The organism is Gluconobacter potus (genome assembly GCF_015244705.1).
Lineage (GTDB): Bacteria > Pseudomonadota > Alphaproteobacteria > Acetobacterales > Acetobacteraceae > Gluconobacter > Gluconobacter potus.
The window spans coordinates 632548-689645 of the sequence record NZ_JABCQF010000001.1; the positions used below are offsets into that span (position 1 = coordinate 632548).

General features: G+C 59.0%; 52 protein-coding genes, 2 tRNA genes and 2 pseudogenes (2 of these 56 only partly in view). 25 read left to right on the plus strand and 31 right to left on the minus strand.

All coding sequences use genetic code 11. The annotated features are described in order from the left end of the window. Positions 1 to 1040, plus strand: the 3' portion of a protein-coding gene (locus tag HKD31_RS02705) for a carbohydrate porin (RefSeq protein ID WP_228120127.1). The gene continues 670 nt to the left of window position 1, outside the view; 1040 of the gene's 1710 nt are visible here — the last part of the coding sequence; the start codon falls outside the window, past its left edge; its stop codon occupies positions 1038 to 1040. A 94-nt stretch (positions 1041 to 1134) separates the two neighbouring features. Here HKD31_RS02705 and HKD31_RS02710 read toward each other — a convergent pair whose 3' ends face one another. Next, positions 1135 to 2145, minus strand: coding sequence for a LacI family DNA-binding transcriptional regulator (locus HKD31_RS02710; protein ID WP_062457411.1), 1011 nt, complete (start codon positions 2143 to 2145; stop codon positions 1135 to 1137). A 183-nt stretch (positions 2146 to 2328) separates the two neighbouring features. On the opposite strand from HKD31_RS02710, the gene HKD31_RS02715 reads away from it, so the two are divergent. Genes HKD31_RS02715 through HKD31_RS02725 form a run of 3 tightly spaced genes read left to right on the plus strand, consistent with a single transcriptional unit; the run spans position 2329 to position 6144 of the window. Beyond that, complete coding sequence (locus HKD31_RS02715; protein WP_062493934.1) at positions 2329 to 3027, plus strand: gluconate 2-dehydrogenase subunit 3 family protein; 699 nt, start codon at positions 2329 to 2331, stop codon at positions 3025 to 3027. A 13-nt stretch (positions 3028 to 3040) separates the two neighbouring features. After that, complete coding sequence (locus HKD31_RS02720) at positions 3041 to 4819, plus strand: GMC family oxidoreductase (RefSeq protein WP_194263691.1); 1779 nt, start codon at positions 3041 to 3043, stop codon at positions 4817 to 4819. Further along, positions 4816 to 6144: a c-type cytochrome gene (locus HKD31_RS02725; protein WP_194263690.1), complete on the plus strand. Its 1329-nt coding sequence runs from the start codon at positions 4816 to 4818 to the stop codon at positions 6142 to 6144. Before HKD31_RS02720 ends, HKD31_RS02725 begins: the two co-directional genes overlap by 4 nt. Positions 6145 to 6312: 168 nt before the next feature. Here the strand turns inward: HKD31_RS02725 and HKD31_RS16315 are convergent. Next, positions 6313 to 6432: pseudogene (locus tag HKD31_RS16315) on the minus strand (IS3 family transposase); the annotation flags it as partial. A 195-nt stretch (positions 6433 to 6627) separates the two neighbouring features. Here HKD31_RS16315 and HKD31_RS02730 point away from each other — a divergent pair. After that, positions 6628 to 6711, plus strand: a pseudogene (locus HKD31_RS02730) (IS5/IS1182 family transposase); the annotation flags it as partial. A 149-nt stretch (positions 6712 to 6860) separates the two neighbouring features. On the opposite strand, the gene nagB reads toward HKD31_RS02730, so the two are convergent. The 9 genes from nagB to HKD31_RS02775 all read right to left on the minus strand — a co-directional run bounded on the left by nagB (position 6861) and on the right by HKD31_RS02775 (position 16829). Next, positions 6861 to 7604 carry a glucosamine-6-phosphate deaminase gene (gene nagB / locus HKD31_RS02735; protein ID WP_194263689.1) on the minus strand — a complete coding sequence of 248 codons (744 nt, stop codon included), beginning with the start codon at positions 7602 to 7604 and terminating at the stop codon, positions 6861 to 6863. Positions 7605 to 8081: 477 nt separating this feature from the next. Further along, the gene (locus HKD31_RS16000; RefSeq protein WP_228120128.1) at positions 8082 to 8261 is read right to left on the minus strand and encodes a hypothetical protein; all 180 of its coding nucleotides are present in this window, start codon (positions 8259 to 8261) and stop codon (positions 8082 to 8084) included. A gap of 864 nt (positions 8262 to 9125) precedes the next feature. After that, entirely contained in the window at positions 9126 to 10235 is a 1110-nt protein-coding gene (gene nagA, locus HKD31_RS02745; protein ID WP_194263688.1) for an N-acetylglucosamine-6-phosphate deacetylase, read from the minus strand. Continuing rightward, the gene (gene gluP / locus HKD31_RS02750) at positions 10232 to 11527 is read right to left on the minus strand and encodes a glucose/galactose MFS transporter (RefSeq protein WP_194263687.1); all 1296 of its coding nucleotides are present in this window, start codon (positions 11525 to 11527) and stop codon (positions 10232 to 10234) included. The genes nagA and gluP overlap by 4 nt, the downstream gene beginning before the upstream one ends. An 80-nt stretch (positions 11528 to 11607) precedes the next feature. After that, a complete protein-coding gene (locus tag HKD31_RS02755; protein ID WP_228120129.1) occupies positions 11608 to 12567 on the minus strand; it encodes an N-acetylglucosamine kinase in 960 nt (319 codons plus the stop codon). Positions 12568 to 12673: 106 nt separating this feature from the next. After that, positions 12674 to 13717, minus strand: coding sequence for a threonine aldolase family protein (locus tag HKD31_RS02760; protein ID WP_194263686.1), 1044 nt, complete (start codon positions 13715 to 13717; stop codon positions 12674 to 12676). Next, positions 13714 to 14970, minus strand: coding sequence for a class II D-tagatose-bisphosphate aldolase, non-catalytic subunit (locus tag HKD31_RS02765; protein WP_338085528.1), 1257 nt, complete (start codon positions 14968 to 14970; stop codon positions 13714 to 13716). The genes HKD31_RS02760 and HKD31_RS02765 overlap by 4 nt, the downstream gene beginning before the upstream one ends. Positions 14971 to 14995: 25 nt before the next feature. After that, the gene (locus tag HKD31_RS02770; RefSeq protein WP_338085524.1) at positions 14996 to 15982 is read right to left on the minus strand and encodes an SIS domain-containing protein; all 987 of its coding nucleotides are present in this window, start codon (positions 15980 to 15982) and stop codon (positions 14996 to 14998) included. A gap of 49 nt (positions 15983 to 16031) precedes the next feature. Beyond that, positions 16032 to 16829, minus strand: coding sequence for a DeoR/GlpR family DNA-binding transcription regulator (locus HKD31_RS02775; RefSeq protein ID WP_194263683.1), 798 nt, complete (start codon positions 16827 to 16829; stop codon positions 16032 to 16034). Positions 16830 to 17128: 299 nt separating this feature from the next. On the opposite strand from HKD31_RS02775, the gene HKD31_RS02780 reads away from it, so the two are divergent. From HKD31_RS02780 to HKD31_RS16320, 4 genes are all read left to right on the plus strand, one after another. Then, positions 17129 to 19570, plus strand: coding sequence for a TonB-dependent receptor (locus HKD31_RS02780; RefSeq protein WP_194263682.1), 2442 nt, complete (start codon positions 17129 to 17131; stop codon positions 19568 to 19570). A 3-nt stretch (positions 19571 to 19573) separates the two neighbouring features. Continuing rightward, positions 19574 to 21583: an alpha-galactosidase gene (locus HKD31_RS02785; protein ID WP_194263681.1), complete on the plus strand. Its 2010-nt coding sequence runs from the start codon at positions 19574 to 19576 to the stop codon at positions 21581 to 21583. A 7-nt stretch (positions 21584 to 21590) separates the two neighbouring features. Further along, complete coding sequence (locus tag HKD31_RS02790) at positions 21591 to 23438, plus strand: beta-galactosidase (RefSeq protein WP_194263680.1); 1848 nt, start codon at positions 21591 to 21593, stop codon at positions 23436 to 23438. Positions 23439 to 23505: 67 nt separating this feature from the next. Continuing rightward, the gene (locus HKD31_RS16320) at positions 23506 to 23745 is read left to right on the plus strand and encodes a transposase (protein ID WP_370543912.1); all 240 of its coding nucleotides are present in this window, start codon (positions 23506 to 23508) and stop codon (positions 23743 to 23745) included. Between the two features lie 95 nt (positions 23746 to 23840). On the opposite strand, the gene HKD31_RS02800 is transcribed toward HKD31_RS16320, so the two are convergent. The 9 genes from HKD31_RS02800 to hisB form a co-directional block, all read right to left on the minus strand. Then, positions 23841 to 24299, minus strand: coding sequence for a DUF6538 domain-containing protein (locus tag HKD31_RS02800; RefSeq protein ID WP_194263679.1), 459 nt, complete (start codon positions 24297 to 24299; stop codon positions 23841 to 23843). Positions 24300 to 24380: 81 nt separating this feature from the next. Then, positions 24381 to 24456 (minus strand) — tRNA-Glu (locus tag HKD31_RS02805). A 48-nt stretch (positions 24457 to 24504) separates the two neighbouring features. Next, entirely contained in the window at positions 24505 to 24873 is a 369-nt protein-coding gene (locus tag HKD31_RS02810; protein WP_194263678.1) for a histidine triad nucleotide-binding protein, read from the minus strand. A gap of 14 nt (positions 24874 to 24887) precedes the next feature. After that, the gene (locus HKD31_RS02815) at positions 24888 to 25289 is read right to left on the minus strand and encodes a phosphoribosyl-ATP diphosphatase (protein ID WP_011252065.1); all 402 of its coding nucleotides are present in this window, start codon (positions 25287 to 25289) and stop codon (positions 24888 to 24890) included. 4 nt (positions 25290 to 25293) lie between these two features. Further along, positions 25294 to 26055, minus strand: coding sequence for an imidazole glycerol phosphate synthase subunit HisF (hisF, locus tag HKD31_RS02820; RefSeq protein WP_194263677.1), 762 nt, complete (start codon positions 26053 to 26055; stop codon positions 25294 to 25296). Continuing rightward, complete coding sequence (hisA, locus tag HKD31_RS02825; protein WP_194263676.1) at positions 26049 to 27407, minus strand: 1-(5-phosphoribosyl)-5-[(5-phosphoribosylamino)methylideneamino]imidazole-4-carboxamide isomerase; 1359 nt, start codon at positions 27405 to 27407, stop codon at positions 26049 to 26051. Before hisA ends, hisF begins: the two co-directional genes overlap by 7 nt. Next, entirely contained in the window at positions 27404 to 28042 is a 639-nt protein-coding gene (gene hisH, locus HKD31_RS02830) for an imidazole glycerol phosphate synthase subunit HisH (protein ID WP_194263675.1), read from the minus strand. Before hisH ends, hisA begins: the two co-directional genes overlap by 4 nt. Next, positions 28027 to 28383, minus strand: a complete 357-nt coding sequence (locus HKD31_RS02835) for a hypothetical protein (protein ID WP_228120131.1) — start codon at positions 28381 to 28383, stop codon at positions 28027 to 28029. The genes hisH and HKD31_RS02835 overlap by 16 nt, the downstream gene beginning before the upstream one ends. Before the next feature lie 44 nt (positions 28384 to 28427). Further along, complete coding sequence (gene hisB, locus HKD31_RS02840; RefSeq protein WP_062495967.1) at positions 28428 to 29024, minus strand: imidazoleglycerol-phosphate dehydratase HisB; 597 nt, start codon at positions 29022 to 29024, stop codon at positions 28428 to 28430. Positions 29025 to 29234: 210 nt separating this feature from the next. Here hisB and HKD31_RS02845 point away from each other — a divergent pair, with 210 nt between their 5' ends. The 3 genes from HKD31_RS02845 to HKD31_RS02855 are packed head-to-tail and all read left to right on the plus strand — an operon-like array spanning position 29235 to position 32081. Continuing rightward, positions 29235 to 29837: a nitroreductase family protein gene (locus HKD31_RS02845; protein ID WP_194263673.1), complete on the plus strand. Its 603-nt coding sequence runs from the start codon at positions 29235 to 29237 to the stop codon at positions 29835 to 29837. A gap of 4 nt (positions 29838 to 29841) precedes the next feature. Then, positions 29842 to 31026 (plus strand): 5-demethoxyubiquinol-8 5-hydroxylase UbiM, encoded by a 1185-nt coding sequence (gene ubiM / locus HKD31_RS02850; RefSeq protein ID WP_194264074.1) that lies wholly within the window; start codon positions 29842 to 29844, stop codon positions 31024 to 31026. 41 nt (positions 31027 to 31067) lie between these two features. Then, the gene (locus HKD31_RS02855; RefSeq protein WP_194263672.1) at positions 31068 to 32081 is read left to right on the plus strand and encodes a zinc-binding alcohol dehydrogenase family protein; all 1014 of its coding nucleotides are present in this window, start codon (positions 31068 to 31070) and stop codon (positions 32079 to 32081) included. A gap of 32 nt (positions 32082 to 32113) precedes the next feature. On the opposite strand, the gene HKD31_RS02860 is transcribed toward HKD31_RS02855, so the two are convergent. The 3 genes from HKD31_RS02860 to HKD31_RS02870 all read right to left on the minus strand — a co-directional run bounded on the left by HKD31_RS02860 (position 32114) and on the right by HKD31_RS02870 (position 36354). Beyond that, positions 32114 to 32599 carry a hypothetical protein gene (locus tag HKD31_RS02860; protein ID WP_194263671.1) on the minus strand — a complete coding sequence of 162 codons (486 nt, stop codon included), beginning with the start codon at positions 32597 to 32599 and terminating at the stop codon, positions 32114 to 32116. 94 nt (positions 32600 to 32693) lie between these two features. After that, on the minus strand, positions 32694 to 35117 hold the full coding sequence (locus tag HKD31_RS02865) for a DUF3772 domain-containing protein (protein ID WP_194263670.1): 2424 nt from the start codon (positions 35115 to 35117) through the stop codon (positions 32694 to 32696). Positions 35118 to 35280: 163 nt separating this feature from the next. Continuing rightward, positions 35281 to 36354, minus strand: a complete 1074-nt coding sequence (locus HKD31_RS02870; RefSeq protein WP_062495975.1) for a quinone-dependent dihydroorotate dehydrogenase — start codon at positions 36352 to 36354, stop codon at positions 35281 to 35283. A 124-nt stretch (positions 36355 to 36478) separates the two neighbouring features. On the opposite strand from HKD31_RS02870, the gene HKD31_RS02875 reads away from it, so the two are divergent. Beyond that, on the plus strand, positions 36479 to 36718 hold the full coding sequence (locus tag HKD31_RS02875) for a hypothetical protein (RefSeq protein WP_062495977.1): 240 nt from the start codon (positions 36479 to 36481) through the stop codon (positions 36716 to 36718). A gap of 3 nt (positions 36719 to 36721) precedes the next feature. Here the strand turns inward: HKD31_RS02875 and HKD31_RS02880 are convergent, their stop codons facing one another. Continuing rightward, a complete protein-coding gene (locus tag HKD31_RS02880; RefSeq protein ID WP_194263669.1) occupies positions 36722 to 37573 on the minus strand; it encodes a sugar phosphate isomerase/epimerase family protein in 852 nt (283 codons plus the stop codon). A gap of 4 nt (positions 37574 to 37577) precedes the next feature. Further along, positions 37578 to 38387: an alpha/beta fold hydrolase gene (locus HKD31_RS02885; protein ID WP_194263668.1), complete on the minus strand. Its 810-nt coding sequence runs from the start codon at positions 38385 to 38387 to the stop codon at positions 37578 to 37580. Between the two features lie 130 nt (positions 38388 to 38517). Between HKD31_RS02885 and dusB the strand changes: the two genes are divergently transcribed. From dusB to hflX, 6 genes are all read left to right on the plus strand, one after another. Beyond that, positions 38518 to 39633, plus strand: a complete 1116-nt coding sequence (gene dusB, locus HKD31_RS02890) for a tRNA dihydrouridine synthase DusB (protein ID WP_194263667.1) — start codon at positions 38518 to 38520, stop codon at positions 39631 to 39633. A gap of 24 nt (positions 39634 to 39657) precedes the next feature. Beyond that, positions 39658 to 40398, plus strand: coding sequence for a sigma 54-interacting transcriptional regulator (locus HKD31_RS02895; protein ID WP_194263666.1), 741 nt, complete (start codon positions 39658 to 39660; stop codon positions 40396 to 40398). Between the two features lie 68 nt (positions 40399 to 40466). After that, positions 40467 to 42794: a sensor histidine kinase NtrY-like gene (locus HKD31_RS02900; protein ID WP_228120172.1), complete on the plus strand. Its 2328-nt coding sequence runs from the start codon at positions 40467 to 40469 to the stop codon at positions 42792 to 42794. Continuing rightward, positions 42784 to 44196, plus strand: coding sequence for a nitrogen assimilation response regulator NtrX (gene ntrX / locus HKD31_RS02905; RefSeq protein ID WP_062495990.1), 1413 nt, complete (start codon positions 42784 to 42786; stop codon positions 44194 to 44196). Before HKD31_RS02900 ends, ntrX begins: the two co-directional genes overlap by 11 nt. Positions 44197 to 44244: 48 nt before the next feature. Then, positions 44245 to 44499, plus strand: coding sequence for an RNA chaperone Hfq (hfq, locus tag HKD31_RS02910; RefSeq protein ID WP_062447393.1), 255 nt, complete (start codon positions 44245 to 44247; stop codon positions 44497 to 44499). Continuing rightward, positions 44496 to 45809 carry a GTPase HflX gene (hflX, locus tag HKD31_RS02915; RefSeq protein ID WP_194263664.1) on the plus strand — a complete coding sequence of 438 codons (1314 nt, stop codon included), beginning with the start codon at positions 44496 to 44498 and terminating at the stop codon, positions 45807 to 45809. Before hfq ends, hflX begins: the two co-directional genes overlap by 4 nt. 7 nt (positions 45810 to 45816) lie before the next feature. On the opposite strand, the gene HKD31_RS02920 is transcribed toward hflX, so the two are convergent. From HKD31_RS02920 to HKD31_RS02930, 3 genes are all read right to left on the minus strand, one after another. Next, positions 45817 to 46977, minus strand: coding sequence for an OpgC family protein (locus HKD31_RS02920; protein WP_194263663.1), 1161 nt, complete (start codon positions 46975 to 46977; stop codon positions 45817 to 45819). A gap of 74 nt (positions 46978 to 47051) precedes the next feature. After that, positions 47052 to 47687 (minus strand): hypothetical protein, encoded by a 636-nt coding sequence (locus tag HKD31_RS02925; protein ID WP_228120132.1) that lies wholly within the window; start codon positions 47685 to 47687, stop codon positions 47052 to 47054. A 91-nt stretch (positions 47688 to 47778) separates the two neighbouring features. Beyond that, a complete protein-coding gene (locus tag HKD31_RS02930; protein ID WP_194263661.1) occupies positions 47779 to 49233 on the minus strand; it encodes a SulP family inorganic anion transporter in 1455 nt (484 codons plus the stop codon). Between the two features lie 223 nt (positions 49234 to 49456). On the opposite strand from HKD31_RS02930, the gene HKD31_RS02935 reads away from it, so the two are divergent. Beyond that, entirely contained in the window at positions 49457 to 50320 is an 864-nt protein-coding gene (locus tag HKD31_RS02935) for an SDR family oxidoreductase (protein WP_194263660.1), read from the plus strand. Positions 50321 to 50421: 101 nt separating this feature from the next. Next, positions 50422 to 50497 (plus strand) — tRNA-His (locus tag HKD31_RS02940). 33 nt (positions 50498 to 50530) lie between these two features. Here HKD31_RS02940 and HKD31_RS02945 read toward each other — a convergent pair. Next, the gene (locus HKD31_RS02945; RefSeq protein WP_194263659.1) at positions 50531 to 51463 is read right to left on the minus strand and encodes a DMT family transporter; all 933 of its coding nucleotides are present in this window, start codon (positions 51461 to 51463) and stop codon (positions 50531 to 50533) included. A 234-nt stretch (positions 51464 to 51697) separates the two neighbouring features. Between HKD31_RS02945 and HKD31_RS02950 the strand changes: the two genes are divergently transcribed. Beyond that, the gene (locus tag HKD31_RS02950) at positions 51698 to 53119 is read left to right on the plus strand and encodes a mannose-1-phosphate guanylyltransferase/mannose-6-phosphate isomerase (protein WP_194263658.1); all 1422 of its coding nucleotides are present in this window, start codon (positions 51698 to 51700) and stop codon (positions 53117 to 53119) included. Between the two features lie 31 nt (positions 53120 to 53150). Here HKD31_RS02950 and HKD31_RS02955 read toward each other — a convergent pair whose 3' ends face one another. Together HKD31_RS02955 and HKD31_RS02960 are read right to left on the minus strand one after the other, a co-directional pair. After that, entirely contained in the window at positions 53151 to 54074 is a 924-nt protein-coding gene (locus tag HKD31_RS02955; protein WP_194263657.1) for an SDR family oxidoreductase, read from the minus strand. Continuing rightward, positions 54071 to 55477, minus strand: coding sequence for a hypothetical protein (locus HKD31_RS02960; RefSeq protein WP_194263656.1), 1407 nt, complete (start codon positions 55475 to 55477; stop codon positions 54071 to 54073). Before HKD31_RS02960 ends, HKD31_RS02955 begins: the two co-directional genes overlap by 4 nt. Positions 55478 to 55804: 327 nt before the next feature. Between HKD31_RS02960 and rplM the strand changes: the two genes are divergently transcribed. From rplM to HKD31_RS02975, 3 genes are all read left to right on the plus strand, one after another. Beyond that, positions 55805 to 56278 (plus strand): 50S ribosomal protein L13, encoded by a 474-nt coding sequence (rplM, locus tag HKD31_RS02965; RefSeq protein ID WP_011252036.1) that lies wholly within the window; start codon positions 55805 to 55807, stop codon positions 56276 to 56278. Positions 56279 to 56288: 10 nt separating this feature from the next. Further along, positions 56289 to 56780, plus strand: coding sequence for a 30S ribosomal protein S9 (gene rpsI / locus HKD31_RS02970; protein ID WP_062496006.1), 492 nt, complete (start codon positions 56289 to 56291; stop codon positions 56778 to 56780). Positions 56781 to 57022: 242 nt separating this feature from the next. Then, on the plus strand, positions 57023 to 57098 hold the 5' portion of the coding sequence (locus HKD31_RS02975; protein ID WP_194263655.1) for a branched-chain amino acid aminotransferase. The gene runs 1004 nt beyond the window's last position; 76 of the gene's 1080 nt are visible here — the first part of the coding sequence; its start codon is at positions 57023 to 57025; the stop codon falls past the right edge of the window.

Consider the following 57098-nt stretch of genomic DNA (forward strand, 5'->3'; position numbering starts at 1 on the left):
GTCGCTATGGAACAACTGCTAATCGGATGTTCGGGGACTGGCTGGCGCATAGTTCTGAAATCTATGGCGGCGGAGGGAACGTGGTGGTTCATCTCGTCTCGTTGTATGGAGAAGAGAGCCTCTTTGGTGGCCGGTTCCTGATCGCGGGTGGGCGTATGTCCCAGATGTCCGATTTCGCATCGAGCCCTATTTTCTGTAGCTTTCAGAACAATTCTTTCTGCGGACGTCCAAAAGCGGCTGCGGATAGCACCTATTATGGCAGCTACCCTGCGGCGACATGGGCTTTTCGCATGAAGGGCCGGCCCCGCAAGGATCTTTACATCCAGGCGGGTGTCTATTTCGCCGAAAACGGGATCTATCAGAACTATCAGCACAGGACGGGATTTAAGTTCAACGGCGCCAATATCGTTGGATATGAAATCCCGATCGAAGCTCAGTGGGAGCCCCATTTCGGGCCTCATCATGATCTCCCGGGTCATTACAAGCTGGGATTTGTTTATGATGATGTGCGGCGTGCTGATAATTATTACAACACGGCTGGCCAGTCTTACTATGTGTATGGCGGTAAGCAGTTGATGAGAAACTCTTCATGGCAAACATACTTCATGTTTGACCAGAAGTTGATGAACTATCCCGGAAGGCCAAAGTCTGCTGGTTTGACTTTCATGGGTGGTTATATTTACAACTCTCCCCATACTGCTGTTCGCGATTTCGAAGTTTACGGTGCTCTCATGAGCCAGGGACTTATTCCTGGACGTCCAGAGGACATGTTTGGCGTTGCTTTCTCCTATGTCAGCATCGCACCGGGAACGCGTGATACGACCATGGCCATGGTTGCTGCGGGGGATTATTCGGGCATGCCGAACCATGCAACCGGCGTGCAGACCAACGCCGAGGTTCTGGAAGTCGATTATTCCATAAATGTGATGCGAGGCGTAACGTTCCGGCCGGATTTTCAGTATTATATCCATCCCAATGGACAGGTCGGGTTGCGTAATTCAGCGATGCTGGGATTTAAGTCCTATGTGTCTCTTTTTTAGATCGATCTATGGGATCCGGAACATGAGCACTGCGCAGAAAACAACCGATCCGAGAATTTCCGCGGCTGGAAAGCTGTCGGAAAATCGCGATGGATCAGGGAAGCTGGCCTCCACAGCTCTGGCGGATCATCAACTGTCCGGAAACCAGGATACGGGTGCTGGAGGTGGTGGGGTTGTCGATCCTGTCAAGCAAAAGGCGTGCTGCATTGCGGCCAACGCCTACCGGGTCCGTCACGATGGTGGTCAGGGTCGGAAAAGACACGGCGCTTTGAGGCAGGTCGTCGGCTCCGATGACTGCAAAATCGCGTCCGGGCATTTTCCCTCTGGCCAGCAGATATCCCATGACGGACTGGGCAAGCATGTCATTGTAGCAGACAACGGCATCCGGCGGGGTGGAGGAGGCCAGGAGTTCCGGAAAACTGCCCAGATCGGAGAGGTTCTCCAGATGGGTCGGAATGATCAGGTCGTGTTCCAGCTTGTGTTTTTTCAGGGTCTTCCTGAAGCCATCGAGCCGTTCACGCGCAGCGGAATGCACCGGTCTGCCCCCAAGGAAGGCAATTTTCCGGCGCCCATGTCTGACGAGATGTGTGACGGCCAGGGAAGTTCCGTCCGCATAGTCGGGGCCGACATAGTTGCCATTTCTCTGCGAGACGTGGCGGAGAACCTGAACGCAGGGCAGGTGAAGCCGCTCGATTTCAGACAGAAGGGCGTCGGAGCTTCCGGCAGCCGGACAGAGGATGAGGCCGTCCACGCCGTGTTCGCGCAGGCGGCGGATCTGTCGCAGCTGTCTGTCGGGATTTTCGGCGCTGTTGACCAGAATGGCTACAATATTGGCGTCAACGATAACTTCGTCGATCCCCAGCATCAACTGGCTGTAGAACGGGCTGCCAATGTCACACAGGACCAGGCCGATCGTGCCGGTTTTCTGGCCCCGCAGGTTCGCAGCGCCGCGATTGTAGATATAGCCCAGTTTATCCATCGCGCAGATGACGCGGTCTCTCGTCTCCAGCGAGACAAGGGGGCTGTCCCGAAGCACAAGCGACGCAGTAGCGCGCGAGACCCCTGCTTCAACTGCCACAGAATTGAGGGTTACCGCTTTTTTCATAACCCTCAGGCGGCCCTTACAAGCTGCAATATATTGGAACTATTCAAAAACGGACCTTTCGGAGAGCAGATATTCTTACCCGCGATCATTCCACACTTCCGGGTGGGCGGGAAGCGAAAAGGCTGAAGGGGCGATGGGCTGTTTTTCCATGTCGTCAGGTCATGTTTGTCATTGGAGCAAGAAATGAAAATCCCCTCTTCGACGCGGCGTAATTTTACGGCCGGTCTTCTTGGGTCAGCGTCCTTCTGGATGTATGGCGGCCATAAAGTCTGGGCCGATGCTTTGCAGTCAGAAAGTGCGCAGTCGTATAACCCTAAATATTTCAACCATGAGGAATGGCTGTTCCTGAATGCCGCCTGTGCGCGAATATTTCCTGCGGACGCTCATGGACCCGACGCGGCCCTGCTTGGAGCGCCTGAATTCATCGATCGACAGATGGATACGCCTTATGGACATGGAGAGTTGTGGTACATGTCCGGGCCGTTCAAGGAAGGTGCACCGAACCTGGGGTACCAGCTGTCCCTGCCGCCGCGTGACCTCTATCGCCAGGCTATTGCCGCGGCAAATGCCTATGTCCGCGATCATCATCAGGGCCAGACTTTCGCTCAGCTGGCCATTCCGGAGCAGATCGCACTTCTCAAGGTGTTCGAGCAGGGCAAGATGGCCCTTGGCGCGGTTCCTGCCCACACCTTCTTCGAGCAGTTGCGTCAGAATACGCTCGAGGGTGTTTTTTCCGATCCCCTTTACGGCGGCAACAAGGGCCTGGCGGGATGGACACTGCTCGGCTTTCCCGGCGCGCGCGCCGATTTCATGGACTGGGTCAATCAGAAGGGAGCGCCGTATCCGTTCGGGCCTGTTTCCATATCTGGCGAAACCGCCTGAGGATTTTTGAATTATGTGTGCGAAAAAAGTTGATGCCATCGTCATCGGTGCGGGTTGGGCTGGTTCCATCCTGGCCAAGGAACTCACGGAGGCAGGACTTTCGGTTGTCATGCTCGAACGTGGTGACGAGCGTGCTACGGCAGTCGAGGGCGATTACCCAAGCTCCATTGACGAGTTGAGAGGAGCCATCCGTCACCGGCTTTTCCAGAACCTGTCCCAGTCCACGGTTACGATACGGAATACGCTGGATCAGGAGGCCCTGCCTTACCGGCGTCTGGCGGCCTTCCTTCCCGGTGAGGGCGTGGGAGGAGCGGGGCTGCACTGGTCGGGCGTTCATTTCCGTGTTGCTCCGGATGATCTGGCCTTGCGCACCAATGTTGTCGCCCGGTACGGAAAGAATTTCATTCCTGAAGGGATGAATCTTCAGGATTACGGCGTGACTTATGAGGAACTTGAACCGTTTTTCGATAAGGCGGAAAAAGTTTTCGGTACGTCCGGAGAACCTTACACTATCAAGGGAAAGATCGCTGGAAACGGTAACCGTTTTGCCCCCGATCGTTCCGATGTGTTTCCGCTGCCAGCGATGGGAGAGGTCTATTCTGCCAGCCTGTTCCGATCGGCTGCCGCGAATGTAGGCTATCATCCCTATGCGCTTCCTGCCGCAAATGCTTCTGCGCAGTATACCAATCCTTACGGAGTGCAGATGGGGCCATGCAATTTCTGTGGATATTGCAGTGGCTATGACTGTTACATGTATTCCAAGGCTTCTCCCAACGTGAATATTCTGCCCGCTTTGCGGCAGGATCCGAAATTCACGCTGATTACCAAGGCACATGTTCTCAAGGTCAATCTCGACGCCGACAAGAAAAAGGCGACGGGTGTGAGTTACCTGGATCTGCGTACCAAAAAGCAGGTCGAGCTGGATGCCGATCTGGTCATTATCAGCGCCTTCCAGTTTCACAACGTCCATCTCATGCTGCTGTCCGGGATCGGCCAGCCTTATGATCCGCAACAGAACACCGGAACGGTGGGGCGGAATTTCGTTTATCAGACGATCACGACGTCCCGGGCGTGGCTGTCACCCAAGCAGTACACCAATCTCTTCGTTGGAGCCGGCGGCGCAGGTGTCGCCATCGATGACTTCAACAGCATGAACTTCGATCATGGACCGCTTGGCTTTGTGGGTGGGTCGCCTGTCTGGGTCAATCAGGCGGGTGTGAAGCCGATTGCGGCTGCTACTGGCGGCCCTGGCGGCAAGGCGCCGACGTGGGGGGAAGGGTACAAGGAGGCCATGGTCGATACCTATCGTCATTCCCTGACCATCGACGCGCACGGCAGCAATATGGCCTACAGGGATGTTTATCTGGATCTCGATCCCACCTACAGCAATGCCTACGGTCAGCCTTTGCTCCGGATGACGTTCAACTGGAAAGACAACGATATCCGGATGAACCAGTATGTGGTGGGCAAGATCGAACCCATCATCAAGGCAATGGGGGCCACCAAGTATTCTCTGGGAATGCTGAAGGACGGAGAGGTTTTCGATACCCGCCGGTATCAGACCACGCATCTCGGCGGTGGGGCCATCATGGGAACCGATCCCAAGACAAGTTGCGTCAACCGATATCTGCAGAGCTGGGACGTCTCGAATGTTTTCGTGATCGGCGCCAGCGCATTCCCGCAGGGGATGGGATATAACCCGACCGGAATGGTCGCAGCCCTGGCATACTGGGCCGCTTATCATATCCGGACGACCTATCTGAAAAACCCAGGTCCGATGGTGCAGGCATGAAGTACGGTTTGTTCACCCGCGCAACGTTTTTTGGCGTTGCCGCTCTGCTGGCAGGTTCGGTTTCTGAACTGCGGGCCGAGGATACGAGTGCCCTGATCGCTCAGGGAAAATATGTCGCGGAAGCCTCCGACTGTAGCGCATGCCATACTGTCCGGGGCAGGGGCGAGTTCGCAGGGGGAATGGAATTCAAGCTTCCCATTGGATCGATCTACTCATCCAATATTACGCCTGATCCTACCCATGGCATTGGGGCTTATTCTGAAGCGGAATTCTCCCGTGCAGTGCGTGAAGGCGTACGTCGGGACGGGGCAAGCCTTTATCCGGCCATGCCGTTTCCTTCGTATGCCCGTATGAGCGACGGCGATATTCACGCCCTGTATGTCTATTTCATGAAGGGTGTGCAGCCAGTTGCGCAGGCAGCTCCGCCCAACGGCATTCCGTGGCCTTTGTCCATCCGTCTGCCAATGACCATCTGGCGAGCGGTATTTTCTCCTTCCGTTGTCGCGGCCCAGAAGGATGTCAACCGGTCTCTGCCTGATGATGGAATAGGCCGTGGGGCTTATCTGGTCGAGGGGCCAGGGCATTGCGGGGCATGTCATTCACCCCGCGGCATGGCCTTGCAGGAGAAAGCTCTTTCAAATAGCAGCGGATCGCTTTTCCTTTCGGGCGGCGCTGCAATCGATGGCTTTGTACCGACAAGTCTGCGGCAGGATCAGCGTACCGGACTGGCGGGATGGTCTGAAGACGATATCGTGCAGTTCCTCGCCACAGGCCGTAACCGGCGCGGCGAAGCATTTGGGGGCATGACAGATGCCATTTTCCATGGAACGCAGCATCTGACGGATGCGGATCTCCATGCGATGGCACGGTATCTGCTCTCCTTGCAGCCCCATCAGCCCACGCTCTCGGCATGGCATTATGATCCGTCAGCTGCCACTGCGCTGCAGGCGGGAGATGCGTCGGCGCAGGGTGCCAAGGTTTACGTGGATCACTGCGAGGCCTGTCACCGTTCCGATGGCCGTGGATATGCCCCCGCCTTCCCGCCCTTGGCCGGGAATCCTGTTCTCATGAGTGATGATCCAGCGTCTTTGGTGCATGTAGTCCAAAGTGGTGCGGTTCTGCCGGGCATGACCAAAGCGCCGTCTGCCTTCGCCATGCCCGCATACTCAGGCATACTGAGTTCGCAGCAGATTGCGGATGTCGTCACTTTCATCCGTAAGGCTTGGGGCAATAATGCTGCTCCGGTCACTGCTGCAACGGTGGAAGAGCTACGAAAATCGGCACCAGAGCCTACAATTCAAAAAGGTATTATTCCTTTGAATTAACAGACTTCATAAGTCCAAATAATGCGCAGGGAAAATGGCTGAAAAGAAGATTTCCGGCCATTTTCTTTGGAGAGTGTGACAGCACACTTCGTGTCAAAGGCGTAGGATGGTGTGAGCATGCTCATCAGCCAAAGCACAATTTCTTAATTGTCTTTGAAGCCACAGTGCGCCGTAACGTGTCAGTACTTCCTGGAGCGCCTCAATGCAGAATGCCACGTCCATCGTGTTCGATGGGCATCAGGCCAGAACCCTGCGTGTCGTCCAGTCCATGATCACCGTGAGGCATAATACTGCGCTTCCAGGAACTGTGCGTCGATCAACCACATCAACTTCAGATTGGCGTCGCTCTGCGGCACAGGCCGATAGCAGAGTCTGACCGGTTGTTAAGCTGAAGCAGCGTGTATTGCCGCACCATCGAAAGCTGGGATCGTTTCAGGTCGGATTATAGCTTATCGTCTTGTCCGAAGATCCGGGAACACCTCTTGGAGACGCGTTGCAACACGCTACGACAGATGTCCAACCGGCTTCTTCTCGGCCATCTGTCTTGCCGCAACCGTCATGTTCTAGCTATGAGGCCTGAGCCTAGAGATGCAGATATGATGTTCCTTCAACACCGTGTTTTATAAACCCGCATGCAAGTTGCAGTTTTCTATGGTTGTGTGCCCGCTCACAGAACGGATTTCCTGTATTTCTGCGTTCCAAAAAAACTAGCAGCGTCATCTCGTTGTCCGCTTCCAGTCACTGGCTGCGGCAGTGTCCAGAATGATCGTGGCGTTATCATGAAGACGGATCGCGGAGGCACTTACGGCCTCGCTTATGGGGCCGTTCAGAGCTTCATTGACGATTGCCGCCTTGCCTTTCCCGACAGCTACCAGCACAAGGCGCCTTGCATCAAGGATCGTGCCCACTCCCATGGTCAGGGCGTGGGAAGGGACACGGTCTGGATCATTGTCGAACATGCAGCTGTTCTGGCGTCGTGTGACCTCATCAAGATGTACAACCCGTGTCCGGCTGTCAAACGCAGACGGGGGCTCGTTGAAACCAATATGACCGGTCTCGCCAATGCCCAGGAGTTGCAGGTCAATGCCACCTGCCGCATGGATAGCCGCTTCATAACGCGCACATTCCATCTCCAGATCCGGTGCAATGCCGTTCGGAACATGCGCCCGATTTGCCTGCATATTCACATGAGCGAACAGATGATTCTGCATGTAGTGATGGTATGAATTCAGATCCGTAGGCGCCAAGCCAACATATTCGTCCAGATTGAAAGAGGTCGTATCGGAAAAATCCAGTGCGCCTGCTTTATGCTGTTGCACCAGAAGCCGGTAGATATTTTCCATTGTACGGCCTGTCGCCAAGCCGAGAACAGGTGTGGAAGATCTGCGAATCTCATTCGCGATCATATCGGCGATGCACTGGAAGGCCTGCTCGGGGTTGTCGGTGACGATGACATTCATGGGGGGGCATCAATCCTGTATGATGTATCACGCTTGGCGCTCTGCGTTGATCCAGACTTTTATGACCTGAAATCCGCCAGCAGAACTGGTGCAATGATGCTCTGGTTACGCAGGACGCGCCTGCTATCAGGATGTGACATCATGGTTTCTGATCCAGAGGCAAGAGGCCAGTCTGACCATAACGTCGCGAATAGATCAGAATGGCAAGATAGGATGGCAGAACAAGTAGTGCAAACATCGCCTGAAACCCGATCACGGATTTCATGGCGACATAAATCTGCGGAATGACGGCCCTGCAGCTATCCGCCATGGATTGCAATCGAGAAGATCGTGGGTATCAGCATGGTATTGGCTGCTCCGAGAAGAGCCACGCAGAGTACAGAAACATAACCATGCGTCAGGAAGGTTGCGGTCGTGAGCAGTCTTCCCAGAACGCAGGTTCCATGAGCCGTTCCTACTTCAGAATGCGTGGAACAATCACAAAACCGGCCACGTATCCCCCAACATTGCGGTGAGGGTCAGGGTCAGAGAGGTGAAGAAGCGGGTCTGGCTGAGTGGCAGACCGAAGCCCTGTCCATAAGTGCCGATGATATTCTCTGCCATGACTTCAACGCCGACATACAGGAGCATGGCGGCAATTCCGAAAAATACGCCCACTACTTTCCCGCGGGGCCGCCACTCCGAACAGAGGTGGGCCCCGTTTTTTGGACAGGGCGATAGGCTATAATCTGACCTGAGAGAGGGCGGGTTTATGGGCAAGGTTATGCGGAAACGGTATTCGGGTGCGTTCAAGTCGCAGGTTGCGCTGGAGGCGGATCCGAGGTGAGTAGATGCTGGCGGAACTGGCGTCAAAGTACGGCGTGCGTCGGACGATGATCGGCCAATTACTGGTAGAATGTGATTTTGGTGCGAGGCCTCTGTTCGGTTGGGCGCGGGCGAGGGCCAACAGCAGTGCCATCAGAAGGGCGGCATAACGACACCCGGGTATAGCTTATCAAGCCCACAAAACTGTCCGAACGGACGGGGCCACCTCTGGGGGCGTGGCTGCCGTCCGGCGCAAGACAATCATCTGTATTTCGAAGACATGGTGTGGATTGCCCGCACCGGATCGCAGGGGCGCCACCTGCCTGATGATTATGGCGAGTGGAACAGCGTGTTCCGATACCGCCTATCGCTCAAAAGCCAATGAAGCCTTCATGGAAAAGCATGGCTTAATCCGCTTCATCTGGCGCTCTGACAGCAAAAATACATCACTCACAGGACTACCTTCCATCGTAGGCCTGGGAATCACAATAACTCTCTCTCATCTCAATGAGTTAATAGGTCCTAAAAAATTACCATATGAATATTAACGTGAAGTAACCATAATAATATCTAATTTTACTACGCTAGTTCTCCTCCATCCTGATGCTGCCGACGCTTCAGGATGGCGCGGAGGTTTTCTTTAGATCTATGGAAAAATGTTCTGATAAAAAAACGTTCTGAATCCTGTGGTTCGGAGAAAGGATAATTACGGCCCTGTCAGGCGGTGCGCTGACCGTTGACCCAGACTTCTGTGACCGCGAGGGAGGCGTCGAGAACCGTGAAATCCGCAAGAAGGTCAGGCGTCAGGGCACCACGGTCATGAAGACCCAGATATCTCGCCGCGTTGGTACTGACGAGTTTTGCAGCATCTGGCAGGGATGTACCGGCCTGTATGGCGTTGCGCAGGGCCTGATCCAGGGTAAGGATACTGCCCGCAAGAGACCCGCCGGGAAGACGCACCGTGCCATTGCTGATGACGACGTCCTGTCCACCAAGCTGACTGGGGCCTTCCGGCCCACCTGTGCCGCGCATGGCGTCCGTCACGAACAGCAGGCGACTGTTCATCAGGCGTGAGGCCAGGCGGAAGCTGGCCGGATGGACGTGGTGTGTGTCGAAGATCATTTCGGCATAGGCGACATCACTGCACATCAGGGCCGTAACGGGGCCAGGTCTGCGGCCTTCGATCGGAGACATGGCGTTGAAGAGATGGGTGGCGCCGATCGTGCCACCCGCTGCACAGACCACGCAGATGGCGCGCTGGGCTCCGTCGTAATCGGTTGTGGTATGGCCGAGACTGACACGCACTTCCGCTTCGGCGAACTGGCGCATGGCGGTTTCCGCGTGCTCCAGTTCCGGAGCGAGGGTCACAACGCGGACACAGCCCGTACTGATGGCCTCGCTGACCCTGTCAGGGCTTGGCGCAATATTGAAGGGCGGCTGCGCGCCGAGCTTGTGCGGACTGACGAACGGTCCTTCCAGATGGGCGCCATGAATCCGGGGACCTTTGTCGATCCCGGTCCTGCGCACTTCGGCCACGGCATGAAGGGCGTTCATCACGTCCTCCCATGGAGCCGTAATGGTGGTGGGGAGGATCGTGGTCGTGCCATGCGCCATGTGAAAGCGCGAGAGCGTTCGGATGGCGTCGGCACCATCCATCGTATCGGCGCCGTCACCACCATGCACATGGCCATCTACGAAACCGGGGAGGATATATCGGTTCGGGGGCGCCGTGACGGGATCGATGGCGCGGATATGGGTATCAAAAGTGATGCGACCGGGAAGGACCCGGTCGGGAAGGACGAGATTGCCGTCGAGATAGTGTGTCATGGGGTCCGATCCAAAGGAAGAAGGCCGGTCTGCCCATAACGACGGGCATAGAAAAGGATCGCAAGATAGGACGGAATGACCAGCAGTGCGAACATGGCCTGAAAACCCACGAAAGGCTTCAGGGCGACATAGACCTGCGGCACGATCGCCCCGCCGCTATAGCCCATGACGATCAGCGCCGAGGCCAGGGGAGTCCAGGGGCCGGCGCCGCGGATGGCAATCGGAAAGATCGTCGGCATCATCATGGCATTGGCGGCGCCGAGCAGCGCGACACAACCCACCGAGACGTACCCGCCGGTCATGAAAGCCATGAAAGTGAGGCCGATGCCGCCGATGCAGGACAGTTCGAGGAAGCGTTCCTGCGTGATGATGCGCGGAACGATGACAAACCCGAGCAGATAGCCGAACAGCATGGCGGCAAGGGTGAGCGACGTGAAGAATTTCGTCTGGCTCAGGGGCAGTCCAAACTGCTGCCCGTAGGTGCCGATGGCATCTCCGGCCATGACCTCGACGCCCACGTAAAGGAACATGGTCAGGATGCCGAAAACCAGATGCGGACGGAAGATCCGGGTGCCGCTATCCGGAAGGCCGGGGATGGGGGGGGCCTGAAGGTTCGGCAAGGGACAGAACGCCACGCCGACGGACGCCATGAGCAGGAGGACGGCCATGCCCATATAGGGGGCATAAATGGCCTGGACGAAGGCATTGAGAACGGCATTGCGGGTCGCGGCATCGGGCGCGGACTGTACGCTCTGGGCGACGTGGTCGATGTCCCCCATCACAACGGTTGCCAGGACAATCGGTGCGAGAATGCCGGCACATTTGTTGCAGACCCCCATGATGGCGATCCGCTGCGCGGCACGATCTGGCGGCCCGAGAAGACTGACGAGCGGATTGATGACGACCTGCATCAGCGAAAGCCCGGCCCCCAGGATCAGCAGCCCGGTCAGGGCACCGCCATAGAGGCGCATGGAGACAAACTGTCCGAAAACGGCCACGCCAAGCGCGCAAAGCAGAAGCGCCCCCGAAAGGCCCTGACGCAGGCCGAGGCTGCGCGCCAGAAAGGATGCCGGGATCGAGAAAATAAAATACGACACATAGAAAACGAGCGGCACCATGAAGGCGGCGACGTCTCCGAGCGAGAAAGCAACCCGCACGAAGGAAATGAGCGGCCCGTTCAGCCACGTCACGAACCCCATCAGGAAAAAGATGGCCGCAGCAACGCCCAGCGGTCCCGGCCCATAAGGGGCTGTCAGCGTGCCTGAGGAAGTGGAAGCCTGAAAGCGTGCCATGTCAGGAGGTTTCCATGAGCCGGTGGCCCGGGACGTTGAAAAGAAACGGGAAAAAGCCGCAGAACCGGCATACGCACATCTCAGTTGCCAAGGCCCGCATGCTCTAGCGTGGCAGCAAGCCTGTCAATCCAGTCCGCATCCACAGACCAGCCGGCCAGTCTGGCCGCTGAGAGCAGCCCCCCGCCGATGGGGGGAAGGCGCGGCGCAACGGGGGTGCCGCAACTTTCTGAAATGGCTTCGCGCAGGAAGCAGCTCTGAAGGGTTCCGCCCGCATAGCTCCAGGGCAGTTCGGGGCGGCTCAGCTTACGGCGGGCTGTCTGAATATGGGCGGCGAGCTGCGTTGCGGCTTCACGCATCATGCGGATAGCGGCCGGGCAGTCCTGCTCTGCCAGCCGGGCGACAATCCGCGCCAGGGCGGCGACGGCGGAGCGTTCATGCGTCAGGTTGCCGTACCACTCCAGCAGGGCCGGACCGCAGCGCGTGAGGTCGGACGGAAGGTCCAGCGCTTTCTGGAAGGGTTCCAGAAAGGCAATATCCTGCGTGTTGCGGCCATCCAGCAATTCTGTCACCAGACCAAGGGCTTTTCGGCCGATCCAGAAGGCGCTCCCCTCGTCTCCGAACAGCGAACCCCAGCCACCCACCCGGCAATGATGGCCCTGTCCGTCCGTCGCCCAGGCCATGGAGCCGGTTCCCGAAAGCAGCAGCACACCCTTCTGCCCCGCAAAGGCCGCCGTGCAGGCCATGTCCACATCGTTGGTCAGGGACAGCGGGATGTTTGGCAGGGAAGCGCTGATCAGGGCGCGTTGGCGCTGGTTGAGCGTCGAGCTTTCACCGAAACCCGCGAGACCCAGGCCGGCAGCGCGGGTTTCAGGGGGGAGGCGCGCAAACAGGCCCGAGAGGGTTTCACGCCACAGCGGCTGGTCGAATGGATTGGAACCTCCGGCACGACCGATATCGGCAATCGCTCCATCCTGCCGCAGAACGACCAGAAGGGTTTTGCTGCCGCCCCCATCCAGAGCCATGATAGAGGACTGGGTCATGAAAATAGTCTCGAAAACCGCTGATCAGATAGCATAGTAACTTTTATATGGATGCACATCGGTTTCTGACAGGACCCTTTAGAAGGCATGAAGCATATCATTGGTCTCAGCTGCCGGTATCGGAATATGAGCACTCTCGAATGTCTTGGGCCAGCTTTTCAATTCGGTTCCTGTCGGCATCCCATGCAAACATGAAGCGGGCAGCGCCGCCTATGAATTCGTAAAATAACCAGCCGCGACTTCTCAGTTTCAATCCAACATCGGGCGGCATGGAAATGAAAACGGCATTGGCTTCAACAGGATAAACAAGCTGAATGCCATCGACATCCTGAAGAAGTCGGCTCAGCAAACGAGCGGAACTGTTGGCATGTCGCGCATAGTCAAGCCAGCGTCCTTCTTGCAGCATTCCAACCCAAGGGGCAGCGAGAAAGCGCATTTTTGATGCCAATTGACCGGCCTGCTTGCAGCGATAATCAAATCCCCGTGCCAGGTCACGGTTAAAAAACAGAACAGCTTCTCCGATCCCCATGCCACCTTTGGTTCCACCACAGCATAGGACATCAACGCCCACCCGCCATGTCATGTCCGCAGGCGAACAGTTCAGGGCAGCCACTGCATTCGCGAAACGTGCACCATCCATGTGCAGTTTCAGACCCAGTTCTCTGCAGGTCGTACTGATGGATTGAATTTCATCCAGGGTATAGAGGAGGCCAGTTTCAGTCGGCTGCGTAATGGTGACTACTGCAGGTCGTGGAAAATGAATGTCATTCCGGCTTTCCGTAATGGTCCGGATTGCCAAGGGACTCAGCTTGCCATTTTGGGTCGGAACAGTAAGAATTTTCGCTCCATTCGAGAAGAACTCTGGAGCCCCGCATTCATCGGTTTCGATATGTGCGAAATCCGCTGCGATAATACTTTCGTAAGATCGACACAGGCTGGCAAGCGCGAGAGAATTTGCAGCTGTTCCGTTAAATACGAAATACACATCGGCATCGTGCTCAAAAGCACGGCGCAGCGCATCCGCAGCGCGGGATGTCCAGTTATCCTGTCCGTAGGAGACAGCCGATCCTGAGTTGGCTTCCATCATCGCGTTGAAAGCTGCGGGGCAGATCCCCGCATAGTTGTCGCTGGCAAACTGCTGCGCTGTCATTGTGCTCTCCCGGGCGTGCAGGCGGAACCGTAATCATCGAGAACATCTTCCACAGCTGCGAGAAGTATCGCCATGCCTTCACGAGGAATCTCACCGCTTCTCACCCGTTCGTAGAACCTGGGCAAAAACTGGCTGACTAAAGGATCGGGGAGGCCTGTGCTTTTCAGAACGTCCAGAAGGTCACTCACTGCACGCTGAATGCCGGGACGTGACCAGTAATAGCGAATGCGATCACTATAGCCATAAAGGCGCAGCATGTCGGCTTTTTCTGGATCATAATGCCCTTTCCAGAAAGAGGGCGCAGCCTGCATCTCATTTTCTAGGACCTGCATGAGTGATAAGCGACCTGGCCGGAGAACCAAGGCTAGTTCATCAAGGCTGAAGAGAGCTTCCCGAAGTGCAAAAGTCAGGGCTGGCCCAACTTTGAGTATTGAAAATCCGTCTTCGACAAGCGCACGGAGATGACTGACTGTCTGGTAGTCTGTTGAATGAGCTTCGAAAACCATACCGGGAAAAGAGGCCAGTGTAGCAACAAGCCCGCAGGCTTTCGCGGGCTGATAAAAGACAGTTTCCTCTGCGCTGAACTCGACGCCGGGTTGCACGACGAGCGCAATAACCCTGCTCCAAACCTCATCGGACAGTGTCCTGGAAAAAATCTTGCGGGTCATTGCTGCTGTAGAACAGGCGGCTTGCCCTGTGGTAGGGATGAGATGATCCAGTGTCTCCAACGCACCACCCGGCACAGGGACTTCGGTTCCGACAACATAGACCGGCATTCCTGGTGCTACGGCTTCAGCCCGTGCTGCCAGAATAGCGGCCCGCTCGGCAACAACTGCGTCCGCAAGAACTGCAGGTTCGCCAGCACATCCCATGCTCGTGTCGAGATGCAGCTTGCGGAAACCGGCGGCGGCATAGGACGCGACCATGTCCCCCGCGCGTGCCATGGCCTCTTCGGCTGGAAGATGTTTCCAGGGATTGGGGCCCAGATGATCTCCGCCCAGAATAATGGCCTCCATCGGACAACCGACCTTGACCGCAATTGAAGCAACAAGACTGCGGAAGTCCGCCGGGGTCATCCCAGTATAGCCGCCTTCCTGATTGACCTGATTGCAGGTCGCTTCAATCAGGACCGGAGTTCTGTTGCTCGCGGCTCGACGCAGGGCGGCTTCCAGGACGATGGGATGCGCAGAGCAGACAGACGTGATGCCATATCGCTCGTGCTTGGGAATGGCCGGATCATGGACCTGTTTCACCAGGTCCTTCAGAATGGCCGTCGGCTCACGCAACAGTCACGACCTTTGTGAGGTGGCGTGGAGCCAGCGTGTCCAGTCCCTTCATTCTGGCGACGTTTTCGCCCAGAAGCTGAAGGAGTGGCAAACAGACCAACGGTTCCGTAAGTGGCTCTCCCTTCACGTCAAGCGACACATCTCCGGGGCCGCCCAGTCCCAGCACGCGTGCGCCCTTGCTCTGAACATCTGCAACAACGGCAGCCTCTTCGGAGGTGGTATCTGGATGATAGAGCATGACGACCAGTGAACGATCATCGATCAGGCTGATGGGGCCGTGGCGGTATTCAAGCGGATGATGAGCCTCGCTCTGGCTGAGGCTCATCTCCTGCATTTTCAGCGCCGCTTCGCGTGCTACGCCATACAGGCTGCCGCCACCGAGAAAAACGAAATGCGTCCGGCCCGCAATCAGCTCAGGTAGAAATTTCTCCCCGGTTGCCAGAAGTTTCTCAGCTGCGGCAGTCGTCTGCGGACCAACTGAAACACCAGCATATCGAAGTCCCATCAGCAACATCAGGCTCGCAGAGGCTGTCATGACAATCCCCTCTTCGGGATGTGTCTTTGCTTCCACCAGCCTGTCTGCCTCGTGGCATAAGGAACTGCCAGGAGCGCATGTGAAGGCAACCACCGGAATCCCATTCAGGTGGCTTTTACGGGCTGCTGCAACTGTCTCCGTAGATTCCCCACTTCTGGATAAGGCGATGACTTCGACAGGGACTGACGGTGGCGCATAGTTGTCCGCGCGGACAGTCCACTCGTTACCTGGAACGGCCCGTGCCAGATGGCCCTGAATATTGAGGGTCGCTGCGATGGAATCTGCGATGTGAACAGATGTGCCGCATCCGATAACAATCTGCATTCTGCCGGGCTCTAGGCGAACGTCTTTAAGGTCAAGTTCGTTCCAAAGGGAGAACTGTTCGCGTATCCCGCGTTCTGTCGCATTCATGGCTGTATTTTCCTTACCAGGAGAGACGGGCATCCGGTTCGCTCAGAATTTGATGTAGGCATGTGAAGCAGTAGTGATTGGGCTAGATATCTTCGTTTTCATCATGCAAGCTTGTTCCGGAAACATAGCTGCAGGACAATTCCGTCTGAGCCAGACGGGACATCCATTCTTCGTCCAGATGATCATCTGTGATGACATGGGTGACATCGTCGAGCGTCCCTACTCGAAATGTTGAATGCTTGCCGAATTTTCTGCTGTCCATCAGCAGAAAGCGCATTGTTGAGTGACGCAGCATGGCGGCATTGAGGCTGGCTTCATCACTGTCAGGGGTTGCAATACTGCCGTCCGGCTGTACGGCGCTCGCGCCGAGGAATAACTGGTCGAACCACAGGGCCTCGATGCTGCGCTCAGCCAGAGGGCCAACAATACTGCGGTTCTCGTTGCGGACCCGCCCCGCCAGAAGTGTCAGTTGGATTTTGGGGGTATCGAGCAGCGCATCAACAATTGCCACGCTGTTGGTGAATACAGTCAATGGGATAGGGTGCAGTCGTAGACGCTTTGCAAGCTGCAAGACTGTCGTTCCAGAATCCAGAAAGACCGATGTGTTCTCGATCAGTTGTTCATAAGCTGCGTCGGCAATCGCCCTTTTGGTGGTCAGGCGATGGCTTTCACGGGCCTGGAACCCGACTTCAGCGTTACCCGAGCCAATAATTTCAGCGCCCCCATGTGTCCGGCGGACATATCCCTGTTCCTCAAGGCGCTGTAAGTCCCGGCGAATGGTTGCGACTGAACTTTCTACCACTTTGGCCAGCTCCGTCACGCTTGTTACCCCATGGCGATAGAGATGATGGCGAATCTGGGCGAGGCGATCGGGCTGCATAGGAACTCCGGTTCAGAACGGACCTGATAGTGGCACCGTTTCCGGCGGCTCTCAAATTCCTCTCTAAACTACGATCATGTCAAGATCGAAATTGATCGATATCGATCAACGAAATCTCGAATCGAGACTCTAATTTTTTTTCATCAGGGGGAATATGGCGAAAACCCCTGAAAACCGAGCTATCTAGACAAAAATAACGTTCAAAATAAGATTTTTCTTGATCGTTTATGAACGTTTTGTTGTTGCAATCATAATCCGCTGCATGTTTATCCTGAGGGCACCATCAATGGAGTGGTCCAATGCGTTCTCCTCTCAACTCCCTGACACTTCCCGGATCAACGGTGCGTCGTCTCTTTCAACTGACTGGCATGACACTCCTGTGTTCGACCGTTCTGACAGCGCCAGGTTTTGCTGAGACGACGACATACAAACCTCTACACAACAAGGCCGGTCCAGCCCTGAAATCTGCTTCCAAATTGTCGAAGGCATCTCTTAAAAAGCAGGCGCTAAATGCCAATGCTTCTGAAAATATTCATGTCGTTGCCGCTGCTACATCCACCGGGGTCACGAATACGACCCCGGGTGGAGGCCTCCTGCCGCCAGAAACTGCGGCAAAGGCCCAGCAGTCAGTTACGCGGGATTTTATTGCCAAACAGGCGGCAACCAGTAATCCGATCTCACTGGTTCAATATACACCGGGAATAACGCTTTCAAATGCTGATGCTTTTGGTCAGTCCGATCAGAGCAGTTTTTATATGCGAGGTATGGGACAGACCTCTGTTGGATATACATTTGAAGGGATTCCGATCGCTGATCCCTCTTCTTATGCGCCTTTTACGTCTGAGGCCTCTGATACGGAAAATATCAGCAAAATTACTGTGCAGCAGGGTGTGGCTGACATCTCTTCTCCGGTCTACAACTCAGTTGCCGGTGCCATCAAACAGTACTTGTCCGATCCGGAGAGCCATCTGGGTGGCAAGGTGAATGTATCCTATGGCAATCATCAGCTCGCGCGCGAGTTCGTGCGATTTGATACGGGGGAGATCGGCCATAGCGGTGTGAAGGCGTTTGCATCATATTCCTATGGAACCAATGCGCAGTGGCTTGGTCCGGGTCGGGACCGCCGCTCTCACGTTGATGCCAAAGTGATGAAAGAATGGGGGGAGGGGAACAGTGCGCGCGTGTTCATGACCTGGACCGAGCAGAGTTTTCCATTCCTGATGAGTATTTCCAAATCACAGTGGAAACAAAATGGGCGCTCGGCAGCCTATTATGATCCGACTTATACTCCAGGCGACGTCAATTATTATAAGTTGAATTCAGAGGAACGTCATTCGGTTGTTATCGGCGCGCCCTTGGTTTTTAACCTGGGGCATGGACTGACATTCACCAGTGAACCTTATTACGTCCATCTGCATGGTGCAGGAAACAATGGTCAGGATCAGGCTGAGGAAGGCTATAACGGGACCCGGCCGACAGGAAATCTAAATATCCCTGGTGCTGTTGACGGTTCGGCCGCCGTACAGGCCGTGGATAATTTCAATCAGCATACGGCCGGATTTAATAACGTCCTTTCCTGGAAGGCAGGGCATAATGAATTGCAGGCCGGGTACTGGTACAATTATTATAATCAGACGGAGCAGGCGCCGTTTTCAGTCATTGGGCCGAATGGAACGGCTGAAAATTTCTGGGGGAAATATCCAATTAAGGATCAATATGGTGATGCAGTCATGCAGTTCAATATCCATCTGATCCAGCAGCTGAATTCGCTTTTCCTGTCTGATACCTACAAGATGTTCAATGACAAGCTGACTTTGAATGCAGGACTGAAGTTTGTCATGATGTCTTACAAGTCCACGAATCTCATTCCAGGTGATAACTATAACTACGGCCGCAGTGATGCCCAGCCGCTACCTCAGATTTCGGCATCCTATCAAATCACGCCTCATGACCAGATTTATTTTGACGCTGCAACGGCCTTCCGTGAACCGTCCGGCATTTTGGTGTATGGTAATTACTGGGATGCGGGTGCTCCTCAAATCGACCTAGCGCATTCAACCGGTCTGAAACCAGAATATTCGATTTCGGAGGAAATCGGTTATCGTCACACCGGTCTGATCAATATTACGGCATCCCTGTTCAACTATAATATGACCAACCGTCAAAGCTCAGTGACAGCTTATACAGGAGGGCGTCTCGTCTCGCAGTATATCAATGCAGGCGGCCAGACTTCACGTGGCGCACAGCTTGCAATCGGGCTGCGCCCCTGGCACGGCTTGAGCCCCTATGCCTCTTTCCAGTACTTGCATGCGACGATGGATAACAATCTCCCGGACGGCACAGACTATATTCGAAGCGCGGGCAAAATCGCCATTAACAGCCCTGCATATACGGCGAATTTCGGTCTTTCTTACGACGACGGCCATTTCTTTGCTAATGGCTACATGTCTTACGTCGGAGCGCAGTATTCAACGTTCATGAATGATGAAAAAATGCCAGCATATGCGATTGGCAATGCGACGCTTGGTTACCGGTTTAAAAAAATCTGGTTTGCCAAATCGCCACAACTTCAGGTTAACGCTCTGAACCTGACAGATAACAAATATCTTGCCTCTGGCGGGGGCGCCTTCAATGCCCATCCGGTCAAAGGAGTGTTCGGCTCGACGCTTAAGGGAAGCTCACCGCTTTATACTGTGGGGGGTGGCTTTGGTCTTGTCTTTTCGATGTCTTCAGGTTTTTGAAACATGGCTACTTTTTTCAGGAACGCGCTTGTCGCGACCCTTCTCACAACCAGTATTCTTGCACCGGCGCGTGCTGCCAGACAGGAGGCAGCCATCCTCTCACCAGGACCCACATCCTCTGATACGACCAATAGCATTAACTCATTAGGCAATGACGTCGTCCGCCTCTCATGGCATCAAAATAATAAAACTCTGGATCAGGCGAGTTTTATCGATGTCGTTCATGGGCGAACAGTTCCACTGTTTTCGCTTTTCACGATTACTTTAGCGAACGGCGAGAAGATCTCGAACGAAAATCTTCATCAGATGGATCGGCCACATGAGGAGGCTCTCTTACCTGTTTCGGGAGCAGCGCGGGCAGCGGATCATCGGGATGGAAAGACGGTTGTTACGCATTTTTCCGATCTTAAAGGTCGTTTTACTGCGGCGTGGCGTGTTGAGCAGCGGAATGGTTCACCTTACCTGCGCCAAATTCTGACCGTTATTCCGGTGAAGAGCGCTCTTCACCTGAAAGCTATTTCGCTCTTTGACGCCCATACTGATGTCGGTGAAGTCATCGGAGACGTGCAAGGGTCTCCTGTTGCGATCGAAGACAGCTATTTTGGTATTGAGAACCCGCTCGCGGATAGTCTCGTATTCAACGGGCGCTCACATCTCAGCCTTTCGCAGGTTCTCCCTGTTCCTGCGGGGCATGAACTAACGGTTTCCGCTGTGGGTGGCATCGTTCGGCACGGGCAGATGCGCCGGGATTTTCAGATTTATGTCGAACGGGAGCGTACACATCCTTACCGACCGTTCCTGAACTACAATTCTTGGTACGATATCGGCTATTTCACGCCTTATACGCAGAAAGATGCAGAAAATCGCATCAGTCGAATCGGCGAAGAACTGGTCCGCAAACGTGGTGTCCAGCTCGATTCATTTTTGTTCGATGATGGCTGGGACGACAGAAGTGGCCAGTGGAATTTCAGTGGTGACTTTCCCGAAGGCTTTCGTCCCTTGTGTGCTCTTGCGTCATCTTACGGGGCAGCTCCGGGAGTGTGGCTCTCGCCGTGGGGAGGTTATGGTAATCCCAAGGAGATACGGGTAGCTCGTGGCCGCAAGTTGGGTCTGGAGACGCAGGACGGAGGGTTTGATCTGTCCGGACAGCGTTATTACGCTGGGTTTCACAAGGCAGTAATGACGCTTCTGACGCAGGAGTGTATCAATCAGTTCAAATTCGATGGGACGGGGAATGCAAGTCAGGTTGCCAAGAACAGTGTCTTTAACAGTGATTTTGATGCAGCAATCCACCTCATTGCTGATATCTATAAAACCAAGCCTGATACGTTTATTAACCTGACAACTGGCACCTACCCATCTCCGTTCTGGTTACGTACGGCAGACTCAATCTGGCGCGGTGGTGAAGATGATATGCTTCGAGGTGTCGGAACCAAGCGTCAGCGCTGGATTACATACCGTGACTCCGACACCTATCATAATATCGTGGTCAAGGCGCCGCTTTTTCCCCTGAATTCCCTGATGCTGCACGGCGTCATCTACGCACAGAAAAACCAACGTCTGAACGACGATCCTGGACATGATTTTGCTGACGAGGTTCATTCGTTTTTCGCGACGGGTACCGATGAGCAGGAACTCTATGTAACTCCGGATCTTCTGAAAGCCGAAGATTGGGACGTTATTGCGGACACGGCAAAATGGGCACGAGCCAATGCGGAGACGCTGAAAGACAGCCATTGGGTCGGTGGTGATCCGGGGCGATTGGAGCCCTATGGGTGGGCCGCTTGGACGCCACAAAAAGCATTTCTGACCCTGCGTAATCCAGATCAGAAGCCTCGTGCGATACTTATCGAGCCACGGAATGTGCTGGAACTTCCTGCGGATGCTCCGACACGTTATGCCGTACATGCACTGTGGACAAAATCTGTCGTACCCAAAAGCCTAGATGCCGATCATCCACTTATGATCCAGTTAGCGCCTTTTGAGGTGATGACACTCGAACTTACACCATAAGGCCATCATGTATCTTACTCGCCGCTCTGCCTTTGCTTTGGGCTTTTTTTCTTTTGGTCATCACCTGATCAAGCCTGTCTGTGCGGCGGAGGGCCGGGAGCTATGTCCAGACGGGCAAGCGCATAGCTTTACGCTTCATCCAGAAGGTTTTCGTCTGGATGGAGTACCAATGCAGATTCGATCAGGTGAAATGCATCCTGCGCGTATTCCGCGAGAAGAGTGGTCAGCCCGCATCGCAATGGCAAAGTCCATGGGCCTGAATACAATCAGTATTTATGTGATCTGGAATATTCTTGAGCGTTCACCCGGCCATTTTGACTTTCACACCGACAGATGTAATTTCCCGGCCTTCATACAACTCTGCCAGGATGCTGGTCTTTGGGTTTTCCTTCGTCCCGGTCCCTATATCTGCGGGGAGTGGGACCTGGGTGGTCTCCCGGCTTATCTTCTTTTTGATGAAGATATCCCGTTACGAACGCGCGATCCGCGCTTTCTGAAAGCCAGCCAACGCTATATCACAGCGATCGCCTCTTCTATCAGACCGTATATGGCTGTGAATGGTGGCCCTATCATCATGATACAGGTTGAAAATGAATATGCGTCTTTCGGAAACGATAGGACATATATGGCCTGGATCAGGGAGGCGTGGCTTCAGGCCGGTATTTCCGGCCCGTTCTCAACGGCAGATGGCCTGCCCCAACTTACTGAAAAACGTACCGCCTTGTCTGGATGTGCCATTGGTCTGGATGGAGAAGACGACATTTCAGGAGTAAAGAATATTAGTGCACAGGATCCCGCCTGGATCAGTGAAGCCTATCCTGGATGGCTGACGCACTGGGGAGAAAACGACCTGGCACGTGTGGAATTCACCAAAGACTTTTCTGCAATAGTGGCGAAGGGTCTGTCATTCAATCTGTACGTTGTACATGGTGGAACTAATTTCGGCTTTGGAGCAGGCGCCAATGCCCATCGGGATGGTTCGGGATTCCAGCCGGTCATTACAAGTTACGACTATGATGCGCCTATTGATGAAGCTGGACGTCCGACGAAGAAGTATTACACTTTCCGCAATCTTCTGATCAGCGCTGGGGTTTGCAAGGATCTGACAGTTCCTGAACTTCCTCCCATGACAGAATTCAAACCTGTAAAGGCGTATCGTGCCGGATCTTTGTGGGAAGGCCCGGGTATAGCAGTAGTCTGCGAGAACCCCGTTTCGATGGAGAGAGCCCTTCATCAGGGGCAGGGGATGGCACTTTACCAGACCACTATTCCTGCCGGGATGAGCGGAATGCTTGAATTGCCGGCTGTACATGATTACGCACGGTTTTTTCTGGATGGAGCAGATATTGGGACGGTTTCACGCACAAATCCACGCAAAGCTAGCTTCGTAATTTCAGAAGCCGAAAGGCCGAGGCAACTTGATATCCTCATCGATACGTTCGGCCATATTGGCTATGGAGCTGCCCTCGGTGACCGAAAAGGTCTGGAAGGGCAGGTGTCCCTCGGCGGAAAGCCGTTACGAAACTGGATCATAACGGGTTTCCCTCTGGACGATAGTCATGTTTCAGCCCTGCGCGCGTTGCCGGATCAAACCACCCGCTACGGTTTTCTTTTCAAAGCTTATTTTGATCGTCCTTCTACGGGCGGGGTTTATATCGATATGAGTGCCTGGAAGAAGGGATATGTGTGGGTCAATGGCCATGCACTTGGGCGCTTTTGGGAGATGGGTCCGCAGTATCGCCTATTTTGCCCAGCATCCTGGATGCGTTCCTCGGGGAACGAGGTGCTAATTCTCGATTATCATCAGGAAAACCCTGCCAGTGTTAGGGGGTATAAGACCCTGACCGGCCTTTAGGCGACATGGATGAATCGGTTGACGCAGGGCGAAAGGGTTAGTTCAAGGCTTCCTTTTGGAGGCAGGGTTGTGGCGAGGCGATCTGAGTGAAGCGGAGTGGCGTGTTTTAAAGGCCTTGCTGCCGATTGAGGCGGCGAACCGGGGACGTGGCCGTCGTCCGGAACGTAATCGCTCAATTATTAACGGCATACTCTGGCGCCTCTACTGCGGCGCGCCGCGGCATGATGTTCCGCCACGACTTCGACCAAAGCCCTCCTTATGTGTCCCCCCGGGCAACCGACACGCAGGACATAAAGCATTCCGTTGAGAAACAGACGGTTATCCTGTGCCGGGCGTAACCAACGGCCACGTTCAGGTGGTGGCAGGCCGCCAATGATCGCCCATTCCTCGTCCCTCACGTCGCTACGCATCTACGGGTCTCCGCAAAGACCAGCTTTGAATCACATCTCCAACAACCTGAAAAGGTCTTTTGTAAACAGAACCTAACCAAAACTGGTCTTGACGATTCTTGGTCGCCTTAAGCTCTCCAAGACGTCGAAGGCTGCGAATGAAAAGCTCGGTGAATGAAGTCGGTTGTTTCGCCAGCTCGTCAGCGTGGTCCTGCAAGAACTGCCGGAGTTCCGACAATGGTCGCTTGTCGTTCTTCACGCCAGTAATGAGTTCAAGGGCCTGGCGTCTGATGCTCATAAATATCCCGTCCAGTGATGCGGCCATTCCCAGCGCGCGGGCTTGGGCGGTGGATTTATCGCTGGTGCGGAGCGAACGGACAAGATGCTCACCCAAGATGGGTCGGATGTCGGACGGGATACGGATTTTCAGATACCAACCGGAGCCCCGGCGGGTCATGTAAGGCGTTGCCACGCAATGTCTTCCCATGTGTCACGGTTATGTGCCACACGCCGAAACCTGCATAAAAATTGTATGAAAAATTAATTAAAGCCATGGCGTCCCATAGGGGATTCGAACCCCTGTTGCCGCCGTGAGAGGGCGGTGTCCTAGGCCTCTAGACGAATGGGACGAGGCGAGGGGCTTGATAGTCGGCCCTTCGGGTCTTGGCAAGTGTTATTTAGGAAGTTTTTTGTGTCAGCAGGGGGCCGAGGGCGGCGCCGCCGAACAGATGGACGTGAAAGTGGGGGACTTCCTGCCCAGAATTGGGGCCGGAATTGCTGATGAGACGGAAACCTTCGCGGGTGAGGCCCTGCTCTTTGGCAATTTTCGAGACAGCGCGCCAGAAGCCCGTGATTTCGTCGGGAGAAGCTGTTGCGCCGAAATCAGCGATGGAGACGTAGGGTCCCTTGGGGATGACCAGAACGTGGAGCGGGGCCTGTGGGGCAATGTCGTGGAAGGCGAGTGCGAAGTCGTCTTCATAGATTGTTCGGGCCGGGATTTCCTTGCGCAGGATGCGGGCGAAGATGTTGCCGGGATCGTAGGTCATGGTCTGCTTCCTGTTCAGCCGAGCTTTTCCTTGGGGCGTGCAGCCTTCTCGGCAATGCCACTCGTGCCTTCGCGGCGCTTGAGCTCCGTCCAGACGTCTTCGGGAGAGACGCCGGCGTCCACCCACATGACGATCAGGTGGTACAGCACGTCTGCGCTTTCCCCGATCAGTTCCTTGCGGTTGCCGTTGACGGCTTCGATCAAGCATTCGACCGCTTCCTCGCCGAATTTCTGGGCGATCTTGTTGCGGCCACGAGCCATCAGACGTGCGGAATGGCTGAGGGACGGGTCAGTGCCACGGCGGGACTGGACCGTGTCATACAGGCGCTGGAGAACCAGTTCCTGCTGAAGGTCGGACTTCTTGTCGTCCTGCTGCTTCGAAGGCTTCGGGGCCGGTTTGGTAGCGGGTTTTCCCATGGTCTTACTCTCCAAGCCTGACCGGCAGTCCGGCCTTGTTCAGCGCGTTCTTGACTTCATCGATACGGAACTGGCCGAAGTGGAACACACTTGCCGCCAGAAGGCCACTTGCGCCGACTTCCGCGCCTTCCACGAAATGCTGCAGTTCGCCCACACCTCCCGAGGCCACGACAGGTACCGTAACAGCGCCACAGACTGCGCGCAGCAGATCCAGATCAAAGCCTGCACGCGTGCCGTCGCGGTCCATGCTGGTCAGCAGGATTTCGCCCGCTCCCAGATCCTGCATTTTCCGTGCCCATTCCACGACGTCCAGACCCGTGGGCTCGCGGCCGCCCTTGGCATAGACTTCCCAGCCGCCCTTGCCGTCGGAACGGGCATCAATGGCGACAACGATGCACTGGCTGCCAAAGCGTTCGGACGCTTCGCGGATCAGGCTGGGGTTTTTGATGGCGGCGGAATTGACGGCGCATTTGTCCGCACCGGCCAGAAGCAGGCGGCGCATGTCTTCGCAGGTGCGGACACCGCCGCCGACAGTCAGAGGCAGGCAGATGGCTTCGGCCGTGCGGCGGACGACATCGAGGATGGTGTCGCGGTTTTCGACACTGGCCGTGATGTCGAGAAAGGTGAGTTCATCGGCACCGGCGGCGTCATAAAGCTTGGCCTGCTCGACCGGATCGCCAGCATCGCGCAGGGAGACGAAGTTCACTCCTTTGACGACGCGGCCATCCTTGACGTCCAGACAGGGAATAACGCGGAGTTTCAGCATGAGCCGAGGACGTCCAGAGCGTCTTTGAGCTTGATACGGCCATCATACAGGGCACGGCCGACGATGGCGCCGGAAATGCCCGGAACGTCGCGAGCGACATCGCGAAGGGCCTTGAGATGCTCCAGACTGCCCACGCCACCGCTGGCAATGACAGGGATAGAAAGACGACGGGCCATGTCCGCAGTCTGTTCAAGGTCCAGTCCGGCCAGCATGCCGTCCCGGGTGATTTCGGTGAAGATCACGGCCGCAACACCGGCATCTTCCATGCGCAGGGCGAGATCGTTGGCTTCGAGTTCGGACACTTCGGCCCAGCCTTCCGTCGCGACACGCCCCTGTCGGGCGTCAATACCGGCGACGATCCGACCCGGGAAGGCGCGGGCGGCCTGACGGACCAGTTCGGGGTCCTTGACTGCCACAGAGCCGAGAATGACGCGTGAGACGCCAGCTTCAAGCCAGCGTTCAATGGCGGCCATGTCCCGGATGCCACCACCGAGCTGCACGGGCAGGTTCGTGGCTTTCACGATGGATTCAATGGCCGGAATGTTGGTGGAACGACCGGCAAAGGCGCCGTTCAGGTCCACGACATGCAGGTGACGGCAGCCGGCTTCCGCGAACAGCTTGGCCTGTGCACCGGGATCATCGGAATAATGGGTGGCATCTTCCATTTCCCCACGACGCAGACGGACGCAAGCGCCGTCCTTGAGGTCGATTGCCGGGTAGAGCGTCAGGCCATGTGCCGGCGCGTTGGCTTTCGGTTCAGGAGCCGTGCTTGAAGCCGAGCCGCTGGCGTCAGGCATGGCGATGTTGGACTGCCAGCGGGCGGCCTCATTCTCGTTTGCCAGAAGTTTCGAGAGAAAAAGTCCGCGCACCGTCTGCCCTCCGATCCGTGCATAATAGGGATGGGTCCCCCAGTGTTCGAATTCGAACGACCGGAACAGCCCGATAGCGGCGACATGCGTTTCGCGGATGTCGCAGTTTACAACCTTGCAGCCAATGGCCTTCGCGCCCTTGAGCATGGCTTCCAGCAGCGCGCGTCCCAGACCGCGGCCACGGGCATAGGGGGCCACGAAAAAGCCGGTCAGATTGGCGGTGGCGGCATGGGCTTCATAACTCGCCGGGGGACGCACGAGCTGCCCCGCGCCGCAGATCACGCCGTTCTCACGCACCACATAGAAGCTACGCTCCGGCACCAGCAGCAGGCCTTCGAAATAGCGGGCCAGAGCCTGATGGCCGGGAGGCTGGAGCCAGCCGAAGCCGCCGCCGTCCAGAATGCCGGCGGACGTGGCTTCGATCAGCGCGTCCAGATCTTCGGGCGGAAGCGGCGAGACGACGCGTTCACAGGTGATGGTCATGAGGTCCACCGCAGGAAATTGCCGAGGATCGTCAGGCCGACATCCTGGCTCTTTTCAACGTGGAACTGCGTGCCGCAGCGGTTGCCGCGTGCGACGATGGCCGGAACCTGCGTGCCATATTGCGCGGTTGCGACCAGATCGCTGTCCGCACCGTCATGCAGCGCATAGGAATGGACGAAATAGCCGTGATTGCCGGGTGTGAGGCCATCCGTCAGCAGATGCGCACCGGGCGTGAAGTCGAGTGTGTTCCAGCCCATGTGCGGCAGGCGCAGGCCGGCACTGGCGGCTTCGTCCATGCGGCGGATATTGCCCGAAATCCAGCCCAGACCCTCAGTGCGGCCATGTTCGAGACCGTATTCGCACATAAGCTGCATGCCGACGCAGATGCCGAGAAACGGTGTGCCATTGGCAGTGGCGGTTTCGAGCATGTTGCGCAGTTCGGGGCCAAGGCCTTGTGCGCAGTCGGCGAAAGCGCCCTGTCCGGGGAGGATCAGGCGGTCGGCATTCAGGATGTCGGTCGCGTCGCGGGAGATGACGACGTCGGCTTCAATCCCCTTGCGGGTAGCGGCCTTGCGGGCTGCCTGTGCGGCCGAGGCGAGATTGCCGCCATTGTAGTCAATTACGACGACGCGCATGGAAACTCCGGAGATGTGCTGCCGTAAGGGGCGGCGTAGTGCTGCTGGTCCATCCAGCGCAGGAGAGCGATGTCCCGGCTGGGGGCTGCGATCGGCGTGCCGGTAACGCGGCCGTTCAGTCGCTGTTCCCACAGGCGGATCTCAGCCGTGAAGCTGGCAAGAACGGCATGGATGGCTACAATCAGGTCAAGCCGGGACCAGAAACCCATGAAAATATGCAGCGTGATCATGGTGGCGGCTGCGGCCAGCAGGGCGGAGATCCATGCGCCGTAGGTCAGAAGGCCAAACCAGCCAAAGAACAGGACGCGCCATGAAAATCCGTCCTGCACCATAACGGGCATCTGCGGTTCCGCGGCGTCCGGTTTCGTGCAGGGAATATAAAGCTTCACAGCACGCCTTTGGTGGAGGGGATGGCACCAGCCGAGCGGGGATCGTGCGAAACAGCGACCTTCAGGGCGCGGGCAACGGCCTTGAAGCCGCTTTCGGCGATGTGGTGAGCGTTGGTGCCGGCTTTGCAGGTCAGGTGCAGGGCGATATGGGCGGACATGGCGAAGGCGCGGAAGAACTCTTCGAACAGTTCCGTGTCCATCGTGCCGATCTTCTCGCGCGGAAAGACGACGTTCCAGGCAAGGTAGGGTCGGCCGGAAATATCAACGACCGCCTCACACAGGGCTTCGTCCAGCGGCACGAGGGCATGGCCGAAACGCTCGATACCACGCTTGTCGCCAATGGCCTGACGGAAGGCCTGCCCGAAGACGATGCCGACATCCTCGACCGTATGATGGCCATCAATATGCAGGTCGCCCTTGGCTTTCAGCTCAAGGTCAAAACCACCATGCCTGGCGAGTGCCGTTAGCATGTGGTCGAAGAAACCGATGCCGCTGTCCACGTCGGAGCGGCCCTGGCCGTCGAGTGTGAGGGCAAGGGTGATGTCGGTTTCGCTGGTGGCGCGATGCAGGCGGGCGTGGCGGCTTTCGTTCATGTTCTTCCTGCTACACCAGCACGACGCGGATTTCCACGCTGTCTGGCAAAGATGTCTGCAAAATACGTTGGCAGACAGGGAGAAAATCCGGGATGGAGAGGATGCCGAACCATATCGACCGGCATGAGGGAGCGTCACTATTCCTTGAGAATGGCGGAGTCTGGAAATTGCCCTTGGCGGAGAGAGGAGATCGGGCCATATTTCCTGATTATGGCACATCATCATTCCCCCCTCGACGTCCTTCTCTCCCGCGCTTCGACGGACCATCTCGTCGAGCCCCCGCCGAAGGGGGATGAGCTCCGAACCATCCTGTCCGCTGGCCTGCGGGCTCCGGATCACGGCAAGATGCGCCCCTGGCGCTATACGGTGATCAAGGGGAAGCACCGCGAGGCGTTTGCCGATCTCGTGGTGGAAGCGATGGGTCGGCAGGAGCCTGACGCGCCAGAAGCCAAGAAGACCAAGCGCCATCACCGCTTTGCCAACATGCCGATGATCATTGCTCTGGGCATGCATCTGCAGCCGGAGGGGAAGATCCCGGTGATCGAGCAGGAAATGGCTGTGGCGGCAGGGGCGATGAACGTCCTGAACGCGCTGCATGCTGCCGGATTCGGCGGCATGTGGGTAACGGGGCCGTTCTGTGAGGACCGCGTGCTTCTTGAGGCGCTGGGTCTGCCCGAGCCGCATCGTCTGGCCGGTTTCCTGTTCGTCGGAACGCCTGCCAAGCATTCGGACGAGCGCAAGCGGCCCGAGATCGATGATTACATGGCCGTCTGGAAAGGGGATGCCATCACGTTCGCCGCGGACGCCGGTTGAGCTGATGCGTTACGACGTCATTGTTGCGGGCGGCGGCCCTGTCGGTCTGGCCTGCGCTATTTCGCTTGGACGCGACGGGCGGAAAGCCTGTGTGGTCGAGCGGTCGCCGATGGACGTGCTGGCTGATCCTCCGTTTGATGGTCGTGAAATCGCGCTGACGCATCATGCATCGGAATGGCTGAAGAGTGTCGGCGCGTGGGATGAGATCCCCGCCGGTAATGTCTGCCCGATGTACACGGCGCGCATTGAGACAGGAAAGTCCGGCAGCCCGCCGCTTCTGTTCGATGCACCTTCCGATGGCCCCGATGCACTGGGACACATGGTGGCGAACCACCTGATCCGCCGTGCCCTGTATCGTGTCGCTTTGCGGACGCCGGGCGTTGACGTCCGGGCCGGGGAAGGCATTGCCAGTTCGTGGCATGATACCCGATCGGCTGGTGTTGTATTGGCAAATGGGAAGCGGATCGAGGCGGATCTTCTGGTTGCGGCGGATGGGCGGTTTTCGCGCCTGCGGGCCGAAGCGGAGATTGGTGCGATCGTGCATGATTTCCAGCGCAACATCATGGTCTGCCGCATGCGGCACCCGGAGCCTCATGCCAATACGGCGCTTCAGTGGTTTGACGAAGGACAGACGATTGCCCTTCTGCCCGTCGCACCTGACGACCGGCCGGGATCATGCTCGTCGCTGGTTCTGACGCTGGAGCCGGATGAAATCGCGCGCCTCAAGGCGCTTGATGGCAAGGCTTTCAGCGAGGACATCACGGCCCGGACGCAGGGACGTATGGGGCAGATGACGCTGGAAAGCGCACGCTGCGTCTATCCACTCAAGGCGGTCTATGCGCACCGTTTCCAGGCGCCCCGTCTGGCGCTGATTGGTGATGCGGCCGTTGGCATGCATCCGATTACGGCGCACGGGTTCAATCTGGGCCTGAAGGGGCAGGAAGTTCTGGCCCGGGCGATTGCCGATGGTCCGGGTGATGCGGGTGATCCGTCCGTTCTGTCGCGTTTCGAACGCACGCATCGCCTGGCAACGGCGCCGCTCTTTGCCGCGACCAATGCGATCGCGACGGTTTATACGCGCGATGAACCACCGTTCCTGATGGCGCGGCGGGCCGGGCTGGCAGTGGCCAACCGTCTGCTGCCATTCAAGGCGGCGGTGACGAACATGCTGATGGACCGTCACGGCTGACCTCTCTGGCAGCGCTCATTCTGGGTTAGGAGATTTCTCCCATGAAGGCTTTCGGGCACAGACGCGCAACCCGCATGGACGACACCGATGCGCTGGTCGAACTCGACATTCCGACCCCTGTTCCGGGGCCGCGGGATGTCGTTGTGGAAATCCGGGCAGTTTCGGTCAATCCTGTCGATACCAAGCTGCGGTCGATGGACCCGCCTGGTGATGAGCCACGGGTTCTGGGATATGACGCGGTCGGAACTGTTGTTGCGACGGGTGGTCAGGTCCGGGGTTTCCGGGCCGGGGATCGCGTTTTCTATGCAGGCACTGCCAACCGGCAGGGGAGCGACGCGCGGTTTCAGGCTGTTGATGAACGCCTGATCGCGCTGGCTCCGAAAAGCCTGTCCGATGCCGAAACCGCAGCCTTGCCGTTGACTGCGCTTACGGCCTGGGAATTGCTGTTCGACCGGCTGGGCGTCCGGCTGGGTGAGATGGACAATCCGGATGCGATCATGATCATCGGCGGTGCCGGTGGCGTGGGTTCGATCCTGACGCAGATCGCGCGCCGTCTGACGGGGCTGACGGTCATTGCTACGGCATCGCGTCCGGAGACGATGGACTGGTGCCGTGAGATGGGCGCCCACCACGTCATCGATCATCGTCGGCCGCTCGATCAGGAACTGGCACGGATCGGAATTCCGCAGGTGCGCTATGTGGCTGGTCTGACCGCATCCGGCGAGCACAGGGATGCAATCGTGCGCTCTCTCGCGCCGCAGGGGGCGCTGGCCCTGATCGACGATCCGGGCGAGTTCGACATCATGCCCTTCAAGCGCAAAGCCCTCTCCGTCCATTGGGAATACATGTTCGCACGTCCGATGTTCGAGACGCCGGACATGCCCGCACAGGGCAGGATTCTGGCGCAGGTGGCATCGCTTGTGGATGCCGGTCTTCTGAAGACGACCCTGCATGAGATGCTGGGGCCCATCACCATTGCCAATCTGCGCCGGGCGCATGAACTGCTCGAAAGCGGCAAGGGTATTGGAAAGGCCGTGCTTTGCGGCTTTGAGTAAGAACTGTCAACTGACGGGCGGGATATGGCCCGTCAGTTGAAATGCGCCCGGAGCAGCGGGGTGGACGAGATGCAGAGCATGATCAGTCCGAACAGCGCCATGACCTTGATGACAAAAAAGCAGGCGTGCTGTCGCGCATCTGCGCCAGTGGCCAGCATCATGAACGGATCAGGATCGGGAAAGCCCGTTTTGCTGCCGATCTGGACGAGTTCCAGCGCCCGCTGACGGCTGGCCGCGGCCTGGGCGCGGCGGCGCATCATTTCCGTGCCGGAGATATCAGCCTTTTCGTGCAGGGCTGTGAGATAGAGTTCCAGATCCTCGCGGCGATACGCGATTTTCCCATCCGGTGCCTGCGTACGTGCCGGTCCCGTGCCGAGCATGGCGAGCAGCTTCATCCGACGTTCCGGCAGCCCGAGATGAACCGCGGCTTCCGCCATCGAGAGCGTCTTGGAGCGGACAGGCAGGTGAAAAACCTGACCCGGCGTCTTGTCTCCGGAAATCTGTGTCGGGGATGGCATCGGTCTGGATCCTGGCCTCTCTGGACGGACTGACCTTAGGACCAGTCCGTCTGGAAATCGAGTATTGCGCGGAGTCCCGGAAAGTATTTTCCGATCAGGCTGTTGTGATGGCGACATCCTCGGCATGGAAACGGCGGAAGACGTCAAAAAGAATGGCGTCCTGCACACTGCCGCCGTCACGGGCCGAGATGAGGGCGACGCTCAGGGTCATGGTCAGACTGTCATCGGCAATCGCGCTCACCCGGACTTTCGGTGATGGCGTGGCGAGCACTTCGTCACGATGGGCCGCGACTTCCAGCAGCATGGCCTTTGCCTTCTCGGGATCCGTCGTCAGCGGGATCTTGAACGTCAGGGTCAGGACGCCGGTGGCACCGCTCAGCGTCGCGTTCTTGATGCTGGTCGTGATGAACTGGGAGTTCGGGACGATCATGGTCGAGCCATCGCTCAGGCCGATATCGGTAGCGCGGATGCTGATGCGTTTGACGTCACCGCGCGTGCCGGCGATTTCGACCATATCGCCGACGCGAACGGGGCGTTCGGCCATCAGGATCACGCCGGAGACGAAGTTCTGCACGATGGATTGCAGGCCGAAACCGATACCGACCGAGAGCGCGCTGACCACCCAGGTCAGGTTCTGGACCGAGACACCCGCGATGGACAGGATGCCGAGACCGACGAGGATCCAGGCGCAGTAGGTGAAGATGCTGAGGATTGAGGTGCGACTGCCGATATCGAGGCGCGTGGTAGGGAAGAAGCGGTCCCGTAGCCAGCCGCGCGTCTGACGGATCGCGTAATAGGCCACCACCAGCAGAACGATGGCCAGCACCACGGTATCGAGCGAGATCTTCACACCGTGGATAGTATTGCCGACGAACAGCAGCCAGAGTCGGTTCGTGATGTCAGCGACGCTGAAGCTGCCATCCGTCTGTGCGATGGAGAACAGGAGCAGCAGGAGCAGGACGTTGCCGAGCCCCGAGAGGATCACGCCAATCTGTGACAGGCGGCGCTGCGTCAGGCCGAGCTGGACCAGGCGCAGGCTGAAGAAGCCGCCTTCCGAAAACAGCCGGTCCAGTACGTCGCGCCAGCACAGGCCCAGAAGCGTCACGATGGCAACACCCGTACCCAGCGAGAGCAGCCAGCCATTGAGCGTGAAGGCAAAAGCCACATAGCCCAGCAGGATGGAGATGACCGTCACCGCCAGAAGCAGGCTGGAAACACCCAGCGCGGAAGGTGCGAAGCCACGGGTATCGTTCTGGTTGCCAAGCCTGCGGAACGTGTCCACGGCGCACAGGCCGATGGCGATCGAGAACGCGATTTCCAGCAGAAGCTGAAGTGTCTGGCCAAAGGCGTCCTGAGCCTGAAAGGCCCGCAGCAGGTCCAGCAGAAGGATGCTGATGGCAAGGATCCAGTCCACGCCCCGCAGCGCCTTGCGTTCGCCCGGATTGCCCTGTGCGAGAACGCCGCTGCGCCCGAAAATCGGCAGGCCGGCGCCGATGATGAAGCCACAGACAGGGACGGTCTCGCCAATGATCGCACCGATCGGGCCGCCCCCGTCGGGAAGGGCTGCCGCCGCCCAGATGAACCAGACAAGTGTTGCGAGTAGGGCCTCGAGCGCGCCGTTAAGCGTGATGGCGATGATGCTGCCTGAGAGGGCTTCCTTCACGCTGTCTTCGGTAGCGGGACGGAAATGGGCACCGCAGCGTTTGAGCAGACGTAGAATCAGCGGTGAACTGAGGCCAATGGCCGCGAAGGTGATCGCGCAGCCGATCAGGAGATAGAGCCAGTCGGACAGCACGCCACCGGCATGGAGCGAATAGCGGTTCTCAGCACGCTCGGTAAGGAGCGTGTTCCAGAAGCGCGGGGCGAGGGGCGAGACCGTCCGTTCGGACAGGGCCGCGTGTTGCAGGCGTGTGCGCCGTGCATTGATGGCCGTGTTGAGCTGCTGGGCCTGAAGATTATAGAGCTTGGCCCGCATCAGTGCCGATTTCACGGACTGCGAGTTCTGCTGCATCCGCTGGCGTTGTGCGGTGACGGACGCGTCCTCGTTTTCCGCGGCCTTCGGGCCAAGGATTTTCAGGAAGGATTCGGTGATGCTGTCATAGGACTGGATCTGTGTGACCGCGTCCTGGGTGTTCTGCTGGACCTTCTGGATCTGGGCCGACAGGGCATCGAGTTCGTTATTGCCCGTGTTGACGTCCTTCCGGTTCAGCGTCGCGAAAACCTGCTGCAATACTGCGGCACTGTCATCGAGCTGACGGCTGATGGAGGCGGACACTGCGTTCCAGCCAAGGCCGGAATTGGCGGGATCTGACTGCTGGGTCTTGTCAGCATCTTTGGGCGCGTCCTTGATCGGGGCTGCCGCCGGCTGTGCCGCGGCTGCCAGCGCAGGAGGTGTCGTCACACCTGCGCAGAGCAGACCGAAAGCGAGGAACAGAGCGCCCAGCATGGATCCACAGGTCGTTCCGGGGCGCGGGCTGCGGAGATGTGAAAAGGCGCGCGCGGGAGGCCGTGTGGTCATGCGAAGGTGTTCCGTCCAGTGTCTTGATGGGGTTTTCAACGGCTTGCGGCCGCAGGGGTTCGATTTCCGCCCTGGAGCGCTTCATTGCGCGGGGCGGATGGATACGAAAAGGGCATCTTCCCCCAAAGGGAAAGATGCCCTGAGACGGGAACTTACAGGTCCGTCAGTTCGGCCGGTCAATGCCATGGGCATCGGCGATCGTCTCGAACCCGTCGCGACGCATGGCGTCGAGCAGTTCCGTCTTCATACGGGCCAGGATGCCGGGTCCCTGAAGCACGAAAGACGAATAGATCTGTACCATATCCGCACCCATGCGGATGCGGGCGAGGATGTCTTCGCCGGTCTCGATGCCGCCACACGAAATCAGCGCCAGGCGACCTTTGTTCAGCCCCGAGACGATCCGCAGGACATCCCGGGAACGCGGTGCGAGGGGGCGGCCGGAGAGGCCACCGCTTTCGCGGGCCGCCGGGTCACGCAGGGTTGCAGGACGGGCGATGGTCGTGTTGGTCAGGATCAGGCCCTGCGCACCGCCTTCGATCGCGGCTTCAAGGATCGGCTCGTAGGAGCTGTCATCCAGATCGGGTGCGAGCTTGACCAGAAGCGGCGGGCGCTCCGGATTGCGGGTATTGATGGCGTCCAGAAGCTCTTTCAGCATCGTTGCCGACTGGAGATCCCGCAGACCCGGCGTGTTGGGCGAGGACAGGTTCATCGTGATGTAATCGGCATAGGGGCGCACGCGGGCCACGAGGTCCGGATAGTCGCGCAGCGGGTCGGAGCCGGTCTTGTTGATCCCGATATTCACGCCAAGCGGGACGGTCGGGCCGCGCATCCTGCCATTGGGCATCGGGCGGTGCAGGCGGGCGAGACGACGGCAGAAGCGGTCCACACCGCAGCCATTGAACCCCATGCGATTGATGATCGCGCCGTCCTCGACCAGCCGGAACAGGCGGGGGCCGGGGTTGCCGGGCTGGGGGCGAGGCGTCACGGTTCCGGCCTCGATATGGCCGAAGCCCAGCTTTGCCAGCGGACGGATGGCGCGGGCATCCTTGTCAAACCCGGCGGCCAGGCCGATCGGGTTGGGAAAGCGCAGGCCGAGCGTGCGGGTCGAGAGGGCCGGCACATCCTTTGGCGCCTGGCCGCCAAGGCCGAGGGCAAGGGAGTGAATGGCGAGTTCGTGCGCCGTTTCGGTGTCGAAGCGGTGCAGGAGCGGAGTGACGAGCGTTCCGAGATCGATCATGAGTCGTTTCCATACCCTAATCCGCGGTGTGGCGCATCAGCTTCGCGCGTCTGGCTCACCCCCGGAGTATATCTGATGGCGTTTTGTCTTGGCGGTGGCGCAGGGACGCGATAGACGCGAACTCATGTCCGACGCATCCGCTGCTGAATCCTATGACGAGCCTTATCTGGAGACGTGCTGCCGCTCGACGCTGCACCGGCTTTTGCTGTGTGCGTCGACGGGGCGACCGACAGGGCTGAAAGACCAGCCCTGTCTTGAGCGGCTGGAACGGCTCGGCCTGTCAAAACTGCGCGATGACGGGCGTTTCGTGATCACGCAGGATGGTCTGAAACGGCACCGTCAGGAAATCGGCCCGATTGACTGAAAATCAGGCGTCGCCACGCCAGGCCTGATCCAGCCCCTCCCGGCAGAAGCGGATGACGTCGCCCAGATCACGGTCATAAAGGCTGTCCGGCACGTCTGACGAAAAGATCTCGACCGTGCAGGCGCCACGAAAGCCCGCATCCCATGTGGCATGCAGCATTTCATGAAGCGGAATGCAGCCATCGCCGGGGATCAGGCGGTCGGTCGCGGAATAGGGCGTGCGCCAGTCGCTGACCTGCAGGACGTTGATTTTGCTTCCCGCAGCACGGATAGCCGCGCAGACATCCTTCTGCTGCCAGATGTTCCAGTAATCCAGACACAAACCCATTGCCGGATGGCCGACGCCGTCAATGATGTCCATGGCCTGCTCTATGGTCCAGATGGCGCTTTCGGTGTTCACGGAGGTCGGGTTGAGCGGCTCCAGCGACAGGGAAACACCCAGATCCTCGGCCAGGGGACAGAGCTCCTTCAGGTAACGCACCGTCTCGTCCATGGTACGGCGCATGTTACCCTTGGGTGGCGCGCCGGTATTGGTCACAAAGACGCTGCCGGGGACATGAGGTGCGAGCGTTTTCAGGCTTTGGGCAAGACGTTTGACGCGGGCTTCAGTCGCTTCAGGTTCGGGGACCATCGCGCTTCCGAAGAAGGTCCGTACCAGCGGCTGGACCGCACTGACACTCAGCCCGCTCTCCCTGACGAGGCGCATCTGCTCCTCAATGCGGTCCGGATCGAGCTTGGCTTCACAGATCTCGATCGCATCCACGCCGAGGTCGCGGTAACGCGCCACGTCTTCCTCGAACGACCAGGGCTGGGTCGTGAATTCGTTCATGCCGAAAGGGAAGGGGAGTTTCGTCATGGGATCACCTCTTCAGGAAGTCGAGAACGGTGCGGTTGAACTTTTCGGTCTCGTCGAGAAAGACCATGTGCGCGCTGTCCTCGAATTCCACGCCGGTGCAGTTGGGCATGTGCTGCGCCACCCAGGCGGGGCCGTCCGGATTCAGAACTTTGTCCTTGCGGGCGATCATCATGAGGGCGGGGAGCGTGAAGCGGGGCAGGACGTCGCGCCAGTCCTGAGTGGTGTGGTCCGCCATCATTGCGCTTCGGGCATGAGCGGGACTTTGCGCCATTTCCCGGAGCAGGAGCGCTTTCTCGTCTTCGGGCAGGGGGTGGCAGATGCAGCTTTCCAGATTGCCTCTGTCGAACTCGTCCGGCGTCAGGGTGAGCTGCTGCTGCACGGCTGTCAGCCCGGCCTGATCGAAACAGGCGGCGTGGCCGAGCTTCCAGTCAGCCGAATAATACTGCTTCGGGGTCTGCTGGACGAAAATGGCGTTGCGGATGCGCTCTGACCCGAACAGCTCCAGATACGACCAGATGATGGGGCAGCCGATCGACCAGCCCAGAACCGTCACGTCCTGAAGGTTCAGCGCGACCAGAAGATCCCGCAGATCGGCGGCCAGACGGGAAATCCGATAGCCATGCTGCGGCTTTTCGGAACGTCCGTGTCCCCGCAGGTCCACGGTGATGACGCGGGCCTGTTCCGAGATCGGCCCGACATTGCGGTGGAAGAAGCGTCCCGAGAACGTCCAGCCATGAAGCATGACGAGAGGGCGTCCGTGTCCCTGTTCCTCGTAATGGATACGTGTTCCGTCGCTGGTCGTGATGTGCGGCATGCTCTTCTCCATGAAGGGATGGTGGAAGTGGCGTGAAGACTGTCGGAGGAATAGCGCACGGACAGGGGGCGGGGTTGCGTGCAAAGGAGCGTTTGCGCTTGCGGAGACGGGCCGCTAAATTGATCCTGCCATGACTGCTTCCGCTCCTTCCGCCGCCCCTGATGCGCCTGCCGCAGCACCCCCGAACCGTGTCCTGAAACCCATCGACCTGGGGCAGGGCGTAGTGATCGAGGAACCGGTGATCCTTGCTCCGCTTTCGGGTGTCACGGATCTGCCGTTCCGTCAGCTTGCCCGCGATCTCGGGGCAGGGCTGGTCGTGTCGGAAATGATCGCCTCCTGGGCGATGATCCGCGAGAATGAAAACACCATGCGCATGGCGCGGATGGCCGAGCGCGGGCCGAATGCGGTCCAGCTTGCCGGATGTGATCCCGAGGCCATGGCGCAGGCTGCGAAGATTTCGGTGGATGGGGGCGCGAACCTCATCGACATCAATTTCGGCTGCCCGGTGAAGAAAGTCGCGATTGGGCAGATGGCCGGATCGGCGCTGATGCGGGACGAGGTTCTGGCCGGAAAGTTGCTCGAAGCGACCGCACGGGCCGTGAATGTGCCCGTGACACTCAAGATGCGCATGGGCTGGGACCACAATTCGCTCAATGCGCCGCGTCTGGCGAAAATCGCGGAAGAGAGCGGCATCCGGCTTGTGACGGTTCACGGTCGCACGCGGCAGATGTTTTATAACGGTACGGCGGACTGGCGTTTCGTCAAAACGGTGAAGGATGCGGTGTCGCTGCCAGTCATTGTCAATGGCGATATCAACACCATCCGCGACGCACGTGAGGCGCTGCATCAGTCTCAGGCCGATGGCGTCATGATCGGGCGCGGCTGTTACGGGCGGCCCTGGTTCACGGCGCAGGTGGCGCAGTCCCTGCGGACCGGCGAGGATGTGCCTGACCCGGATCTGGCGACCGAAAAGGAAATCGCCTTGCGGCATTACCGGATGATGCTTGATCATTTCGGTGAGCGGCCGGGCCTGCGTCTCGCGCGCAAGCATGTGTCCTGGTACTCCGCCGGGCTGCCGGGGTCTGCGACGTTCCGCTCCACCATCAATGGTGTGGAAAGCGCCGCCGAGGCCATCGCTCTGCTAACTGCGTTCTACGATCGCCATATCGACGCCGGTGTCGTGCGCAACCGTGAGGCCGGCCCCACGGGCAGTCTGAGCCGCGACGGCACGCGTGAAGCGGCCTGAGGGTGTGAGCCGGCCAGCGCTTCCATGGCAGCCATGACGGAGCCGTCCGCTTCAGGTCTGGTCGAACAGGGTTGCCATCCGGTTTTCCTGTATGGCGCGTCCCGGCTGGACCGGCAGGACGTCGCCCGGCGGCTTCACAGTCATAGCCCGCGGGCACAAAATCCGTTCGTGATTGCCGCCCTGACCGCCACTCCGCGTGCGCTTCGTGAGGCGGCTCTCTTCGGCAACGGCGAGGCTGGCTGGATCCAGCAGGCTCAGGGCGGAACGCTGCTGCTGGATGAGATCGACTGTCTGTGCCCGCTGATGCAGGATCGGTTCATGGACTGGCTGGCCCAGGATGAGACGGATCTGCGTGTGATCGCGGGGAGCCGTCATGATCCTGTTCTTCTGCTCCGGCAGGGAGGTCTGTCCGCTGCCCTGCATCGCTGGCTGTCGGCGCTGCCCTCTGCCCAGCGGCTGGGGCCGGAGCGGATCAGCGCGGTCTGTCGCCTGGCGGCAGGTACGGGCACGGCGCGTCCCCGCGGGCTGGAACGCGCGCTGGAACGGCCGCTTGCTGAATATCTTGAGGGCGATCTGGAAAACGGGGCGGGCGATCTGCATGCCTGTGTGGTGGGTGAGGTCGAGCGGCCGCTGATCACGATGGTTCTGCGCCGGACCTGCGGCAACCAGTTGCGCGCTGCCGCCATTCTGGGTGTAAACCGCAACACCCTGCGCAAGCGCATCCGTGAACTGGATATCACGATCCCGAAAGGCATCGACGAGTGAGACTTCCTTCCCTGAGGCGCCTGTTTGCAAGGCTGACGAGTGCCAATGGGGCGGTTCTTCTGACAGTCATGGCGCTGGTGCTCGCCTTTGCGACGTTCGTCGTACTGTCGGGGGGCATGTCTCTGGCGCATCGCCCGCAGGTGCAGGCGATTGTCTTCCTGCTCGACTTCATCATGCTCATGCTGATCGCGGCAGCGGCCGTGGTGCAGATCGGGCGGATGCTGGCCGAACGCAGGCTCGGTCTGGCCGGTGCACGCCTGCATGTGCGGCTTATTACACTGTTCGGCATCGTGGCGGTCGCTCCGACCATCGTGGTGGGCGCGGTGGCGACGCTGTTCTTCCATTATGGCGTGGAAATCTGGTTCTCCAACCGCGTGAATGATGCGCTGAACGAGGCGCGTTCGGTCGCGGTCGGATATCTGCGCGAACACAATGACAATGCCCGGACAGAGGCTTTCGCGCTCGCGAACACACTGATCACCGTCCAGAACGATGAACTGTTCTCGCGTGGGACCGATCTTTTCCACGACCCCGCACGTCTTCAGGAATTCCTGGACGATGAAGTCACCGAGCGTGGCCTGACGGATGCGGAAGTCTTCGATCCGCTGACGTACAAGGTTCTGGCGGTCGGTGGTCTTCTGGGCAGCGACGCGGATATGACGACGGCGCCACCTCTGCCGCCGAAATCGGTTGTCGAACTGGCCCAGCATGGCGAGGCGGTCATCCTTGACCGGCCGGATCAGCGGAAAGTGCGCGCCGTGGTGGCGCTGGGGGGCAATTCGGGCCTCATGCTGGTCATCACGCGCCCGGTCGATCCGGATGTCGTGGAACACATGCGCCGCACGGATACGCTGGTGGCGGATTACCAGCGGCTGATTACCAATCGCGGCAAGACGCAGGTCCTGTTCGCGGTCATTTTCGCCCTGATGGGGCTGCTGGTTCTGGCCGTCGGGATGCTGACCGGGCTGGCGCTGGCCAATCGTATCGCCAACCCGCTCGGATTGCTCATTTTGGCAGCCCAGCGGATTTCCAAGGGCGATCTGGGTGTGCGGGTTCCGGTCCCCGACGATGCGGGGCAGGACAAGGACGATGAAGTGACGGGCTTGTCCCGCGCTTTCAATAGCATGACGGACCAGCTCGAAAGCCAGCGCTCCGAACTGATGCAGGCCTATGACCAGATCAACGAGCGCCGGCGCTTTACCGAGACCGTGCTGGCAGGCGTTTCGGCTGGTGTGATCGGGCTGGACCGGATGCAGGTCATCGAACTGCCCAATCGCGCGGCGTCCAGCGTGCTCCAGCGCGATCTCCAGCCGGCCATCGGGATGAAGCTGACGGATCGGGTTCCGGAGTTCTCGGGTCTTCTGGAAGCCGCGCGCATGGCGCCGGAACGCGTTCATACCGCTGAAATCCAGGTGGACACGGAGGGCGCGCAGCGTCCGGGTGGACCGGGTGAAGGCGCGGGGGCGGGGGCGGGGCGGACGCTTCTCGTGCGGGTCGTGGCGGAGCTGCGGGGGCAGGACGTCGCGGGTTATGTCGTGACCTTCGATGACATCACGGATCTTCAGTCCGCACAGCGTAAGGCCGCCTGGGCGGATGTGGCACGGCGTGTGGCGCATGAGATCAAGAATCCTCTGACCCCGATCCAGCTTGCTGCGGAGCGTCTCAAGCGACGATTCCTCAAGGAAATCCACTCCGATCCCGAGACCTATACCCAGCTTGTGGACACGATCGTGCGGCAGGTGGGCGATATCGGACGCATGGTTGACGAGTTCTCGGCGTTTGCGCGGATGCCGCAGCCCGTCATGCAGCCGGAAGACTTCTCGCGCCTGTGCCGGGAGGCGCTGGTGCTCCAGCGGAACGCTCATCCCGAAATCGTGTTCGAGACGAGTGGACTGCCCCCTTCAGGGCCGATCGTGCGCTGTGACCGGCGACTTATCAGCCAGGCCCTGACAAACCTTCTGCAGAATGCCGCTGATGCCATTAGTATGGCAGGCCGCGGAAAACCGGGAGAAAATGCGTCCGGGCAGCCAGCGGGACAGGTAGTGCAGCCAATTGGACACATTGTGGTGGGCTTGCACATTCACGGCGGGCATGTCCTGCTAGACATAGAAGATGACGGGATCGGCCTGCCGACGGTGGAACGCCACCGGCTGACCGAGCCTTATGTAACCCACAAGGCGAAGGGCACCGGCCTCGGCCTTGCGATCGTCAAGAAGATCATGGAGGACCATTCCGGGATGCTTCAGCTCACTGATCGGGAACCAGACCAGTCCCGCGGCGCCTCGCCCAGGCAGCGGGGAACGCGTGTCACCCTGTCCCTGCCGTTATGGGAGCAGGAGAGCCATGTTTTGGGCGGAATGGACCTTCAGACCATGAGGATAGCAGATGGAACATGAGATCCTGATCGTCGATGACGAACCGGACATCCGGTTTCTCATCGAGGGCATTCTGAACGACGAGGGCTACAAGACCCGCACGGCCGCCAATTCAGATCAGGCGCTCGAACTCTTCCGTGCGCATTGTCCGTCGCTGGCGATTCTGGATATCTGGCTTCAGGGATCCCGGCTGGACGGGATCGAACTGCTCAAGATCTTCCAGACCGAGGAGCCGGGTCTGCCGACGCTGATGATTTCGGGTCATGGAACCATCGAGACGGCGGTGTCCAGCCTCAAGCTCGGGGCCTATGATTTCATCGAGAAGCCGTTCCAGTCGGACCGGCTTCTGGTCGTGGTGCGCCGTGCGCTGGAAGCCGCGCGTTTGCGGCGGGAAAATGCGGAACTGCGTCTGCGGGCCGGTCCGGAGACGACGCTGTCGGGGGACGGCGCCGTCATTTCGGCCGTTCGCGCCCAGATCGAGCGTGTTGCCCCCACCAATTCCCGCGTGCTGATCAGCGGTCCGGCCGGATCGGGCAAGGAAGTCGCGGCCCGCATGATCCATGCGCGCTCCCGCCGTGCGGAAGGGCCCTTCATTGCCCTGAACTGCGCAACACTGGCACCGAACCGCTTTGAAGAAGAACTCTTCGGCCTTGAAGGCGAAGACGGCCAGCCGATGCGCCGCGGCGTGCTGGAGCGGGCCCATCGCGGGACGCTTCTGCTGGACGAGGTCGCGGATATGCCGCCCGAGACGCAGGGCAAGATCGTCCGTGCGCTTCAGGACCAGACATTCGAGCGTCTGGGCGGCAATACGCGGGTGAAAGTGGACATCCGTGTCATCGCCACCACCAACCGGGATCTCCAGTCGGAGATCGCCGCGCACCGGTTCCGCGAAGACCTGTATTACCGCCTTGCGGTTGTCCCTCTGCGCATTCCGTCCCTGCGCGAACGGCGCGAGGATATTCCCGGTCTGGCGCGGCACTTCCTGGAGCGTTGCGCGCAGTCTTCCGGCCTTCCGGTCCGGGAGCTTTCCGTGGATGCGCTTGCCGCGCTGCAATCCTATGAATGGCCGGGCAATGTGCGTGAATTGCGCAATCTGATGGAACGGCTGCTGATCATGATGCCGGGGACGGGCAACGATCCGATCCGGGCGGACATGCTGCCGGCCACCATCAGCCAGGGTGCGCCCTCGATGACGCGTCTCAATTCCGGAGCGGATGTCATGAGTCTGCCGCTGCGGGAGGCGCGGGACCTGTTCGAGACGCAGTATCTTCAGGTGCAGCTCATGCGGTTTGGCGGCAATATCAGCCGGACGGCCAGCTTCGTCTGCATGGAGCGCAGTGCGCTGCACCGCAAGCTCAAGCAGCTTGGGGTGACGACGAATGAAGAGCGCAATGCCGCATCTTCCACCCCGGTGAGTGGCTGAGATGTCGAACCCTCTTTTTCCCTTTTCCTTCTCTCGACTGTTAACAGCGTGACTTCAGAACTTTCCTCTTCTGCCGGCTCCCGTGCCGTGCAGGAGGTTTTCCTCGACCATCTGCGCAGAACCGAAGCGTCCGTGACCGTCTTTCTGGTCAACGGCGTGAAGCTTCAGGGCATCGTTGCCCAGTCCGATGCGCACACCCTGCTGCTCCGTCGTGATGGCCATGTGCAGCTTGTCTACAAACACGCCGTCAGCACGATCATGCCGGTGGCGGCCATGTCCCATTTTGTGGAAGAAGAACTTTGAGCGGTTTCGACACCAAAAAACCCGCAACCCGTGCGGCCGTCATCCTGCCCTGGGAGAAGTCGGGACCGCAGGAGGAAATCCGCGCGGCCGATGCGCGGCTTGAGGAAGCGGTCGGGCTGACGGCATCGATCGGGCTGGTCGTGGTGCGTCAGGCGGCCATTCTGCTGCGCGCGCGCCGTCCTGCCACCCTGCTGGGAAGCGGTCAGGTCGAGCAGCTGGCCGAGGCGGTCAAGCTGGATAACGTGGATGTGGTCGTCATTGATGCGCGTCTCTCTCCCGGTCAGCAGCGCAATCTCGAAAAGGCTCTGGGCTGCAAAGTTGTGGACCGGACGGGGCTGATTCTGGATATCTTTGGTGCGCGCGCGGCAACCCGTGAAGGTGTGCTTCAGGTCGAGCTGGCCCATCTGGAATACCAGCGCTCGCGGCTTGTGCGGCTGTGGACCCATCTTGAGCGTCAGCGCGGTGGTTTTGGCTTCCTTGGTGGTCCAGGTGAAACGCAAATGGAAGCGGATCGCCGGATGCTGGCCGAGCGGATCGGCAAGATCAAGAAAGAACTGGAACAGGTGCGCCGGACGCGCGGACTGCATCGTGACTCCCGCAAGCGCGTGCCGTTCCCGGTCGTGGCCCTTGTGGGCTACACCAACGCCGGCAAGTCCACGCTGTTCAATGCCCTGACGGGTGCATCCGTCCATGCGCAGGACCAGCTTTTTGCCACGCTGGACCCAACCATGCGCGGACTGCGCCTGCCATCGGGTCGTAATGTGATCCTGTCCGACACGGTGGGGTTCATCAGTGAACTGCCAACAGAACTGATCGCGGCCTTCCGTGCGACGCTCGAAGAAGTGGCGCAGGCCGACGTGATCCTCCATGTGCGTGACATTTCACATCCTGACAGCGCAGCCCAGCGTGCGGATGTGCTTAACGTGCTGGACGGCATGGTGCGCGACGGGATGCTCGACGCGCACTGGCCGGACCGCACGATTGAAGTGCTGAACAAGGCCGATCTGGTCGGCGGTGTCGAGGCCGTGCCGAAGCGTGAGAATGCTGTGGCGATTTCCGCCATCACGGGCGAGGGACTGCCGGATCTGTTCGAGATTCTGGACCAGTATCTCACGCGATCGATGAAGTCTGTGGATGTGCGTCTGCCGATTACGGATGGCGCGGCACTGGCGTGGCTTTACCAGCATGGTGAAGTGGTCGGGCGGACGGATCGGGAAGATGGGATGGACGTGCAGGTCCGTCTTTTTTCGGCGGATCTGGAGCGGTTCGAACTGCTGCACCCGGATCGGCTTGTGCCGCCGGAAGCCTGAAAACCCTCTATCTGGGCGCTGGCACCGCGGGTGCCGCGCCTGAAGAGACACGGGCCGCTTTGGCGCGCTGGCGGGCGCGATCCAGTGGCACGGCCAGCGCATAGGTCAGCCCGAGCCCGACCACGTTCATGACGAGCTGCTCCCAAAGATTAATGCCAAAGCTGGCGAACATCAGCCGCCCCAGCAGGTCCAGCACCGTGCTGCAGGCGAACACCTCCAGTGAGTTCCGGCCCAGCAGGGCCAGGCTCTGGCCTACCCGGTCGGCGGAAATGCGACGCAGGGCCTTGGAAGACTGCACCAGATAGAAGATCGCCATGATGTCCAGCAGGCGCCAGATGGCCAGCGTGGATTTGCCCGTATTGGGTGGAGCGGGGAAAATCCTCAAGAACGGCATGTGCCAGTATTCGTATGGGAAACACAGCACGAAAGCGCCGGCGAGATAGGCCAGACACACGGCTTTGGCCCATGGACGATAGGGCAGATCGCCGTTGTTTTTTGAGGCCCAGACGGCACCCAGAATTCCCAGAATGTACAGGAACTGCCAGCCGAACGGATTGAGATACCAGCCCGTGGGATCAAGCCAGTTGGGGATGGTGATATGGGGATCAAGATTGGCGACGGCCCAGATAGCCACGCTGAGAGCGACAAGCAGCCACAGACTGCGCTTCAGAAGCCAGTAGATCACCGGAAACAGTGCCAGAAGCACGACATAAAGCGGCAGGATGTTCAGATAGCTCGGCAAGGCGTCGAAGGTCAGGATGCGCCACAGCCAGCTATAACCGTGCGCGAGCTGGGGTTCGATCGTGTATTCGGGCAGCGGTTGGTAGTGCCGCCACTGGCGAACGGTCCAGACGAAGACCAGCGTCATGCCGGTTTGGTACAGATACAGTCTGAGGCATCGGGCCAGGATACGATGGATGCCGGTTTTCCAGCCCTGACGGTCGATCAGGCGCCCATAGGCCAGATAGGACGCATAGCCCGCCAGCATGACGAAGATCTCAGCCGCGTCCGCGAAGCCGAAATTGCGGATGGTGATGCGGTTGAGCAGATCATCGGGAACGTGATCCACGAGCATCATCAACAGGGCGATGCCGCGCAGCGCATCCACGCGGTGGTCGCGGGAGCTCTTGCGCGCTAAAGTTGATGGGGGCTGTTGGGGCGGCTCCATGACCTCTTCTTATCGTCAGTGCGGGGGCAGGGGTATGTGTGACAGGTTACGGTCAGATTAAAGATTGGACGGAATTACAGACTGTGGCTGTCCGTCTCCGAATGATGCAGGCCCGGGTTCATTCCGCCCTGCACACCCATGCCTCCACCCCCGTCACCCCCTCCGCCGCCGCCTTTTCCGCCTTCCTTGCCATCTCCCTTGTTTCCGCCGTTTGAGGAGGGGCGGGCAGGCCCCTGTTCAGGCAAGACGAGATCGGAGGGCAGGCTTTCAAGGTCCAGGGCCTTGCGGATGAAATTGCGCAGGGACACCACCAGATCATGGGTAGGGACAGGGCGTCCGGCCACAAGCTCCGCCGCTGCGCGGCCCGCCAGCCGGACCTGTTCTTCCGTTCCAAGCAGGATGATGTCGGACAGCGCGGCTTCGACGGTATCGCGGATGCGGCGGTTGCGATCCGAGCCGGAAAGCTGGTCAGGTCCCAGATCCCGCTTGTGCGTCGGATCCACAAGCAGAGTGCCGGTGAACGAACCGCCCAGCGTGCGATAGGCGCCCATCAGCACGCGGAGCCGCTCGTTGATCTGGCGATTCATCCGCTCCCGGCGCTGCTGGATGGTCAGCATCGTCAGCAGACGGATGCCGACGCCAATCAGCGTGAAAAGCGCCAGCCCGATCAGGGTGGCGAGCAGGCTGTGCCAGGAACTGAAATCAATCATGCTGCGCAATGCGTCTCTCCGGGCCGCTCGGGGATGCCGCTATAACAGTCAGGCATCCGCACGGTTTCGCGATTTCAGCTCCCGCTGAGCCTTACAGTGCGAGCAGGCTCTCATTCGACTGCGTGGCGATGATGCCGTGCTGGTCGTGATGAAGCCCCGTGACTTCGACTGTATGGCCGTGAGACTGGAGCTTGCCGATGATCTTTTCCAGAACCTGCACCGAGGTGATGTCCCAGAAACGGGCATGGCTCAGGTCGAGAACCACGGTTTTTGCATCCGTATGGTAGTCGATGGCATCGGACAGGCTGTCTGCGGATGCGAAAAAGACCTGTCCGGAGGCCCGGTATGTCAGTGTCTCGCCCGACCGCTCTTCTGTGACGCGCAGGAGCTTTGCGGCATGCCAGGCGAAGAATACGCCCGAGAGCATGACACCAACTGCCACGCCTGCAGCCAGATCGTGGGTCATGACAACCACGGCGACGGTGACGAGCATGGTCAGGCTGGACAGGCGCGGATGGCGGGTCAGATCGCGCAGGCTGCTCCAGGAGAACGTGCTGGCGGAAACCATGATCATGATGGCGACGAGGGCCGCCATCGGAACCTGCCCGACCCAGCGATGCAGCAGCACCATGAGGGCCAGCAGGAACGCGCCTGCCGTGAAGGTGGACAGGCGTCCGCGACCACCATAGCGCAGGTTGCCGACGGTCTGACCGATCATGCCGCAGCCCGCGATGCCGCCAAATGCGCCGACGAGAATGTTGGAAATACCGAGGCCCGTGCATTCCATGCGCTGGTCGCCATGGGTGTCGGTGATGTCATCGACAACAGAAGCCGTCATCATGGATTCCAGCAGGCCCACGGCAGCCATGGCCAACGCGTAAGGCAGCACGACCGACCATGTGGTCCAGTTCAAGGCGATATGCGGGGAGGTCAGGCCGGGCAGTCCTGTCGGCAGATCGCCGAGATCAGAAACCGTATGAACCGGCATCGGGTGGAGCATCGTGATGGCGGTCAGAATGACGATGCAGATCAGCGGCGAGGGGATGGCATCCGACAGACGGGGCAGCAAATAGATGATGACAAGGCCCAGCGCGATCAGAGCATAGGTGTGCCAGGTCACGCCCAGCATCTGCGGCACCTGTGCGGAGAAGATCATGATGGCCAAAGCATTGACGAAGCCGGTGCGGACTTCGGCTGGCACGAACCGCATGACGGCCTGAAGACGCAGCAGCCCGAACACGACCTGAAAGGCACCGGCCACCAGCGTAGCGAGCAGCATGGCTTGTACGCCGTGAGCGTGCACCAGCGGTGCCGCGACCAGAGCCACCGAACCGGCCGCACCGGAAATCATGCCCGGACGTCCGCCGAAAATGGCAATCGAGACCGAAATGACGAAGGACGCGAACAGCGAGACGGCCGGGGAGACGCCGGCGATATAGGAGAAGGCAATGACCTCGGGGATGAGGGCAAAGGTGCCGACCATCCCGGCCAGCACTTCGCGCAGCGGGTTCTGTGCCCACTGGCGACGATAGAGAGCGGGGGTCATGAAGGATCCTTGCAGGCAGGGCGTGAACAGGGTGCGACGTATTCAGGCCCGGCGCGGCAATGGTGAACCCAGTGTAACCCGGCTCGGTTCAGGATTGAAGGTCTGGAATGAACCTGAAGTGGAAGGAATGGGCTTCGGAGGGGGATGTTCTCCGCGCGAATTGAACAGCGGGCAACGTTTTTGCGTTGGGGTGGAACAGATCTTCCTTCATCCGGAGCATACCATGGCCAACTATCCCGCGCCGCCGTTCAACACCCCGCATCAGGATCATATTCCCGGCCAGACATCCCTCATGACGCCGAAGCCCGACCATGGTGAGCAGAGCTATGTCGGCCATGACCGTCTGCGCGGAAAGATCGCGATCATCACGGGTGGGGATTCCGGTATCGGCCGGGCTGTTGCGATCGCGTTTGCGCGGGAAGGCGTGGATGTCGTTCTGTCGTTCCTGCCTGAGGAAATGGACGATGCCCGTGAAACCGAATCCTGGATCCGCAAGGCGGGACGGCGCGTCCTCCTTGTTCCCGGCGACCTGCGGGATAGGGATGTCTGCGCCGAACTGGTGGACCGGACGGTCGCTGAGTTCGGACAGATCGACATTCTCGTGAACAACGCGGCCTTTCAGATTGAACGGTCCTCACTGGCGGATGTCAGTGAGGAGGAATGGGACAAGACGTTCGATATCAATGCCGGCTCTGCATTCCGCCTGTCGCGTCTGGCCCTGCCGCACATGCCGCGGGGTGGGGCGCTGATCCATACGGTTTCGGTCAATGCCGATCAGCCCAAGCCGAAGCTTCTGGCCTATTCCGCAACCAAGAGCGCCATCCAGAACTTCAGCGGCGGTCTGGCCCAGCTGCTGGGTGAGAAGGGAATTCGTTCCAACGTGGTCGCTCCCGGCCCGATCTGGACACCGCTGATTCCTGCGACCATGGATGTCGAACACGTGGAACGCTTTGGCGCTGATACGCCGATGAAGCGTCCGGGGCAGCCCGCGGAACTAGCCGGGGCATATGTTTTCCTGGCCAGTGATGACGCCAGCTACGTCTCGGGCGCCACGATTGCCGTCACCGGGGGCACTCCGATAATCTGAGCCGGAACGGGTTTGCCAGAAAAATCCGTGGCGTAAAAAAAATTGCGTCAAAGGACTGGACGACAGCCCCAACCTTCCTCTAGAGAATGCGTCGCTGTGTGGCGGATGTAGCTCAGTTGGTAGAGCGCCGGTTTGTGGTACCGGTTGTCGCGGGTTCGATCCCCGTCATTCGCCCCAGCAATCCTTTCCCAGAAAAACTGAATATTGCCCTCAGGGTTTTGCGACATCAGCCCGCTGGTGATGTCTGTGTTCCCAGTGTTCTTCCAGCGCCATACGCTCGAAGCGCAGTTTCTGGCGGATCCAGTTCAGCATGCCCGAGAGCGTGACGACCACAATCCCCACGAAAGTCCAGTTGTCCAGCGGCTGCTTGAACAGCAGGTAGCTGAACGCCACCGCCCAGACCATCTGGCTGTATTGCGGGAGTGCCACACGGTTCGCAGGGGCGACGGCTGTGGCCATCATCATGAAAAGCTGACCCAGGGCGGCGAGAAAACCGTAGCCGAACAGGATGGACCAGACTTTCCAGCCATGGGGCCAGGATGCATGGGCGATCATGAGCAGTCCGTCGCCGATCAGCGGGCCGAACAGGCTTGATCCGAACAATGAAAGTCGGGCGCTCCCATCTCCCGCCAGCCGGTAGGCCACGACGCTGCTGGCATTGGCGAGGGCTGCGACGATGGCGCAGGCATGGCCCAGATGGAACGTCCGTGCGCCGGGTCGCAGGACGATCAGCACACCGAGAAATCCGACCGCGACGGACAGCCACGTCCAGAACGAGACCTTTTCCTTGAGGATCGTCACGGAGATGATGGTGACGAAGAAGGGCATCAGGAACATGAGCGAAAGGGCTTCTGGCATTGGCAGCAGCATGAAGGCCATGACGCTCGCGGCCGTCGAGACGAATGTCGAAACCGCGCGCAGAATCCACATCCCCGGGCGGGTCGTCGCGAAAATGTCGGAATAGGGTTCGTCAGGGCGGCGAATGAAAGGCAGGAGAATGAATCCGAAGACGCCGCCTGAAAACGCGACTTCAAAAGGATCCAGATGCCCCGCAAGTCCTTTTGAGCAGGCATCGCTGATAGAAAAGGCGGCATAGCCCAGGAGCGCCAGAAGAATACCGGAGGAGAAAATATTCTGTTTCATGAGTCTGTTTCTCCGCGGGTAAAGCTGATTCCCATCGAAGATAAGGAAACCTGCTTGCGCTGACAGTCAATGTTTCAGATTCCCGGAATCATCTTTTCTGATGCTCCGTTCATTATTGAGAGCAGGAAGGGGCCTGGAGGTGAAATTGGAAAGGTCGCGACCTTCATGTAGGATGCGCCCCCTTCGGGGAAGCCGTATGGCCCCCATCTTGTGGATGAAAAAGCGTAAGCCCCCATGTCCCAGAAGATCGTTCCAGTCATTCTCTCCGGTGGATCAGGCAGCCGTCTGTGGCCGGTTTCGCGCAGCAGCTACCCCAAGCAGTTCTGGCCTCTCCTGTCGAAACATACCCTGATCCAGGAAACGGCGCTGCGCGGCGCGCGGGCAGGGCTGGCGGATCCGATCGTGATCTGTAATGCCGAGCACCGCTTCATCGTCGCGGAACAGCTGCGGGATGTCGGGGTTGAAAACGCCCGGATCGTCCTCGAACCCGTGGGCCGTAATTCCGCCCCGGCCATCGCTGCAGCCGCGTTCCTGGTAGCCGAGACGGATCCGGACGCCATTCTGTGGATCATGGCTGCGGATGCGGCCATTACCGATGAGGCAGCTCTCTACTCCGCGCTTGAACATGCTGTTGCCGCAGCAGCCCAGGGACGGATCGTGACGTTCGGAATGAAGCCTACACGCGTCGAGACGGGCTATGGCTATATCGAGAGTGGTGCGCCCCTTTCTGGCCTTGAAGGCGTTTATGAAGTCTCGCGTTTTGTCGAGAAGCCGGATGCCGTGACGGCCGAAGCATTTTTCCGTGATGGGCGGTATCTGTGGAATTCCGGCATGTTCGTCACCCAGGCCGGTGTTTTCCTTTCCGAGATCCAGACCTTCGAGCCTGCGATCCACGAGCATGTCGGGCAGGCCGTCCGGGGCCGCCGGAGCGATCTTGATTTCGACCGGCTGGACGATGCGAGCTTCCGTCAGGCACCGGATATTTCCGTGGATTATGCCGTAGCCGAGCGGACGAAACGGGCGGCCGTGGTGCCGGGAACATTCGGCTGGTCGGATATCGGTAGCTGGGATGCGCTGTGGGAGCTGACGTCCAAGGATGAAGCGGGCAATGCGACGTTCGGGGATGTTTTCCTCGATGACGCGCGCAACTGCTATGTCCGCTCGGACGGAATCGTGGCCACGGTCGCCGGTGTGGAAGATCTGATCGTCGTCGTGACGCAGGATGCCGTCATGGTCTCGCATCGTGACCGGGCGCAGGACGTCAAGCACATGGTCAGCCGTCTGAAGAAGGCTGGCCGCAGGGAAGCCGTGGCCCATAACCGCATGTATCGTCCGTGGGGCTTCTATGAAAGCCTGATCCAAGCGGACCGGTTCCAGGTCAAGCGGATCGTGGTTGAGCCAGGCCAGAAACTCTCGCTACAGAAGCATTTCCACCGCGCCGAGCACTGGGTTGTCGTGGGGGGCACGGCAGTTGTCACCCGTGATGCCGAGCAGATCATGGTGCGTGAAAACGAGAGCATTTATCTGCCGCTGGGCTGTGTGCATCGGCTTGAGAATCCGGGGCGGATTCCGCTGACCCTTATTGAGGTGCAGTCCGGTCCTTACCTGGGCGAAGACGATATCGTCCGGATCGAGGACGTCTATTCCCGGAACTGATGCGGACCGGAGGGCCTGATCCTTGCGCGGATCAGGGCTCCTGTTTCTGGTGGGTTCGGTTTCCAAACAGATGGTGCAGCCCGTTGGCGAGCGGAACGGGCGTGACGCCCAGACGCTGTTCCATCGAGCTGACATCGAAATTCTTGTCTTCCAGAAGGCGGCGGATTTCTTCCGGCGCGATCTGCGGCAGTCTGCGGATATGCCGCGTCAGATGAGACAGCGCCATGAGCATCCATCCCGGCAGTGAGACGATGGGACGGCCGCCAAGCCCCGCGAAATACAGCACCATGCGCACGAATGTCCGGTAAGCCACCGCCGTCGGACCGGCAATCACGATGCTCTCCGGCCCCGTGACGTCTCCGTTCTGGATCAGATGTATGGCCGAGACCAGACAGCGCGTGACGTCCCGCTGGTCGATGGGCTGCACGAGGGCACGGCCGCCGCCAGGAAGCGGGATGACGGGCAGACGTTCCAGCAGCTTCGCCAGCCGCTGCACATTGTCTTCGCCCTGGGCACCATAGATCATGGTCGGATGAAGAATGATCGACGGGCGCCCGTCGGCCTTGAGGGCCGCTTCGCCTGCGAGAACACCCCGTCCGTGATCGTCGGGCCAGCGCGTGAACTTGCGGGTGCTGCCCAGCGCTACGATAGGGGCTTTCGTAGCGGCCAGAATGGCGGGCAGGTGGCGCGCATGGGCAGTGTTGACGACAACCGCCGCATCTTCGAACGCCAAGGCCAGCGTGGCGCTGTCCGTAAGGTCAGCGATCCGCACGGCCTGACAGGCTTCTGCGATGTCTGGCGCGAGATTGCCCTGGCTGCGCACGACGGCAATGATCTTCTGGCCTTCAGCCAGAAGCGCGCGGCAGAGCGCGGATCCTGAGCGGCCGCTGGCGCCGATGATGCAGACCGGGCCTTTCGCAGGCGATGACGGGTTTGGGATGTTTCCGGTCGTCATTGCGCGGAAGCCTTCAGATCGGGGGAAGCGAGAAATGCCAGCATCGAGGCCGGGGAAGAGAAGGCGTCATTGAGGACCCGGAGGGAGACGGGCGTTCCGGAAGCATAGGTTACCGTCAGGGTGCGGCCAGCCGGATTAGCGACATAATCCGGAATCGCGCTCAGGGCCGGATTGACGGAAAGGGCCGTCTGCAGGACCTGCGCAGCCTGCTGGCGGAGCTGGTCCGCCGTCATGCCATTCCCGGCCTGCCGGGCGGACAGGACGAATCCGGTATCGAGAAGCCTGTCTCCCTTCAGTGAGAAGCTCACGTTTTGCAGGGCCGTCGACTGGAGCATCTGCTGCGGTGAGGAATGACCTTGCGCAAAATCCGTCTGAACGGTCCGGGCACTGGCCGTCAGGGTCATGAAACCCGGGACCGTGAGGGACGCGTCCGTTTGGGACGTGTGATCGTCCAGATTCGAGATCTGGACAGAATGGGCGGTCGACCCAGCGCCGTTGATCGGGAAGGGCAGCTTCTCGTCGCTCTGGAAATGAAAGCCCTTCAGATCCTGCGTCATGGTCGCGGTCTGGTTCTCCAGCGTTCCCGTCCCGTGCAGTTCATCGAGCCGGATTGTGCCTGATGTCATGCTCAGCCTGAAATTGCGGGCCGCAAAACTCTCGGGTGGGGCCATGTGCGGCGGCAGGGGATGGTGGTCCCACAGGGCTGCAACCTGGGCGGCGAGATCCTTCTGCCTCAGGTCAAGCCGCTCCAGACTGGCCTGTCCGCTGACAAGCTGCGGCTCCTGACCGGGGGCGTGAACGGTCCGCTCGTATGCGATGGTCGACCCTTCGGTGCGGAGCGTCGTGACGAGGGCGGGGCCGTAGTTGTCCAGCGTGAGACGACCGGAAAACAGGCTGTGTACATTGATCGGGCCGGGTGAGGGCGAGGGGACGAGGTTCTGGACCGAAAGCTGCTCGATCTGTCCGTGCGCGAGAGCGATATGTGCGGGATCGATTCGGGAATGGCCGTCCGTTGCGGGCCGGGAGGGCGGCAGAACCAGTTGGCGCAGGCTGAGCGTGCTGCCATGGATGATCTGCGTCGGCGTCTGAAGGAACGGTTCGCGGACTTCGACGGCGCGGATGGAGAGGCCACCATCCGGCGTCGGGCGGGGATGGCCCAGCCGCATCCGGGAGGCGCGCAGGGTGAGTGATCCGTCCCGCAGGGTGATGTCGGTCAGGGTCGCGCCCAGCGAGAGAATGGCCGGGTGTGCACTTCCATAAGTGAATGTCGTCCCGGGCGGGAGAGCCGCGCGGAAGCTTGAAAGGCCGCGGACCAGCTCCATGTGGGCTTCGTGGTGAACGCCGGCCATGCCGATCACGGCCGTTACCGAAATCAGGCTCGCCGTGAGCCAGGGTCTTTTCACGTTGATGTTCCTGTCTGAAACGGCCCCGCACAGGCGTCGGGCGCGAACGGTCTGTGTTGCGGCAGGATACCATTGTCGCGACATGGGGCAATGCAGACGTCGCTTTTGTTGCGGTAACGGGATACCATATAGCTGAAAATGGCGGAAAACTCCTGCGAATCACATAATTCAATGTGTGAACGGGGCTTGACGCGCGCGCTGAGGACGGCAATAAGGCCCCACCTGATCCGCTTCGCCGGAGAAGAGGGTGCTTTCGGGCACCGTTTTCGCTGCAAGCGCCATCCACGGTGCGGCCTGAGGGTCGTGCCCCAAGCTGGAATGTCACTAATGAAGACCACACGTTCGCTGAAGCCAGCGGAGGTGACGAAGAACTGGGTGCTGATCGACGCCGAAGGGCTCGTTCTCGGCCGTCTCGCCACCATCATCGCCACCCGCCTGCGCGGAAAGCACAAGCCGCAGTTCACCCCGCACGTTGATTGCGGCGACAACATCGTCGTCATCAACGCCGAGAAGGTCGTTCTGACGGGCAACAAGGTTGGCCAGAAGCTGTTCCACTACCACACGGGTCATCCGGGTGGTATCAAGGAGCGCACCATCACGCAGCGTCTCACGGGCAAGAACCCGGGTGAAGTTGTCGAGAAGGCCGTCGAGCGCATGATCACCCGTGGTCCTCTGCAGCGCGCCCAGATGAAGCACCTGTATGTCTATGCCGGTTCCGAGCATCCGCATGACGGCCAGAAGCCTGTCAAGCTGGACGTTGCTGCGATGAACCGCAAAAACACCGTAACCCACGAGTCGTAAGGCCTGTATCATGTCCGAGACCCAAGAGCGCACCGGCACGCTGCAGGACCTTGCGAGCGTTGCTCCTGCCGTTACCTCCAACGCTGCCCCGGTTCACGAAGTCAAGCGTGATGCCCAGGGCCGTTCCTACGCAACCGGCCGTCGTAAGGACGCCGTGGCCCGCGTGTGGATCAAGCCTGGCAAGGGTGACATCATCGTCAATGGCCGTCCGGTCACGACGTATTTCGCCCGTCCGGTTCTGCGCATGCTTCTGACGCAGCCGTTCCTGATTTCCGACCGCTACAACCAGTTCGACGTGTACTGCACGGTGACCGGTGGCGGTCTGTCCGGTCAGGCTGGTGCTGTCCGTCACGGTATCTCCCGTGCACTGACGTATTACGAGCCGAGCCTGCGTGGCATCCTGAAGGCTGCCGGCTTCCTGACGCGTGACAGCCGTATTGTCGAGCGTAAGAAGTACGGCCGTGCGAAGGCACGTCGTTCCTTCCAGTTCTCGAAGCGCTGATTTTTTCAGCCTTTTCGAACGGCGGAAAGCCCGGCCAGAAATGGCCGGGTTTTTTTGTGGCTGATTTCGGGTGCCATGCGCCTGCCTGTGAATAAAAAACCAAAAATCATCGCTATGACGGATTTTAATTTCAATAAATAAATTTTAAACGAAACAAACTTTCTATATCGCCAGCGGGAAGCATGTATGGCAGAGTGCAGCCGCTGTTTTTGAGACCAGAATCTGCGGAAGATGTTTTCCCCATGACGCCCTTCATCATTGAAAAGACCGAAACCCCGACCGATCCCGTCAAGCGGACCGAACTGCTCGCCAACCCGG

What these genes read in the sequence shown, in the direction of transcription:
- HKD31_RS02710 (WP_062457411.1), bottom strand. Translation starts at nt 2,145, where the DNA reads ATGAAAAAAGCGGTAACCCTCAATTCTGTGGCAGTTGAAGCAGGGGTC.
- HKD31_RS02715 (WP_062493934.1), top strand. Translation starts at nt 2,329, where the DNA reads ATGAAAATCCCCTCTTCGACGCGGCGTAATTTTACGGCCGGTCTTCTT.
- HKD31_RS02720 (WP_194263691.1), top strand. Translation starts at nt 3,041, where the DNA reads ATGTGTGCGAAAAAAGTTGATGCCATCGTCATCGGTGCGGGTTGGGCT.
- HKD31_RS02725 (WP_194263690.1), top strand. Translation starts at nt 4,816, where the DNA reads ATGAAGTACGGTTTGTTCACCCGCGCAACGTTTTTTGGCGTTGCCGCT.
- nagB (WP_194263689.1), bottom strand. Translation starts at nt 7,604, where the DNA reads ATGAATGTCATCGTCACCGACAACCCCGAGCAGGCCTTCCAGTGCATC.
- nagA (WP_194263688.1), bottom strand. Translation starts at nt 10,235, where the DNA reads ATGACACACTATCTCGACGGCAATCTCGTCCTTCCCGACCGGGTCCTT.
- gluP (WP_194263687.1), bottom strand. Translation starts at nt 11,527, where the DNA reads ATGGCACGCTTTCAGGCTTCCACTTCCTCAGGCACGCTGACAGCCCCT.
- HKD31_RS02755 (WP_228120129.1), bottom strand. Translation starts at nt 12,567, where the DNA reads ATGACCCAGTCCTCTATCATGGCTCTGGATGGGGGCGGCAGCAAAACC.
- HKD31_RS02760 (WP_194263686.1), bottom strand. Translation starts at nt 13,717, where the DNA reads ATGACAGCGCAGCAGTTTGCCAGCGACAACTATGCGGGGATCTGCCCC.
- HKD31_RS02770 (WP_338085524.1), bottom strand. Translation starts at nt 15,982, where the DNA reads ATGCCCGTCTCTCCTGGTAAGGAAAATACAGCCATGAATGCGACAGAA.
- HKD31_RS02775 (WP_194263683.1), bottom strand. Translation starts at nt 16,829, where the DNA reads ATGCAGCCCGATCGCCTCGCCCAGATTCGCCATCATCTCTATCGCCAT.
- HKD31_RS02780 (WP_194263682.1), top strand. Translation starts at nt 17,129, where the DNA reads ATGCGTTCTCCTCTCAACTCCCTGACACTTCCCGGATCAACGGTGCGT.
- HKD31_RS02785 (WP_194263681.1), top strand. Translation starts at nt 19,574, where the DNA reads ATGGCTACTTTTTTCAGGAACGCGCTTGTCGCGACCCTTCTCACAACC.
- HKD31_RS02790 (WP_194263680.1), top strand. Translation starts at nt 21,591, where the DNA reads ATGTATCTTACTCGCCGCTCTGCCTTTGCTTTGGGCTTTTTTTCTTTT.
- HKD31_RS02810 (WP_194263678.1), bottom strand. Translation starts at nt 24,873, where the DNA reads ATGACCTACGATCCCGGCAACATCTTCGCCCGCATCCTGCGCAAGGAA.
- HKD31_RS02815 (WP_011252065.1), bottom strand. Translation starts at nt 25,289, where the DNA reads ATGGGAAAACCCGCTACCAAACCGGCCCCGAAGCCTTCGAAGCAGCAG.
- hisF (WP_194263677.1), bottom strand. Translation starts at nt 26,055, where the DNA reads ATGCTGAAACTCCGCGTTATTCCCTGTCTGGACGTCAAGGATGGCCGC.
- hisA (WP_194263676.1), bottom strand. Translation starts at nt 27,407, where the DNA reads ATGACCATCACCTGTGAACGCGTCGTCTCGCCGCTTCCGCCCGAAGAT.
- hisH (WP_194263675.1), bottom strand. Translation starts at nt 28,042, where the DNA reads ATGCGCGTCGTCGTAATTGACTACAATGGCGGCAATCTCGCCTCGGCC.
- HKD31_RS02835 (WP_228120131.1), bottom strand. Translation starts at nt 28,383, where the DNA reads ATGCCCGTTATGGTGCAGGACGGATTTTCATGGCGCGTCCTGTTCTTT.
- hisB (WP_062495967.1), bottom strand. Translation starts at nt 29,024, where the DNA reads ATGAACGAAAGCCGCCACGCCCGCCTGCATCGCGCCACCAGCGAAACC.
- HKD31_RS02845 (WP_194263673.1), top strand. Translation starts at nt 29,235, where the DNA reads ATGGCACATCATCATTCCCCCCTCGACGTCCTTCTCTCCCGCGCTTCG.
- ubiM (WP_194264074.1), top strand. Translation starts at nt 29,842, where the DNA reads ATGCGTTACGACGTCATTGTTGCGGGCGGCGGCCCTGTCGGTCTGGCC.
- HKD31_RS02855 (WP_194263672.1), top strand. Translation starts at nt 31,068, where the DNA reads ATGAAGGCTTTCGGGCACAGACGCGCAACCCGCATGGACGACACCGAT.
- HKD31_RS02860 (WP_194263671.1), bottom strand. Translation starts at nt 32,599, where the DNA reads ATGCCATCCCCGACACAGATTTCCGGAGACAAGACGCCGGGTCAGGTT.
- HKD31_RS02865 (WP_194263670.1), bottom strand. Translation starts at nt 35,117, where the DNA reads ATGACCACACGGCCTCCCGCGCGCGCCTTTTCACATCTCCGCAGCCCG.
- HKD31_RS02870 (WP_062495975.1), bottom strand. Translation starts at nt 36,354, where the DNA reads ATGATCGATCTCGGAACGCTCGTCACTCCGCTCCTGCACCGCTTCGAC.
- HKD31_RS02875 (WP_062495977.1), top strand. Translation starts at nt 36,479, where the DNA reads ATGTCCGACGCATCCGCTGCTGAATCCTATGACGAGCCTTATCTGGAG.
- HKD31_RS02880 (WP_194263669.1), bottom strand. Translation starts at nt 37,573, where the DNA reads ATGACGAAACTCCCCTTCCCTTTCGGCATGAACGAATTCACGACCCAG.
- HKD31_RS02885 (WP_194263668.1), bottom strand. Translation starts at nt 38,387, where the DNA reads ATGCCGCACATCACGACCAGCGACGGAACACGTATCCATTACGAGGAA.
- dusB (WP_194263667.1), top strand. Translation starts at nt 38,518, where the DNA reads ATGACTGCTTCCGCTCCTTCCGCCGCCCCTGATGCGCCTGCCGCAGCA.
- HKD31_RS02895 (WP_194263666.1), top strand. Translation starts at nt 39,658, where the DNA reads ATGGCAGCCATGACGGAGCCGTCCGCTTCAGGTCTGGTCGAACAGGGT.
- HKD31_RS02900 (WP_228120172.1), top strand. Translation starts at nt 40,467, where the DNA reads ATGGCGCTGGTGCTCGCCTTTGCGACGTTCGTCGTACTGTCGGGGGGC.
- ntrX (WP_062495990.1), top strand. Translation starts at nt 42,784, where the DNA reads ATGGAACATGAGATCCTGATCGTCGATGACGAACCGGACATCCGGTTT.
- HKD31_RS02920 (WP_194263663.1), bottom strand. Translation starts at nt 46,977, where the DNA reads ATGGAGCCGCCCCAACAGCCCCCATCAACTTTAGCGCGCAAGAGCTCC.
- HKD31_RS02925 (WP_228120132.1), bottom strand. Translation starts at nt 47,687, where the DNA reads ATGATTGATTTCAGTTCCTGGCACAGCCTGCTCGCCACCCTGATCGGG.
- HKD31_RS02930 (WP_194263661.1), bottom strand. Translation starts at nt 49,233, where the DNA reads ATGACCCCCGCTCTCTATCGTCGCCAGTGGGCACAGAACCCGCTGCGC.
- HKD31_RS02935 (WP_194263660.1), top strand. Translation starts at nt 49,457, where the DNA reads ATGGCCAACTATCCCGCGCCGCCGTTCAACACCCCGCATCAGGATCAT.
- HKD31_RS02945 (WP_194263659.1), bottom strand. Translation starts at nt 51,463, where the DNA reads ATGAAACAGAATATTTTCTCCTCCGGTATTCTTCTGGCGCTCCTGGGC.
- HKD31_RS02950 (WP_194263658.1), top strand. Translation starts at nt 51,698, where the DNA reads ATGTCCCAGAAGATCGTTCCAGTCATTCTCTCCGGTGGATCAGGCAGC.
- HKD31_RS02955 (WP_194263657.1), bottom strand. Translation starts at nt 54,074, where the DNA reads ATGACGACCGGAAACATCCCAAACCCGTCATCGCCTGCGAAAGGCCCG.
- rplM (WP_011252036.1), top strand. Translation starts at nt 55,805, where the DNA reads ATGAAGACCACACGTTCGCTGAAGCCAGCGGAGGTGACGAAGAACTGG.
- rpsI (WP_062496006.1), top strand. Translation starts at nt 56,289, where the DNA reads ATGTCCGAGACCCAAGAGCGCACCGGCACGCTGCAGGACCTTGCGAGC.